A 57671-nucleotide genomic window follows, 5' to 3' on the forward strand; every position below is an offset into this window, starting at 1 on the left:
TTTCATTCAAGTTATACTGCTATTATTAATACCACTTATTTACTATTTCTCTTTAACAGGTAGAATTAAATTATTTTAAAACAAGGAGTGTTGCATTATGATTTTAAAAAATAGTGTCTATTGTTTTAGCAACTTTACTAATACTTACAACTATTAATGTTCACAATTTAGTTCAAGCTAATGATAATGTACAAGGAAGTATAGATGAAAGCAGTTTTAATCTTAAAGGTGAAAGCTTTAAAATAGAAGCGGTAGAAAAAAATAATAAGGAAGGAAAATATAAGTTAGAGTATGAAGGAGTAGTTGAAACTATAATAGTAGATTTTGAAATTTTGAAACTTTGGATTTTGAAATATCGGAAAAAGCTATTTGTAAATACAGCCCTAGGAGAGATATGTGAAGTAAGTAAGATGAAGTAAAATCACAAGATTTATTGGATAGAAGAAAACAGTATAAATTATACTTTTTTTAAAAATAATGAAATAAAAATGTATGATATCACGTTTATATATTAGGAAACGTAATGCTTTAAAATGGATAGGAATAGAAAAATATTTCACTACAATGAATTTAGTTTAAGCGCGCCCAAGAATGAGCTAAAAGATAATTCAAAGAGGAGAAGGTAGGATGAAAAGTCGGTATACCCTAGCAAGCATTATAGGTATTGGAGTCATCTTTTTATGTCTGATGATTGCTCTGCCATTGCTTAATGGTGAAAGTGGATTTCTAAGGACAGCTCAGTCTAATCAGCAAGTACATGCTGAAACGATGAGGGAAGAAGGGGAGGCAGGAGAAGAAGCAGATGCAGAAGCTAAGACTAAGGAGCTGGAAGCCCTTGCAAAAGTGTGGGCATATGCACTGCAAACACGTGACGGAAAACCTCGATTTGACATGATGTCCGATCAGGCAAAAGAAAAGTTTATCCAAGAGCAGATCATCAGAGCGGGGGAAGACTGGAACTATAATATTGGTTATTCTAGTCCTTGGGTCGAGGAATTTAAGATTGAAGTGAACGAATGGACAGCGACGATTACTTATTTAACTCGTACAAGTGAACCTGCCTATTACTACTCAATGGAAACGGTTACTTTTGCAGAGGAAAAGGATAGCTATGTTGTCGCCAACTATGATACGGTTATTGATGCCGAAAAGCTGACCGATGACATACACTGGGATTTAGATACTGGAACGGCAGTATTGGAGAATAAATGGCCGATCCTCCTGTCCGAATTAGACCAATCCAAAGGAAGGTTATCTGCTATCAAGTAAAGGGATCTATAGTAAAATGGTGGTGCAATTAAAAGACAAAGTTCGATTCTTTCCAAACTGGGAGCATTCGGTGAACAGAGATGCTGTATTCGTCTATCAAGATGTGACTCAGGATGGAAAACCAGAGCTCATCACAATCCTTACTGTAGCTACAGGTACGGGGCTAAATATAGAAGAAGTGCATGTGTTAGATTCTGAAACCTTAGAGGAAATGAATATAGAATCTAGTCTGGATTATATTCAGCAGCATGTTACTTCAAAGGTTACACCAGAAGAAATTGAAATCATCGTAAATAACAAAAATTACTCTTACTCCACTATGGAGGAAGTGGGAGATTCACCATGGTTATTTGATGAGATTGCTTTTGGAAGTATTATTAAGTATGAGATTGATCAGCAGGGATTGAAGGTTCATGTAACAGGTCAGGTATCGGCGGGTGGATTTATTGGTAACATAGTTCTAACATATGAATATAAGGATGATATGTTCAAGGTGAGTAAAATAGAGTTCGAAAAATAGAATATCACTCATAAATGATTTGTGGAGCAAAAATGCTGTGTTCAGTGTGGTTGCTCTTTTTGCTTTTGTCATACAACGAAGGAGTTAAAAAGATGGATAATAATAGAGAAGATTACTATAATTAAACATATGTTTGAAAAAAGTGGTCATATTACGTTCAAGTAGTCTAAGTAGTGATTTAAATAGAATGGATGAACAACTCTTAAGTTTTTGTTGACTCAAAGTAGGAGGAAGAAAATGATGTACACTCAAACTGAATCATCAATGCAAGTATCGCAGAGGATTCTTCTCTGCCCAGGACCGGTTATGGTTTCCCCTCGTGTGAAAGCAGCTCTTTTACATGATGATATTGGGCATAGAGAAGAAGAGTTTTCTGAATTATTATCACGTTGCAGATCAAAGCTGAACAAAATCTTTGGTGTAACAGGAAATTTGTATACAAATGTGATCATTTCTGGATCAGGGACTTCGGCGAATGAAGCCATTCTATCTTCATATGGTACAGACAAACGGTTGCTCCTCGTGTCCAATGGCGAGTTTGGTGAGCGATTAATGGATTTGGCTCATTGCCATCAATTGGAATATATCCCTCTACGTTTAGATTGGGACAAACCTATAGATTTACAAGCGGTAGAATGGGTGCTTAGCACAAATCAATATGATGCTATTATGGTTGTCCATCATGAAACATCGACAGGCATTTTAAATCCAATAAGAGAAATTGGGGAGCTTGCAGCTAGATGGGGGTCGATTTTTTGGTTGATGCAGTGTCCTCTTTAGGGGCAGAGGAGCTGTCTGTTGAAGAGTATAACATGACCTTCTGTTCATCTGCTGCGAACAAAGCGATAGGTTCTCTTCCGGGGCTTTCTTTTGTTTGTGGGAAAAGGAGTGCTTTTGAGCAATTAAAAGGATTGATTCCGCGAACAAAATACTTAGATTTATATCGCTATTATGAGTATGCGGAAGGGTATGTCCAAACACCGAATACTCCAGCGGTTTCGCTATTTTTTGCTCTGGATGAAGCCTTAAGTGAGCTTCTTTCGATGACGGTAGACAAGCAGATTCAACATTATGCGAAGCTGGCAAAAATTTTGCGTCAGGGACTGAAGGAACGAGGCTTTTCATTTGTGGTGGAGGAAGAATATATGTCTAGTGTATTAACCTGTATCTATTATCCAGAGGGGATTGATGTGGAGCTGTTTCATCATCTGCTAAAAGAACAACATTATGTGATTTATCAATGCAAAGGCCCCTTACAAAATAGAGCTTTTCAAATTGCCAATATTGGGGCGATCAAGCAGGAGCATATCTATGGGGTACTCAATGCCATTGATGGCGTACTCAAGGTTTGTCATAAAAATAGGAACGTGTTGGTGTGAAAAAGTATCTGAAAGGATGCTTTTTTTATTTGAGAAAATTGACCTTTATGTTATTTTCAGATATTTCAAATGAAATGATTGACTAAGAGTAGAGATGGAGATATACTAATCTTAAATAAAGCACATAATATCATACGTTGCACAAATGTGCAAATGAGTATAAGTGATCAAGAATAGTAACAACAAATCTAGAAGATGAGGTAAGGGGGGGGACGTCATGCCCAATTGGGAAGAAAAACGCTTACTGGTGAAGATCGCAAGAATGTACTATGAATTGGATATGACTCAGAATGAGATTTCGAAGGCGTTAGGAATCTATCGTACGACCATAAGTCGGTTGCTCAAAAAAGCAAAGAAAGAAGGAATTGTTCAGATTCATATTGATCGTTCCTTTAGTGAAGTTTTTGAACTTGAAGAGCAGCTTGAAAAAGCATTTCAATTGAAGGAAGTGATTGTGGTTCCCTCCAATCATGCACAGACTTCCGAACAGAGAAGAAGGGAACTCGGCTCAGCTACTCTTCAATATCTTAATCGCATCATGTCTGATCAGGATAAAGTGGGTTTTGCTTGGGGCAAAACATTAGCGAGTATGGTAGATGAATTATCTGAGTTTAAACCCAGAAAGGCTGATTTTTTTCCGCTAGTAGGAGGACCCGGAACCCTAGATAGCAAGTATCATGTGAACACGATTGTCTATAATCTGGCAAATGCTTTTGGGGGTACGGCTCATTTTATCGATGCGGCGGCTGTTGTTGAAAAAAAAGAAACAAGAGATGATCTCTTAGCCTCCAATTTCTTTAAAAAGATTCTTGATCTATGGAATGAATTAACCATTGCTGTTGTGGGAATCGGTGCGCCTCTAGCCTCTTCTAATATGATTTGGACAGGTTTTTATGGAGAAAAGGAGATAGAGGAGCTAGACAAATTGAAGGTCGTTGGTGATATCTGCTCTAGATTTATCGATGTCCACGGGAATATTATGCGATCCGAGATTACAGATCGCACCGTTGCAATTGAACTTGAAAGGCTTAGAGAATTAAGCTATTCAATCGGTGTGGCGGAATCATTAAATAAAGTTCCTTCAATCTTAGGAGCATTAAGAGGAAAATTCATCAATGTGCTGATTACCGATGAAGTGACGGCTGAGGAAATCATACGCCAAGCAGAAGAATGAACAAAATGAAAGCGTAAGCATTGCTGCTAGAATAACAAGCTATGAAGCATGTGGAAGCAGATGCTGAAGCATAGAAGGAAATAAGCAGGCGAGTAGAGCAGAAGGAGGAGAAAAGCAATGTTCATCTATATCATTCTTTTGATTGGAAGTGCCTGGTTACTACAGAGCTTTTTGGGCTTCTTTCAAATCAAAAATTTTAATAAACATTTTAGCCAACTAAGAAGAAAAGGAAGAGTCGCCATTGGGAGGAAAAAAGGCTTCTTTAGGGCAGGAACGGTTATTCTTATTGCTATAAATAAAAGCAACCAGATTCTCGAAGCCAAAAAAATGCAGGGAGTGACTGTATTTTCTCGAGTAAAGCCCCTAAGAGGATTAGATGGCAAGAATTTGCTGAAGCTTACCATGCAGGACTTGCACATCTATGATAAATTAACGGTTGCTGCCATTCAAGATGCGGCAACGAACCTTAAAATTATCTCTAAAGGAGGTGAGGTTCCAATTCAGAAAAGCTTGTTTGAAAGACTTGTACAAAAAACAGAAGTGAAGAGAGGGGTGAACTAGTGTGGAGTACATTACAACGCTAGCAGATGGGTTTATGAACTTATTTGAAAGAGGTGGAGAGGTCTTTGTTTCTCTTGTAACAGGAATCGTCCCCTTGTTAATTTGTCTTTTGGTGGCGATGAATGCGCTTGTCCGTTTTGTCGGAGAAAAGAGGGTCGAACGTCTTGCCTCGAAGTCGGGGAAAAATGTAGTGGCTAGGTACTTATTTTTACCAACTGTAGGGACGTTTTTCTTTGCCAACCAATGACGTTATCACTAGGGAGATTTTTACCGGAAAAACACAAGCCAGGCTATTATTCAGCCGCTTCGTTTTCTTGTCACACACATAATGGTCTGTTTCCACATGTTAATCCGGGAGAATTATTCGTCTTTTTAGGAATTGCTCAAGGGATTACAGCATTGGGTTTACCGATTGCTGAACTGGCGGTCATGTATTTTCTAGTGGGGGTTGTCACAAACTTTATGCGTGGTGTTGTGACGGACTGGACGGTTGCTTACGTGTCAAAACAACAAAATGTTCAACTTAAAGATACGGTTGAGCTATAGGGGGGAGAAACATGCAACACAACTATCAATCTGCAACAGTATACGCAGGAGAAGGTGGTTTTGGAGGACCGTTAACCATTACAGTAGATGAAAAGAAAAACAAGATTGTCTATATTACCGGTGGAACAAAACCAGATATCGCTCAAAAACTGGCTGAACTCACAGGGGCTGAGCTGATTGATGGATTTAAAACAAAGGTTCCAGACGATGAAACGGCCTGCGTCATTATTGATTGCGGGGGGACATTACGCTGCGGGATCTATCCACAAAAGAGAATTCCCACTATTAATATCATGCCTACTGGACAAAGTGGTCCCTTAGCCAAATTTATTACAGAGGACATTTACGTTTCAGGAGTAAGGGTTGAGAATATTACAGCCAATGAAGGGCAAAAAGCAGAAAAAAATAGCGCTTCTGTCGGCGAAACAGAAACGCAAAAAGAAACAAAAACTCAATATAAGTATAGCACGGATAAAAAGATAAGTGAACAGCAGAAGCCAAAAGGGCTAATGGTGAAGGTTGGAATGGGAATGGGGAGCATTGTCAGCACGCTCTTCCAAGCTGGTCGAGATACGATTGATACAGTATTGAAGACAATCCTTCCTTTTATGGCATTCGTCGCGATGCTGATCGGGGTTATCCTAGAAACTGGAATAGGGGATGTATTTGCCAATTTCTTATCTCCTTATGCTGGAACATTACCGGGCTTGCTGCTCATTTCAGTTGTATGTTCTTTCCCGTTGTTATCCCCTTTTTTAGGACCGGGAGCAGTAATTGCTCAGGTTGTCGGAGTGTTGATTGGAGTGGAGATCGGGCAAGGTAATATTCCTCCACACCTCGCACTTCCAGCCCTTTTTGCCATCAACTCACAAGCCGCAGCAGATTTCATTCCTGTTGGTTTAGGGCTAGCGGAGGCAGAAGCCGAAACGGTTGAGGTAGGGGTGCCGGCTGTCCTGTACTCTCGCTTCTTAACCGGTGCACCGACGGTTTTTATCGCATGGCTGGCAAGCTTTGCTATTTATAAGGATATATAGGAAGGTTGTCTAAAGGAAGTAGTAAAGAGATGACTAAGAATTTTATACAAAGCAGGTGGATGAGATGAGTAAAGTATATTTTTCAAATGTAATAGGGATCGGAGCCATGGCTCCTTCCTTTTATGCCGATAAAATGATCATTCTTTTTAAAAGTGATGCACCAGACGAACTTAAGGAATATTGTATCATCCATGAACAGAATGAGTTAAATGGTGAGATTCTTGTTGGAGATCTATTTAAAATTGGAGAGAGTGAATATAAGGTAACAGCGGTGGGCAGTGCGGTTAACCAGAACCTTGGTGCGCTAGGTCATATTACGATTCGTTTTAATGGGAATACAGAAGCCGATTTGCCGGGAACGTTGTGCTTAGAGGATAAGGAAATAAAAGAAATAACCGAGGGTGACATTCTACAGATTGTACGATAAAAAAATAATAGGAGTGGAGAACCTATGAGTGAAACAACTAAAGTAGCGATCGTAGCGGGTGGAGGGCAAAGTTTAGGAGAGGCGCTTTCATTACGCTTGGCGGAGGAAGGATACCAAGTATCTGTTGTCGATATTGATGAGGGAAATGCCCAACAGGTGGCGGATGAGATTCAAGAAACCTACAATAGTAAAGCAATCGCTGTAAGAGCGGATCTAACTAATGAAGCGGATGTAGCTGCTATGGTTCAAAAAACGGTTTCGGAATTTGGTAAAATTGATTTACTCGTCTATAATGCAGCTATGCCAAAAGTGCAAAAATAAATGAATTTGATTTATGTGCGTGGGAAACCTCCATGGCGGTAAATTTAACAGGTTACTTCCTATGTGCGCGAGAGGTTTCTAAGGTCATGATTAAACAGGGATACGGAAATATTATTCAAATAAACTCAAAATCAGGAAAAGTGGGGAGCAAGCATAATTCAGGCTATTCAGCTTCGAAGTTTGGCGGAGTGGGACTGACACAAAGCCTAGCCTTGGATTTAGCTGAGCATAATATTCGAGTCAATTCGATTATGCCTGGAAATCTGTTAAAGTCCCCCATGTTTCAAAGTCTGATTCCACAGTATGCCAAAAAGCTAGGAGTATCTGAGGATCAGGTAGAACAAGTTTATATTGATAAAGTCCCTTTAAAAAGAGGGTGCACCTATGATGATATTGCCAATGCTGTCATTTTCTACGCTTCAGATAAAGCAGCTTATTGTACAGGGCAATCTATCAATGTAACAGGTGGTCAGGTTATGTTTTAATATGTCGTGATGCTATTTCTTGAAGTCATTGTGTTGATCTTGCACAATGACTTCTTTTCTTTTAAGCTGGAACTTATAGAAATTGGAGCTTAGGGAAAACAGAAGAGATTGAGGATTTTCCTTTCCAGCGGAAGTACGTTAGAATAAGCAATAGATAGAAAACATGAAATACTAAATAGAAACATATACTAGCTTTAAATCATTTAAGGAGGAGCACCATGGAGTGGTTATTTACACAGGAATGGAGCTACTACACCTCAGCAGATTTTTGGTGGCCCATCGTATTATTAGTTCTAAATAAATCTGGTATTATCCTAACTATTTTTTTCTTTACTTGGCTGGCATTGAAAGTTCGAAATATCATGATCAGACGGATTTTTCATTTTGCTAGATTAGCAGAGAAACAAAAGAAAACGCTGGAATCTCTTTTGCTGTCGCTGACAAGATATATTATTTTTATCATTTCCTTTCTGATGATGTTAAGTAATTTAGGAGCGGAGGTAGGTCCTATTATTACTGGAGCTGGAGTGGTAGGATTGGCGATTGGCTTTGGCGCTCAGACGCTAGTAAAGGATTTAATTACGGGATTCTTTATTATCTTCGAGGATCAATTCTCAGTCGGAGATTTTGTTAGTATCAATAACGGTCAGATTACAGGAACGGTTGTTGATGTGGGCTTGAGAGCTACGAAGATTCGGACATGGGCACAGCACGTTGTCGTGATCCAGAATTCAGAGATTACCATTAGCCAGAATTTTAACCGTGAACGAATGAGGGCGATTGTCAATATCACGGTTCCCTATGAAACAGAGCCAGCACTGGTTGAAGAAGCCGTTAATACAGTTTCTTCGCATTTAGTTCAAACCCAAAAGCATTTATTTTTACAAAATGATCAGGGGCAAGTCATGGAGCCTCCGCAGTTATACGGAATTACGGATGTTGAAAATAATGCTCTAGGAGCGAAGTATACGGTGATTAGTCTTGTTCGAGATGAACACTATTTTACGGCATGTAAAGAGATACGAAAGGACTTAATCCAAGAACTAAAGAATAAAGGAATCAAGATCGCCTACCCAAGACGTGTGGAGTTACCAGAGAAGGATTATATGACTAATTAACACTAGGGACAAAATACAAATGAACAAAATACAAAAGAGTAAAAAACAATGTGATGGCTGTCGCATTGTTTTTTTTTTTCGACAAAGATATACTCATTACCGGGACTTCCGGAACATAATTGTCCTTTTCTTTATCGCTTGATCAGATAAGATAAAGATAAGAAAGGGCTTTCATAAAAGTAAGAAAGAGAAGGTAGATTCAAATCAAAATGGTGAGGAGGAACAAAAAATGAAGCTATTAGCGATTACCTCATGTCCAAATGGAATTGCCCATACGTATATGGCAGCCGAAAAGCTATCTAAAATGGCATTAAAAATGGGGCATGAAATGAAAGTAGAAACACAGGGCTCCATTGGTGTGGAAAATGAACTAACAGCAGAAGAAATTCAGCAAGCAGATGGCATCATCATTGCCGCTGACAAACAGGTAGACATGAGACGCTTCCGTGGAAAAAAGGTGTGGATCGCCTCTGTATCAGATGGAATAAGACATGCCGATCAACTGATCAAAAAGTTTGAAGACGGGGAGGTTCCCATCTATGGACAAGGTTTGGAGAAGGAGAAAGAGCTTCGTTCCATAGATGAGGTGAAAACTGAGCGGAAGCAGAGCCAAGCTCCTTTCTACCGGAACCTGATGAATGGCGTGTCCTACATGATTCCTTTTGTGGTGGTAGGTGGTCTGTTGATTGCCCTAGCCTTAGCTGTAGGAGGACAACCAACCGCTCAAGGATTAGTGATTCCAGAGGGTTCGATTTGGAATGCTGTGCTGGATGTGGGAGTGGCTAGCTTTACCTTCATAGTTCCAATCCTTGCTGGCTTTATTGCTATGAGTATCGCTGATCGTCCAGGACTGGCTCCGGGAATGATTGGAGGATACATTGCCGCTAACGGAAGCTTCTATGGAAGTGAAGTGGGCGCAGGCTTCATCGGTGGAATTATTGCAGGGTTTCTAGCGGGGTATATCGCCAAGGCAATTAAACAGATCAAAGTCCCTCCTATGATTCAACCCATCATGCCCATTCTGGTCATTCCCTTAACTGCATCGCTTTTGGTTGCTGCAATCTTTATTTTTATTATTGGTCAGCCGATCGCAGGATTAATGGAAGGGCTAACAGCATGGTTGAATAGCATGCAAGGAGCAAGTAAGGTCATGCTGGCTTTGATCTTAGGTGCCATGATCGCTTTTGATATGGGAGGACCCGTGAATAAGGTCGCCTTCTTATTTGGAGCGGCAATGATTGGAGAAGGACATCCTGAAATTATGGGGCCTATTGCTGTAGCCATTTGTATTCCACCGCTTGGTCTAGGCTTGGCGACATTGTTAAATAAGAAGAAATATATTGAGGAAGAGCAGGAGCTGGCAAAGCCGCCCTGGCTATGGGGATGGTTGGCATCACTGAGGGAGCGATTCCTTTTGCAGCTCGAGATCCATTTCGCGTCATTCCAAGCATTATGGTTGGTTCGATGGTCGGAGCTGTGATTGCCATGATAAGCAATGTCACAGACAATGTTCCACACGGAGGTCCCGTTGTTGCTGTTTTCAAAGCGGTAGGCAATGTTCCTATGTTCTTTGTAGCAATCCTAGTTGGGATGGCAGTGACAGCTCTATTAGTCAACGCATTAAAGAAAACAGTGAGTGAGGATCTTCATGATCAGTCGGATCTCCAAAAGGGAGCATAGAACGTTTGATCTTTACCGCAAATTGCGGTAAGGATCTTGGCATTTTCAAGGAGAATCCTACATTACAATGAAAGGGGATTGAGGCTCTTGGCTTCTTTCGACGGTGGCTCAGGATGAATGCAAGACAAAAGCAACTGCTCATCATGTTGTTGAAGGCAAAGGGCTATCTTTCAGGGACTCAGCTGGCTCAGGAACTAGGCTGTTCAGAGAAGACGATTCGCAATGACTTGAAGGAGTTGGACAATTGGATCGAGTGTCACGAGAGTGCTGTGCAGATCGTTCGTAAGCCTAGTTTAGGTGTTGTAGTAGAAGGAACAACCACAGAGAAGGAGCACTTACTGGCTCATCTGCCCTCTGTAGATGAGGATGATTTGTCCCAAGATCGCCGTAAGCTAGAAACACTTAAGCTATTGTTAACAACAGATAAGCTAGTCACGATGAACCAGATTGCTGAGAAACTATATATTAGTAAGTCAACAGTAAACCAAGATCTTACCCATATTGAACGATCGATTCAAGATTTTTCCTTACACATGATTCGCAAACCTAATTTAGGAATTAGGGTACAGGGTCCAGAGGAGGGCTGGCGCAATGCCCTTTCCAAGGTGGTAGAGCACATGGCGAACCACCCTGCTTATCCGATTACACCAGAGCAATTAAAGATGCTTGAGGATGTTCTTCATCCTTACGAGCTTGCCTTAATCGAAAGGGAAATTCGCCGGCTTGAGCAAGTGCTGGACTTTCCTTTCACTGATCAAGCCATTACCAGCTTGACCATTCATCTTGCCATTGCTATCAAACGATTTAAAAAAGGGCATAGCATCCAGATGCCAGAGCAGCAATTAGAGCAATTAAAAGGAAAAAAAGAATTTTCCTTCGCCAAACAATTAGCAGAAGCTCTGGAAAAATGGCTAGCCGTCAAGATTCCTGATGATGAAGTTGGCTACATGACCCTCCATTTTCTCGGAGCAAGATTACGTGTGGATCAAATTGTGTTGAAGGAAGGGCTCGAAAGCTCTCTGGAAAAAATCGATCAAGAATCCCTCACTTTCGTTAAGCTGCTGCTAAAACATGTTTCTCAAACCATCGATGCTCGTATTGAACAGGATCAGGAGCTGCTTATTGGCTTGGGGATTCACTTTCATGCCACATTAAATCGCTTGCGGCATGGATTAAGTATCTCTAATCCTATGATAAAAGAAATTAAGCAAATGTATCGCTATGTTTTTGAAGTCCTTCTTTCTTTCATGCCCGAGATTGAAAGAAAGGTAGGTATTGCTATACCAGAGGATGAAGTGGCGTATCTTGTCCTGCACTTTCAAGCCTCGCTTGAGCGTTTGCAATGTCTGAATCGAGTCAAAAGGCGTGCTCTCATTGTTTGTGCCTCAGGTGCAAGCACTTCCCTTTTGCTGGAGGCGAAGCTGTCCTCCCTGTTCCCCCAGCTAGAGATCGTCGGGGTAAGTGCTGCCTTTCAGATTCAACAAAAAGTAAAAGAACTTCAACCTGAAGTGGTGATCAGTACCCTTCCAGTAGAAGTGGGCAGGGTTCCCCTGATGATTGTGAGCCCACTGCTCCCTAAATACGAACAAAAAAGACTGGAAGAATTCCTGCAACATGTATCTACCCCGAGCCAAAATCAGGAGAGTCGCTATAAGGTGCTAAGGGAGTATATCATGCAGGATCAGGAGCTTGTTTTTATCGATCCTCCATGCTTAGAACGCTTGGCAATCATTGACTTCTTAGCAGAAAAACTATATCAAAAAGGCTGCGTAGAAGAAGCCTATGGACGGCTGGCAAAGGAACGAGAAAGGCTCTCTTCTACTTATATTGGCGGAGGCATTGCCATTCCTCATAGTAAAGTAGAGCTGATTAAAAAACCTGCAATTGCTGTGGCGAAATTGAAAAAACAAGCAGACTGGGGCGGTGACTCAGTAGGGGTGGTCTTTATGCTGGCACATAATCTGCAAGATCCTGAAAAAGTAAAAAAACTGTTTCAAGAGCTATCTACTCTTTCAGAGGACGAGGAGGTTCTAGAGCAGTTAAAACGAGTCACGAGCCTCAGGATTTCCTAGCATCTCTGCCCTAGTGGAGAGGGGCAGGGAGAACAGAAGCACATGAAAACATGGAGAGTAAGAGAGAAACCAATAATGTGAGGAGAATGTACCATGCTATTAACTCAACTATTAACTGAAGAACTCATTGAACTAGAGCTAAAAGGAACGACCAAAGAAGAGATCATGAATGAGATGATCGAGATGATTGACCAGGCGGGTGTATTATCCAGTAAGGAAAAATTTAGAGCAGCCCTGATGAAGAGAGAAGAGGAAGGCAGTACAGGAATTGGTTTTGGCATTGCCATTCCTCATGGCAAGACAGAGGCTGTACAGAGTGCCAGGGTTGCCTTTGGAGTGAAACGGACAGGAGTAGATTGGGAGAGCTTGGACGGAGAAGCTGCCACTCTCATTTTCATGATTGCAGTACCTGAAAAAAATGCTGGGGAGGAGCACTTAAAAATTCTTCAGCTTCTATCTCGCAAATTAATGGATGATGATTTTCGAGAAAAACTGTTGAAGGTGACACGCAAGGAAGAAGTGAGTCAGTTATTTGAAGAGATGTAGGGGAGAAACAAGATGAAACGAGAACCTATTTTTCTAGAACCAGTATTTAAGGAGCGGATTTGGGGAGGGACAGCTCTAGCGGATGGTTTTGGTTATTCAATTCCCTCCCAGCGTACAGGGGAGTGCTGGGCTATTTCTGGACATCGCAATGGAGCAAGCATTGTCAGAAGCGGGGAGTATCAGGGGATTTCACTGGATCAGCTCTGGAACACACACCCTCTTTTGTTTGGTCATTATCCTTCAGACTCCTTTCCTTTGCTTACAAAAATCCTCGATGCGAATGAAGATTTGTCTGTTCAAGTCCATCCCGACGATGAGTATGCTACACTAAATGAAGATGGGGAAAAAGGCAAGACAGAATGCTGGTATATTCTCGATTGTCGGGAAGGCGCTGAACTGGTTCTTGGGCACTATGCTCAGACGAAAGAAGAGCTATTGGAGCGTGTCGCACTAGGTCAGTGGGATCAGTTGTTACGCAGGATACCGATTCACCCGGGTGATTTTTTTTATGTGCCAAGCGGAACTGTTCATGCCCTTTGTGCAGGGACTTTGGTACTAGAAACGCAACAAAGCTCCGATACAACCTACCGCCTCTACGATTACGACCGCCTGGATCATGCAGGGAATTCAAGAGAATTGCATCTGCACAAAGCGCTGGAAGTTATCACGATCCCCCATCAGGATGCTGTTTCTTTTGGACATAAACAACCGATTGGAGCAGGAGAACAGACTCAACTTGTCGAAAGTCCCTATTTTAACGTGGTGAAATGGTCAATTCAAGGAACCGTTTCACTGGAACAGAAGCATTCCTTTATGCTGGTTAGTGTGTTAACAGGTGAAGGGATGATGTATCAGAATCAATCACTGTATGAGCTTAAGAAAGGCGATCATTTCATTCTTCCCCACGGCTTTGGACAATTTGAACTTACTGGAAGCTGTGAGATGATTGTATCTTACCTTTAAAGGAGAGATGGAGAGAAACCATGACGTATAAGATTGTTTTCTTTGACATTGATGGAACGTTGGTTGATGAAGAAAAGAGAATTCCAGAGGATACAAAAGAAGCGATTAGACGCTTACAGCAAACAGATACCATTGTAGCAATTGCAACAGGAAGAGCGACTTGGCAGTTAAAGGAGATCGTACAGCAGCTAGAAATTGACTCCTTTGTCTGCTTTAATGGCGCGTGTGCCATCTATCAAGGAGAAACCATATTTGAAAAATATATTGATGCCCCCCTCCTTACCCTACTAGAAAAGCGTGCTCAGGAGAAAAAGCATCCCTTAGTCTATATGAATCATGATGAATATTGGACTAATATGGACAGACATCCCTATGTAGAAGAGGCATTTGCCAATTTACGAACCGGGTCCCCTGCTTTTCTCCCCGAATACAGTAAAGAGGCGTTGGTCCATCAAGTGATGCTTCATTGCCCTGTGGAGGAGGAAGAAGAGTATCATCAATTACATGAAGAGTTATGCTTTGTACGTTGGCATCCCTATTCCATGGATATCCTGCTGCGAGGAGTCACCAAAGCAAAAGGAATTGAGATGATGCTACAGCATCTAGGCATTTCTCCTGAAGAGGCGATTGCCTTTGGTGATGCTCTTAATGACCGTGAAATGCTAACGTATGTGGGCATGGGGATTGCCATGGGAAATGCCTTGGACGAAGTGAAAAGCATGGCCAATATGGTCACTCGTCCCGTTGATGCTGGAGGAATAAAATACGCTTTAGAACAACTGCACTTGATATAACGGTAGGCAAAAGGAGTTGAGAGAGCAGGTGTTGATTAAGAAGATTCATCATGTCGCCATTATTTGCTCCAATTATGAGATTTCTAAGTCTTTCTACGTGGATCTTCTAGGAGGTTCGATCATTCAGGAAACCTATCGAGAGGATAGAGAATCCTATAAATTAGATATACGGCTTGGAGATAGTCAAATCGAACTATTCTCCTTTCCCAATCCTCCAGAACGAGCCAGTTACCCAGAAGCCAGAGGCTTACGGCATCTAGCCTTTGAAGTGGATAATGTAGAAGAAGGGGTTGACTATCTAAAGAGCAGAGGGATCGATGTCGAACCGATTCGTGTAGATGCCCTAACAGGAAAAAAGTTCACTTTTTTCTTCGATCCAGATCGCTTGCCGTTGGAATTATATGAAACAAAAGGTTCAGCTCTTTCGTTAGAGGTTATAAGGAAATAGAAGGAGTTGAAAGGATGAGCTTTCGAAAATATTTTTATGTAATGGTCATATGTCTTCTGATATTTTGTGTAGGATGTACGAACCAAATTCTTCTTCACGAGGCGCTGCCAGAAGAGGAGTTTCCACCTGATATCTCAGGCTTTGTTGAAGTAAATGGAGAGCAAACGGAAATGAGGCAAGGAGGATTTAAATGGGAGAGAGGCGATCAAGTGGTGATGACAGATGCCGCTTCTCCTCTCCAAATTGCTAAAACATTTGAAGCTATTGTACTGCCCCCGCAAAGTGAACTAACCATTCATTTAGAAGGAAATTCAGGCATAGAACTTTATGTATGGGAAGATGAGCATAGAGGGAATAAAATACCTGTACGAGAGGGAAAATTTACTGCTCCTGAAGCCCCAGGACATTATGTATTTGAAGCAGTTGCTACATGGTCAAAATGGGGGAAGGCGAATGCTCGTGGTGAGGTTTCTTATACTTTTGTGGTGGAAGTAGAGTAAGGGTGAATAAAAGTTAAAATAAGAAGAGAGTACAAAGTTCACTATTCATAATCTATGCGGTACTTAAAGTGCTCGTCGACTCTAAGTTGCTGTCTATTATAAAAAAATCCACACTCCCTGCAACAAAATAAGAAAAGCCACCGTTTAATAAAGTAGACTTCCATTAGAGAAAAAAGGAGTGTACAAGAAATGAAAACAAACAAAAAAACCATGATAGCCACTGCCATTCTAAGCGTGTCTATCTTATCCTCATCCATTTATGCGGTGGCTGCTGAGAGTAGAGGAGAGAGTGCAGAGCCTGTTACGAAAAAAGAAATCAGTGTCGAAAGCCTATACAACTATATTAAAGTTGAAGGTGTTGTCAAAGAGATTAGAGATCAAGAGGGAACGAAATCATTGGTTGTGGCACAAAAAAATTCAAACCTTGAAACGATTTTTACTCTGAACAAGGATGCAATCATTTTAGATCAGGGGACAGCGGAATTTATCACTAAGCCCCAATGGGTAGAAGGGATGACCATTGAGGCATTCTACAAGGATAATTTACCATTACTAACGATTTACCCAGCGATTATTCCTCCAGATTTAATTCTAGTGAAAAATGATAGTACGAACAGCTCCGCATTAGTATCTAGATTCGATAAAGAGTTGGTTAGTGCAGACAAAAGCCTAAAATTAAATATTAACGAAGATACTCAAATTATTGACCAATTTGGGAATAAAGTAGAGCAAAAGAAAGTAAGTGAGCATCCGGTCGTTGTTTTTTACACCATAGCGACCAAAAGTCTCCCTGCTCAAACAAGTCCAGAGAAAATCATTGTTCTAGTTAGTGAGGAAGAGAAAGAGAAAGAAGTAGATGTGGATGCAGGTGTAGAAATAGATGTAGAAGTAGATACAGATACCGTAGTAAAACAGCCTAATGATCATGTGATCAAGGATGCATCTAAATTGGAATACATCGTCAATAATGAGAAAATCGTAGCTCCTTCTGCTTATATAAATGAGCAAAATGTAGTCATGGTTCCTCTTCGTCCGATTGCGGAGGCGTTAGGGCTTAGAGTAACGTGGGACGGTAAACAAGGAAGTGTTATGATCGGTAAGGGGACGGCATCACTACAAATAGGCAAAGATAACTATACGTATATGAAAACAGCTCCTATCCAATTAGGGACAGCACCAACGATCAAAGAGGGAACAACCTACGTGCCTTTACCATTTTTTAGAGAAGTGCTAAAGATGAATAATGCCTATGTATTTGAAGGACAGATTGTGGTCAATAACGAAGAAAAAATGCAGTAATAAATAGCTAAGCAAGAAACTAGATCCCTTGTCAGGGTTGTCTAGTTTCTTGCTTTTTTCACTGTTTCCCCATCATCTGGCGAATCAATTCAGCCACTCGTACAAGACCCGCTTCTATTTCTGCCAAAGAGGCATAGGAGTAAGAAATACGTAAATATTGAGTAGAGTGCCGATCATATAAATGCCCAGGGTTTAAAAGAATTCCTTCGCTTAAAGCTTTTTCAAATAATGCTTGGCTAGAGATAGCAGGAAGAATACGCACCCACAGGTAAAATCCGCCCCTTGGTACGCTCCATGTCGCTATTCCTTTAAAGTGCTTTTCAAGCAGGGCAAGTGTGATCGCTCTGCGATGCTTGAGCTGAGTTCTAATATTCTCCATGTGTTTTTCATATAGTCCACTGGCAAGCCATTCAGCCACTGCCCACTGCGAAAGAGAGCTGGAGCCGTAATCTGTCTGCATTTTGATATCGGCTAGGCGATCGATAACAGGTCGAGGTCCAACAATCCAGCCAATCCGCAGTCCAGGGCTTAAGGTTTTGGACATGCTTCCCAGATACAAGACGAGCCCATTCTGATCATCTGCTTTTAGCGGCTTTGGTGGTGGTGAATCTAACCATAAATCCCGATAGACATCATCTTCTAGAATAGGGAGTCCCTCCTGCTTACAGATTTCTAACAATTGCTTGCGTCTGTCCCCTGACATTAAGATTCCTGTAGGATTATGAAAGCTAGGAATGGTATAAAGGAGGGCTCCGTTGTATTGCTTTTTATATTTGGAGATCAGTGAGGTTTGCACACCCTGCTGATCTAGTGGAAGTCCGAATAATCTCATCCCTGCCGATTGAAAGACATGGACAGAATACAAATAGGACGGCTTCTCTAGAAGAATGGATGAGCCCTTCTGTAATAAGCCGATGGAAATAAGCTGAAGAGCCTGAAGCGCACCTGACACCACTAAAATAGAAGAGGGAGAAGCTTTGATCCCTATTTTTTGCAGGTGTTCAGAGATTTGCTGGCGCAGAAAGAGATTTCCCTTGGATTCTTCGTAGCCAAGAGAGATCATCCGCTCAGGAAGGCGTTGAAAGATCGCCTGTAATTGTGTAGTGGGCAGCAATTCTGGGGCTAGCTCTCCTGTTCCCAGTCGTATCATATGGGGGGTGAATTCGGCTTCATTAATCTCTTGAATGGCGGGAAGATTGGGCCGATACATGCCAGCTTCAACATAGGAGCTCCAATCGGGAGGGGGAGGTGTGGCTAAGAGATTCCAAGTATGGTTGATGACCTTGGTTCCTGCCCCGCTTTTTCCTTCTAACAGCCCTTGAGCGGTTAACTCTTCAATCGCAGTGACAATGGTACTGCGATTCACTCCAAAAGCTTGTGCCAGTGTTCTTTGAGAGGGGATTTTCGTACCGACTGCCCATTCTCCGCTGCTGATTTTTTCTTTAATAGATTCTTCTATTTGCTTGTGTAAGGGTACCGATGAATGCAGGGTGAGCTGCCATTCGTTTTTTTGCATGAAGCACCTCCGTTCGGATGATCGTTATCTTCATTCTAGCAAATGGTTGGGTTAATAACCATCCATTTGGTTGGCGACAAGGACCTGATTCCTTTCTACAATAGGGTCATAGATTTAGAAAGGGGAGAAACCAACTTGATCGAAGCGATAATTCATGGAGTGATTCTTGCTTTTGGCTTAATTTTGCCATTAGGGGTGCAGAATGTATTTGTATTTAATCAAGGGGCGATTCAGCTACTTTTCTTAGAGCAGTCCCTGTCGTGATCACGGCGGCTGTCTGTGATACGCTCTTAATTCTGTTGGCAGTACTAGGAGTGTCTCTGTTCATCCTGACCTTTGCTTGGTTGAAAACCGTTTTATTTGGCATCGGCTTTTTCTTTCTTGTGTATATGGGCTGGGTTATTTGGCGCAGCGAACCGCTGAAGGTGAATGAAGCAGAGGCGACGAGTTTTTCACCGAAAAAACAGATTCTTTTTGCTGCCTCTGTTTCTTTATTTAATCCCCATGCTATTTTAGATACGATTGGGGTGATTGGAACCAATTCATTAGGCTATAGCGGGGAAGAAAAGTGGGTCTTTACCCTAGCGACCATTATCGTGTCATGGATATGGTTTATGGGCTTAGCTCTAGCAGGAAGATCCCTAGGGAAGCTGGATAGCGGAGGAGGTTGATGAAAAGAATCAATCGCTTTTCTGCCTTGGTGATCTGGGGAGTGGCTGTCTATATGCTGACGAAGATATAGAGAAGCTTATGAGAAGATATGAAAATGATAAGGAAATAAGAGGAAAAGGGGAGGTGGAATCGAAATAAAGGGGAGAAGGAGAGTGTTTCTAGATGAGTAAAATACAGGAGTTAAATCAGAGTATGAAGGAGTTTATTGTAGAAGAGTGATTCAGCAGGTACGAGAGCAATATGTTTTTCCAGAGGTAGCTGAAAAAATCGTAGCAAGCTTGGAGAAATCCCTTCATGAAGGAGCCTATCACTCTATTACTAACATAGAGGAGTTCTGTGAAGAGGTTTCTAATGAACTGCTTAGCATCAGTCAGGATAAGCATCTGAGGGTGATCTATCGACCTGAAATCCCTTCCGAGGAAACAACGTCTATTCAAGAAAGAATGGTAGAAGAGGAACGGCGGAGAGGGCAGGTTCAAAATTACGGAATCCATAAGGTGGAGCGGTTGCCAGGGAATATAGGTATATGGACATTCGCCAATTTTATAGTGTGGATATCGGTGCAGAAACGGTTATTGCTGCCATGAATATGATAGCCAATACGGATGTGCTTCTCATTGACTTACGCAAAAACGGTGGGGGAAGAGTGGAGATGGTCACATTTCTGAGCTCGTATTTATTTGAGGAGTCAACACACATTAATAGTGTCTATTCGCGTTCGGATAATTCCTTGATTCAGGCATGGACAGCGCGATGTGCCTGGGAAAAAATATATAGATAAGCCTCTCTATATTCTAACCAGCGGTTTTACTTTTTCAGGAGGAGAGGCATTCGCCTATAGCCTACAGCAGGCACAGAAGGCAAAGGTGATTGGTGAGATAACAGGAGGTGGAGCTCATCCTGTTACCTTCCAACAAATCTCGGAAAACATTCGCTTTCGAATCCCTAATCGAAGGTCAATAAACCCTATCACTCTGTCCAATTGGGAAGGAACAGGGGTTATCCCTGATGTTCAGTTAGAGCAGGAAAAAGCCTTCGATTACGCTTATACAGAGGCTCTTCACATTGTCAGGGAGAAGTACAAAGACAAGCCGCATTATGCATTTTTGGTGACGGAAATTGATTCTGTCTTAGAAACCAGATAAATCGCTAAGAGTACGAATGCCATGCCTACGAGGTGAGTCCATAAGATTTGCTCCTTCAAGAAGAGGCTAGAGAGTACGACCGAGCTAATAGGCAAGAAGCCTGTTAAGACACCAGCAGTACTTGCTGGAACCTGTTCTAAGCCTTGATACATCAGGACAAAGGCAACTACCGTCACGACAATACCAAAATATAGTATTAGTCCCCAGTCTAGGAAAGTCATCTGGTCAAAGTCAAAGCTTATCGCTTCATAAAGGGCTAGGGGGAGAAAGAGAATCACCCCGAAGAGGCTAACCAGAGTAGAGATAGCAAGAGGTGTGATTTTTTTGGAGATGGACTTGCCTAAGATAATAAATAGAGCTTCACTAATCACTGCTCCGAGAATCAGCATATTTCCAAGTAAGGGAGCTGCTCCACGCTGATCAATAGCAAAGATGCCAGATATATTCACGGCTGTGGTTCCTAAAACCGCTAGTAAAATTCCTATCATGGCGTATTTGCTTACTCTTTCTTTTAAGATGAAAAAAGCAATAACAGCAACCACAGCCGGTAGTGTACTCGTTAGAATTCCGCCTTCTGTTGCGGTCGTATATTTCAAGCCGTACAGCATACATAAGCTAAATAAAAATACACCTGTTGCTGATTGGAGAAAGAGAATGACAACCTCTTTTTTCGTTAAGGTTGGGAATCCTTCCCGATAGAGTAATAAAGGGAGAAGGATAAGGACAGCGAGCAAAAAACGCAATTCTGATGCTAAGAAGACAGGGAAGCTTTGTACAAGTAGCTTCCCCGCGACAACAGAACTGCCCACAATGGTCATTGCCAGTATGATTTTAAATGATGCCAGTATATTTTGATTCATAGGGATCCCTCCTAGAGTCTTTACCACGAAGGGTGGTTTAGTAGAGTGCACTTTCTGCTTCTGGTGGATTGATGATATCTGAAAGGAGTCTGTACAGATTGGGAGGGAATTCGGCGATACGATGACAGAGGTATAGGTACCATTCAGAGCCATAGGTCACATAGACTTGTGCTTGGGCTCCTTGCTCCTTTAATGAACGAATAAGGTCAGGACGAATTCCATAAAGCATCTCACATTCCACGTGCGGGAGGTGGATATAGCCACTTTCAACGATTTTTTGAATCAATTCCTCATCGTGAGTAGCAATGGACACAGGATGATTGGCTTCAATGAGTGTCGTGACAAGTTCAAAATATCGTTTGTTTAACTCTTTTGAGCGTGGAATGGCAACCTCTGCGGATTCCTGATAGGCTCCTTTGACTAAACGTATTTTTCCCGGGTAGTTTAGTAGATCAGCAAGATCCTCTGGTGTGCGATGCAGGTGTGCTTGCACGGTGATGCCCACATGAGGGGATTGAGCAGTGACTGTTTTATAGACCTCTAGAATCTCCTCTGTTTTCTGGGATTCCTCCATACTAACCATAACGGTATGACCGTATATCTGCGCTACTTTAGCGATTTCTTGTAGATGCTCTACAGCAAGGGCGGGATCAAGAGTCAAACCAATATGCGATAGATCCAAGGAGATCGTGACGTTTTTCTGCTGCTGACGAAGCTCATTGGTTAAGGCTATACATTCGTTTTTGGCTTCGATGCATTCCTCTAATGTTTTCGTGTTTTCCCCTATGTACTCCACGGAGATTTGGTAGCCCTTCTGTATCAATTCTTCTGCTTTCTGTATTCCTTCCTTTCTCGTTTCACCTGCTACAAAACGCTTGGCGCCCTTTAATAAGAGTGGATATAAATCCTCTGAGTGTTGGATGTATTCTTTGATTTGTTCGTTTCGAGCGATTACCTTTAGCGCATGGGCAGCCCTTCTTGCTTCATTTGAAATATTCATGTTTTTTCCTCTCCTTCACTATGTCATGGTAAGAATGTCTTCCTAGACTAAAGCTATCATGCTAAACTGGTTGCTAGTAGCACCACTTTACTTGAAGTTTCATAGAACCAATTTTGATCATGTTGCCATCATCAGGTGGAGTACCAATTCATCTGGTCGAAGTCTATTTTAAAAGAAGGAGGAGAAGGGATGCTCTGGATACCCATTGATCGAACAAAAGATGCGCCTTTGATACGCCAAGTATATAGGCAAATTCGTACGGCCATTTTGCAGGGAGAGCTTTTAGCGGGCGAGAAGCTTCCTTCTACGAGAGAGCTAGCTAACGAATTACATGTTTCTAGAAATGTCGTTATTGAAGCCTATGACCAGCTATTGGCAGAGGGGTACTTGGTTACTCGTCAAGGAGCAGGGACGTATGTGGCTGAAGGAACGTATTTAGAGCAAGTACCAAGTGAACAAACAACATCCTCTTTTGAGCAGAAGGTGGAACTGACTCCAAAAAAGGACATGATTGATTTTCGATCTGGGATTCCAGACCTGACTTTCTTTCCACGAAGGATATGGGCTAAGCTTTCCTATGAGGTCTGCCATGATATTTCTCATTCTCTATTAAGCTATGGCAATCCAGAAGGGGTTCCAGAATTTCGAGCGATATTAGCCAGGTATTTGGTCAAAACACGTGGCGTTCACTGCCAGCCTGAACAATTGGTTATTACCTCGGGAGCGACCCAAGCATTGACACTTGTCGCCAAGCTCCTCCTCTCTGAAGGGGAACAGGTCGTGATAGAGGACCCGATCACTCATGATATTCAGAGCATTTTCAAGTCAGCAGGGGCAAGTCTTTATCCCGTTCCTGTTGATGAACAGGGGATGAGAACAGAATTGCTGCCTTCTGAGCTTCACCCTTCCTTTGTTTTTGTGACTCCTTCGCACCAGTTTCCAGTGGGGGGAGCTCTGCCTATTCAACGGCGTATTCAGTTGATTCAGTTTGCTCGTGAGAAGAGCTGTTATCTTGTAGAGGATGACTATGACAGCGAATTTCGTTATGAGGGTGCTCCAGTCAGCTCATTGCAGGGCTTGGACTGATCGGGTGATTTACATTGGCTCATTTAGTAAGATTTTATCTCCTGCTTTACGCCTAGGCTATTTAATTCTGCCTCTGGAGCTGATCGAACGGTGCAGGCAGCTAAAATGGTTTTCAGATCTCCATACTCCTTCTCTGAACCAGATTATTTTAGGGCGTTTTATAGAAGCTGGACATTTGGAGCGTCATATCTTAAAAATGAAAAAACGATATAAGAAAAGGAGAGATTCCTTGCTTCGTCTGCTCCAGCATTATTTTACTGATCGGGTTAAAATATATGGCTATTCTACTGGATTACATTTGATCGCAGAGTTTCAGAATATAGATTTTACTGAGCAAGTCATAGAGCAGATTGAAAAAGCAGGGGTACGTGTTTATCCAGTTGAACAGCATACCATTGTGAAAGGGCTTCACTCCAATCGGCTGATTATAGGGTATGGGCATTTAAGGGAAGAGGAATTAGAGGAAGGAGTTCGCAGGCTAGGGAATTCAGAGGTGTTTAAGTAAATAAAATAGGAAATAATTTCTTGCCAGTGCTATAATCAAGATATGGAAAAATTGTTAACCATTCAGGATATATCATCACTCACCGGTCTGAGTTCCTACACCCTACGCTATTATGAAAGAATTGGTCTATTAAGTGGGATTGAAAGGGATGAAAATGGGTACCGCAAATACTCAAAGACCGATATTTTATGGATTGATTTTCTCATTAGGTTGCGTAACACAGAGATGCCTATTAGGGGTATGAAAAAATTTGCGGAACTAAGGCGCCAAGGTGATTCTACTGTGACTGCAAGACGGGAATTATTAGAAATTCATCAAGAGAAAGTTCTTAATCAAATTAAGCAACTAGAGAACAATTTAACTAAGATTAATGAAAAAATTGACTATTATAAGAAAATGGAGGAAAAAGCTAAGTAATACAACGTAATAAATTTTGTGGGACCTTACCTAAAGGTCTTTTTTTTTTATTTTTTAAATGATTAATAAAAATTCACACTTGCTTTATAGTGCACTCTAATCGATATACTGTTTTCATATTAAAGGAAGGTAGGAGGGAAAAAAATGAAATATCGATCTATTGGAGATTTACGTGTTTCATCTTTAGGATTAGGATGTATGGGAATGTCGGAATACTATGGAAATCAAAATGATGAGGAATCGATTGCTACCCTTAATTATGCGTTAGAACTTGGTGTGAATTTTTGATACGGCAGACCAATATGGAGTGGGAAAAAACGAAGAATTAGTGGGTCGAGCATTAAAAAGTGTCAGACAACAAATTAACATAGCTACCAAATTTGGCTTTGTAAGAGATGAAACAGGGAAAGTAATTGAAATTAACGGAAGTAAGGAATATGTAAAAAAGGCTTGTGAAGCAAGCCTAAGACGGTTAAACACTGACTATATTGATCTATATTATCTACATCGTATAGATCCCAGAGTTCCCATTGAAGAGACCATTGGTGCCATGAAGGAACTAGTAGAAGAAGGTAAAGTTCGACATATTGGGCTTTCAGAAGCTTCTTCTCAAACGATAAAACGAGCACAAAAAGTACATCCTATAGCAGCATTACAGACAGAGTACTCAATATGGAGTAGAGATATAGAAGAGGAAATCTTACCCCTTTGCCGCAAACAAAATATTGCTGTTGTTCCATATAGCCCTTTGGGACGGGGGTTTTTGTCTGGAAAGCTGAAGTCGATTGATAACCTCGTAGAAAACGATTTTAGAAGGAACGCACCACGTTTTCAAGGAGATAACTTTAATCAAAATCTTTCTTTGATTCAACCATTAGAAGATATAGCAGATCAACTGAATATTAATCCTGCACAACTCGCATTAACATGGTTACTATCTAATGGGGAAGATATCATCCCTATACCAGGGACAAAAAGGAGATCCTACTTAAAAGAAAATATAGCCGCAATAAATATTGAATTACCAAAGGACATCAAAGACTTTATAGATAACACTTTACCTGTAGGTTCAGCAGTTGGTGATCGATATCCTGTACATTCTATGAAATTATTAAATCGATGAAAGAAGGGTGTATAGTTGGAAATTTGGAAAAGGAATATGTATATTTTAAGCATCGCACAATTTTTAGTCATGTCTGCATTCAGCTTAATTATACCTTTTGTTCCAGTCTATCTTAAAAATGACTTAGGTGTTCACGCTCAAGCCGATATTCAGCTTTGGACAGGAATGATTTTTGGTGCTACTTTTTTATCTGCTTTTCTTTTTCAGCCGATATGGGGGAAAATTGCAGATCGAACTAGTAGAAAAACGATTCTTATCCGTTCTGCTATCGGAATGGCATTTGCCACATTCTTAATGACCTATAGCACAGCAGCTTGGCACTTATTGGTTCTACGATTTATCTTAGGGATTTTTGGCGGGTTTATTCCTGCATCTTCTCCATTTATTACAATGAATACTCCTAAAGAAAAAATAGGCTATGCCTAGGGGGAGCCCAATCTGGGGCATACGCCGGCAATATTTTTGGACCTTTAATAGGTGGAATTTTGGGGCAGTGGATAGGATTTTATAAAATCCTCTATGTGTCTAGCGCTATGTTACTGATTTCAGGGGTTCTTATCTTATTCTTTTTAATAGAACTTAATAAGCCTGAACCAAATAACTTGCCACTTTCGACATCTAAAAATAGCCGTTTTAACTTTCTCTCTGAACTACGAGAAATTGCAAAAAAACCTCTAATTGGAGCTTTATTTATGGTTGGATTTCTTATTCAGTTTTCAACAATGAGTACTTCTCCATTTTTGGCTACGTATGTAGAAAGTATGTGGAATAATGATATCTTTTTAACAACTATAATAGGCTTATCAGTTTCTATCTCGGGTTTCTCTATTATTATTTTTTCTCCCATTTTAGGAAGAAAAGCAGATCAAGTGGGCCCTGAAATTATCCTGTTCATTTCTTTATTGGGGAATTTTATTTGTTATGTTGCTCAAGCATTGGTTTCATCTATATGGCTATTTCTAATCGCTAGGTTTTTAATGGGGGTGTTTATAGGGGGTCTTCTTCCATCAGTAGTAAGTTTAATACGAAAACATGCACCTGAAAAAATGGAGAGTTTAACATTCGGTTATTATCATAGCGCCCTTTTTTTAGGAAACCTAATTGGACCTTTACTTGGAGGATATTTAAGTGGAATTATTCACATAAAAGGGGTTATTTTTTTGGCTGGTCTCCTCTTTTTGGCGAACAGTCTAATTTTAAAAACCCATTTGTTTAAGCAAGAGTCTTATGTATCTTTACTTATGAGGGTCAAAAAAGGGTAAGCTACCCCAAGTATAAAAGGAACAAAGGAGGCTATACTTTAGAGCAGAATTATCTCTTCCAAAATGAGGATAGAGATGATTTTACACACTCGCTTTAAGGAGGAGCCTATGACTGAATCTTTAATGGAAAAGCAAGAAAGCAAGGATCAACAACGCTCGAACTATATGAATCGTAACTTATGGTCTGGCATGTTGTTTGGTTTAGGCCTCATCGCTTTTGTGGATGAAGTTGTTTTTCATCAATTATTACATTGGCATCATTTCTATGATAAATCGACGACGAGTATGGGGCTTATTTCCGACGGGCTATTCCATGCCTTTAGTTGGTTTGCTACTGTCGGAGGATTATTTATGCTTGCAGACCTGCGTCGGCGAGAGGCGTGGTTGCCCAGAAGGTGGTGGGCAGGGGTTTTCCTTGGGGCTGGTGGCTTTCAGCTCTATGATGGGATTATTCAACATAAAATCATGAGGCTTCACCAGATTCGTTACCATGTAGATATCCTTCCTTATGATGTAGTCTGGAATATGGCTTCGGTGATCCTAATTGTGATTGGACTTTTCCTGTTGGTCAACCAAGGGAAAAAAGGAAAGGGAAGGTCTATCGGAAAGGGTATAGATGAATAGCTACAGCCAGCATGGATTAGAGAGCCACGCTCATCATCTGGATGGAATGCTGCTTCAAGTGTTGCTCCCGCTGCCTTTTGTTTTCATGGTGATCCTCTACCTTCTGGCAGTGGTTATGTCGAATCGCCGATACACAGTATGGCCTGTGTATCGTACGTGTTTCTGGATACTGGGATCTGGCTGTGCACTTCTAGCGGTAATCGGTCCTTTAGCCGATCGTTCACACACGGATTTTTCCGTCCATATGATCGGGCATTTGCTTCTTGGGATGCTTGCTCCGCTTCTTATGGTTCTTGCTGCTCCCATGACTCTATTCCTGCGAACCCTTCCTGTGAACTGGGCGCGTCGCCTTACCACTCTTCTAAAAAGCAGGCTGAGTGCTTTCTACACCCACCCCATCCTCACTTCGCTCCTTAATATGGGAGGGCTATGGGTATTGTATACGACAGATGTATATCTAGCGATGCAGCATTCCGCTCTACTTCATGTCTTGGTTCATCTCCATGTTTTTATGGCTGGATATCTTTTTACCATGTCCATGATCTATATTGATCCTCTTCCTCATCAGGTCAGCTTTAGATATCGAGCGTGGTGATGATTTTAGCTTTCGCGAGTCATGGAATTCTTTCTAAGTACTTGTATGCTTACCCGTCAAATGGAATTCCGGTAGCTCAAGCGGAAATGGGAGGCATGTTGATGTACTATGGTGGAGATGCGATAGATCTCGTTTTGATCTGTATTTTTTGTTATCAGTGGTATAGAAGTACCCGTCCTCCGCTACAGGCGGGGCAAGGGGCGTATGGATAACACTTTCTTTCTTTGTGAGTAAGGAAGAAAAGAAGGTAATGCACTATTCATCGCTTTAAATTGGAGAGGAGAAACCAACTATGCTCATGCTTCTTACTAGTAACGACTCTCTAGAGATGATAGACTTAGAGTAGGGTGCAATATTGTTCAAAAAAGTGCAAACGAAAAAGAAGAACCAAAGAATTAACCAATTGAATCACAATAAAAAGGAGTCACCAAAATGAAAATAAAAATGTCTGATTTACCAGGAGTGGGAAAGAAATTTTCCTTCATCACAGCAGAGGAGAATATGATGGTGTTGATCATTCACCATACGGGAAAAAGAGAGCTGCATCTTTTTGATGATGCGGATGACGATGAGCCAGCGTATACGATCAATCTTAACTCGGAAGAAACGAAGGAGATCGCAGCTCAAATGCTAGGGGCAACCTATCAGCCAGTCGATGTCGACACGATGAAAACATTTAAAAACAAGCTGCTGATGGAGTGGGTAGAATTAAAAGAGGATTCTCCAATCGTTGGGAAAACATTAATCGAATCTGATATTCGAGCCAAAACAGGTGCTACCGTCATTGCCATTGTACGTGGAGAGGAAGTGGTTGCGAGCCCTGATCCAACGGAGAAACTGAAAGCAGGAGATACCTTAATGGCGGCAGGAAATTCAGAGCAAATGAAGGCTTTTGAACAATTGTGTCAGGAAAAAGGTGAGGTTTAATGGATTTTCAACTTCCGGTCATCTTATCCTCAGGCTTATTGTTGTTGATTCTATTCCTCGTTGGTTATATTGGAATAAAAGTACGCATTCCTGGCGTTATTCTGTATATTTTATTAGGTATTGCTATTGGTGGATTGATTACGGATCATAAACTTTTGCATCTTACAGGTGAGATCGGAATTATTTTACTCTTTTTTATGCTAGGGATGGAATTTCCCGTATCGAAGCTAGGTCAAATAGCCAGGAAGGTTGCCCCAGCAGGGATTCTGGATGTTGTTCTCTGCTTAGGAGTAACGATGGGAATTTGCTTGCTTTTTGGTCTTGATTGGATTACTTCATTTTTAATCGGTGGAGTGGTTTACGCAACGAGCTCATCGATCACGGCAAAGCTGCTCGAAAGCTCGAATCGTATGGCGAACCCTGAATCTGAATTTATTTTGGGCTTACTTATCTTTGAGGATCTCGTTGCTCCTATTGCTGTTGCTGTATTAGTAGGGTTAACGGCTGGGACAGGAATTACTGGCGGAGTATTTGGCTTGATTATTCTTAAGATCGTCCTCTTAACCATTGGAGCGATCCTGATCGGTTTATTTGTCTTCTCTAAGCTGGGAGGTTTCTTCGAGAAGTACATGACACAGGATATTTTTATTTTATTTGTTGTGGGGATTGCCTTATCATATGGAGGCTTAGCCCTATACTTAGAGTTATCTGAGGTTCTCGGAGCGTTTTTAGCGGGGATTATTATTGCCGAGGTGAAGAAGTCTGAGCAGTTGGAGCATATGGTACTGCCTGTGAAGGATTTACTGCTTCCTCTCTTTTTCCTTTACTTTGGAACGACGATCGTCTTTGGAGAAGTCCCGATGCTTACCCTGCTCTTGATTTTACTTGCTTGGTCGATTGTAGCGAAAATCGTTGTCGGAATCGTGGGTGGACAATGGTATGGGTTGTCGAAGAAGGTTTCTATTAGAGCAGGATTCTCTTTAACACAGAGGGGAGAGTTTTCTGTGATTATTGCTAGCTTGGCGACAGGAGCAACTAAGCTATTCAGCAGTATCTTTATCTTAAGTTCTGCTGTCTTAGGTATTGCATTGTTTCTTTTTGCCCCGAAGATTGCCAATTGGCTTTACCCCAAGAAAGTTAAAGCAAAAACAGTCAGTGTAGAGGGGTAAAGACAGGATAGATGATCTAGTTGACGAATTCTAGAATTCCATGTATGATAGCAATATAAACAAACGAATAATTCTTCCTATAAAGGGGAGTAGCTGTACAGCAAAGTCGTCATTACGGGTAGCGATACCTCGGCTTTGTTGGCAACATAACAAGTTGTTAGCGAGACCTTTACCAATTGGTAAAGGTTTTTATATTGGCCTTTACCTTGGACAGGTAGAGGTTATTTTTGTTTAATTACATAATAGAGGAGAGATTGCGTTGGAGATGTCAATATGGTTAGAGTATAGTTGGGTGCTTTTGGTTCTGATTCTACTAGAAGGACTGTTAGCGGCTGACAATGCTTTGGTCTTAGCCATCATGGTAAAGCATTTACCAGAAGAGGAACGGAAAAAAGCGTTATTTTATGGGCTAGCTGGAGCTTTTGTCTTCCGCTTTGCTTCCTTGTTCGCTATTTCATTCCTAGTGGGTGTGTGGCAATTGCAAGCGATTGGTGCGTTGTATTTACTCTTTATTTCGATCAACCATATTTTTAGGAAACTCGTGATCAAAAAAGCAGAGGAAGCAACCTCTGAAGAAGGAAAAGAGGAAGTGGTAAAAAAGAAAGGAGGGCTATGGAGTACAGTCGTAAAGGTGGAGATCGCTGATATTGCGTTTGCGGTGGATTCCATTCTTGCTGCTGTTGCTCTCGCTGTTGTCCTGCCAAAAACGAATTTGCCTCAGGTCGGAGGATTGGATGGCGGTCACTTTCTAGTTATTTTTCTGGGTGGATTCATAGGGTTAGTGATTATGAGGTTTGCCGCTACGTATTTTGTCAAGCTTCTGCATCAAAGGCCTGGTCTAGAGATTGCTGCTTTCTTGATAGTAGGATGGGTGGGAGTCAAGCTGGCTATCTATACCCTGTCCCATCCTGCTCTTGCTGTGATTCCTGAAGGATTTGCGACGTCCACTGCTTGGAAGCTTTCCTTCTATATCGTCTTAGTCCTGATCGCAGTAGGAGGGTGGTTCCTCTCTAGCGTTCAAGAAGAGAGTGTTCAAGAAGATAGAATGGATGAAGAAGATAAGGACCATAAGAAAGATCATGAAAAACGATATGCAGCCGCTAGTAAGTAATGGAGCACTTGAGTCATCATCTTATGTTTGTTTGGAATTCTTGTCCAAAGAAATAAATGAATTTCCTTGTTCATCTGTTTCCCACTGACTTTCTTCAATCATTTTAACAAACAGTTCAGCAACGATTGGATCAAATTGGGTTCCAGAGTGATGCTTGATTTCAGCAATCGCCTCTTCGATGGATAAAGGTGTTTTACGATATGGACGAGAGGAGGTCATGGCGTGAAACGCATCGGCGACGGCGACGACCCTTGCTCCGAGGGGGATTTCATCCCCTTTTAAGCCCTTAGGATACCCTTTTCCATCGTATCTTTCCTGATGGTACTCGACATAATCAAGGATTTCATTCATGCCTGAAACATGCTCAAGAATATTTTTACCTAAGCTAGGGTGGAGTTTAACCACTTCAAATTCATTATCTGTTAATTTACCAGGCTTATTGAGAATATGATCTGGAACGCCAATTTTTCCGACATCATGCAATAACCCGGCAATAGAAACACGATTGATTTCTAAGTCATCCATGCCTAGCTTAGCTGCTAAGGCACCGCTATATTGACTCACTGTTTCTGAGTGCTTTTGAATATATTCGTCTTTGGCATCCATAGCGGCGGCAAAGGCGTAGATCATTTCTTTGAACCAGCTTGTATCATAGACATCTACAGCAGCAGCTGTTTCATTTGCGCTTCCTGTTTGTTCTGGTTGATGAGAAGGTAGGAGCTTCTCCGTGGTGTTTTCTATCTTTTCGGTTTGTGAGAATGTGATTTTATTAGATAAGAAATAAAGGGATAAAGTGAAAAGAATGATTCCTGCGAGAATAGTGAGTAGAATAGAAATAGAGGCACTCATCATCAGTTCGTTTTTACTCAAATGATTGAGGTTGAGAGAGGCTGTGTTTTCAACAACCCGTTGTGCATCAAAAGCTTTATTGAGGAGATCAGAAATGATGATGAGCACGATAGAATAGACAAGAGTCATAGTCAATGCTACGCTGAGGACGATGCTTAAGAAGAAGCGCCATCTACTATTTTGACTACTCTTCATGTTATGATGGAATGGTACATTTTGTTCTTCTAACATGTAGGTCACCTCCCATAGACAACAAGAAATAGACAACAAAAAAACCTGCGATTAAGATCACAAGTTTTAAAGTAACCTTAACCATTTCGATAACTGGCTGACTTATCTGAAAATAGATGAAGTCCCTATAGCTTTGCGTCCCACAGTTTCCTGTAGTTTGCCATTTTCGTTGGTTGGAAAATATTTCACGAAACTATCAATTACTATTATTATACTTCTTCACCTTAAAAAAGTACAGGGGTGGGAAAAAATAACAACTTTTTAAGGGGGAAGCTTAGCGTGGCGATTCGTATAATCCTCATTGGCTTGCTTATTCTAGCCTTGGCTTTTGCTCTGTTCACAACGCTCAGTGGAGATGATTCACCAGTGCAAATAGGTCAGTTAGCACATCCATTTGAATTGCAGGATGAAAAAGGAAATAGGGTAGAGTTAGCTCAATTTAGAGGAAAAGGAGTGGTTCTTAATTTTTGGGCGGCATGGTGTCTGCCATGTCGTAATGAGATGCCCCTTCTAGAAGAAGAGTACCAGAAAAGAAAAGATCAGGACTTGAGATCTTAGCCATTAATTTTGGTGAAACAGAGGCAGCCGTATCCTTGTTTCGATCCAATTATGATTTGACCTTTCCTTTGTTACTAGACCCTGATAAAATAATTTCAACGAAATATGGAGTGACTGCCTTACCTGTCACCTATTTTATCGATCCAGAAGGGAACGTCGTGTCCAAGGTCATTGGGGAATTGGAACATGACACATTGATTGAGAATTTGGATCGAATCATGCCCTGACAAGAACTGAGCTAGTAAGAGAATGGAGTTTGCAAGTATATTTCTAGCATGGTATCATTAAAATAGAAAATAAGGACGGTGAGGAGCACCGTCCTTAGCACAATAGCCGCTTTTAAGGGCGGTGGCTTAAAGGATCATACGAAATAGACCGCACACCTCGACAAAGGGCGGTCTATTTCCTGTTATGGAAAGAAAGTATCAATACAACCAAGGTTGCAAATGAAATCATCAGTGTGAGTGCTTGAAATACTTCCATTGGCATCACCTCCCTTCTGGGAGATTAGCCGACCGCCCTTTTAAGCCATTTTATTGTACAAGGTATATTATATCATGTATGCTTTATAAGCAGAAGGATAGTAACCAAAATATCCTATTGATTATTGTTGAGTTGTAAATATGATCTCGATAATAAAGGAGTGTGAAAGGTATGAGATTAGCGAATAAAAAGGTGATTGCACTAGTGGATCATGAATTTGAAGATTTGGAACTATGGTATCCGATTATGCGTCTGCAAGAAGAAGGGGCAACTGTTCACTTGGTAGGACCTCATAAGAATGAAAAATATGTTGGGAAGTACGGAGTTCCTGCGATGTCGGATTATGCTTTCTCTGAAGTAGAGGCAGCCGAATATGATGGAATCCTAGTGCCTGGGGGCTGGGCGCCAGATAAGCTTAGAAGGTATCCAGAGGTGATTGAGATGGTTCGCCATATGGATCAAGCTCAAAAGCCAATTGGTCAAATCTGTCATGCTGGCTGGGTGTTAATTTCAGCCAAAATTCTAGAGGGTAGAAAAGTGACCAGTACACCTGGAATCAAGGATGATATGGAGAATGCAGGGTCTGTTTGGATTGATGAGCCTGTGGTTGTGGATGGACATATTGTTTCCAGTCGCCGTCCTCCAGACCTTCCCCCATATGGGAAAGCTTTTGCCGATGCATTAGCAGAGAAATAAGCAAAGAAATCCTAGATGACATCTTCGAAAAGCTTTGATAGAAGCTTGAAGCTTTTCCTTACATAAACGCTTAGGGTCTATAATCTCTAAGCGTTTTTTGTCGTGTGGAAAAAACTGCATCTGATAGAAGTCTACTTTATTTATATAAAAGGTTAAAGAAAATTCAGAAATTACCGATTTATTAAATAAGAGAAATATAGTATAATTAAAAAAAGAATAGGGAGGTTTTATAGATGGAACACAAAGAATTTTACCAACAGTCCCTTGTCACTCAGTCTAATGAATTCTCTGAAGAAGCAATCCAATCTCTCTATGCTCAAATATTTTTGGAGTTTACCTTGTTTCATGGTGAAAAAGAAAGATTAGAAAAAGCAATAGACCAATCTCTTGAAGAGCGGGATCATGACCAGTTTCTACAGCTAACGGATCGCTATATGGATTTATTGACCGAATATGAGTCTGGTATCATTGTTAAGGAACAAGGTGTTCAATTTCATGTTTATTTTGGAAATTACAAAACAATATAAAATATAGAAAAGAAACCGTTTCTACGAGAGATCCGGTTTCTTTTTTAGTATGACCTGTTTAAAAGCTTATACTTTTAGGAACGACATTAAGGCGGAGGTATCCAGACGGTTTCCAACAAAGAAAGAACCGAATTCTCCGTAGCGAGCACTTACAGCATCAAATCTCATTTCATAGACAAGCTTTTTGTAGGTAACAGGATCATCAGCAAATAGGGTGACTCCCCATTCCCAATCGTCAAGTCCAACAGAACCAGAGATGACTTGAGTAACACGTCCAGCATAAGAACGACCAATCATGCCATGGCTTCTCATCATTTGACGGCGCTCTTCCATGGAAAGCATGTACCAGTTGTCATTTCCTTCACGACGTTTGTTCATTGGATAGAAGCAAACGTGATTTGTTTGTGGCAGAATTGGCTTTAAGCGACCTTGAATATAGGGATCGGTTTCAGGGTCCACATCACCTGAGGCTACATAGTTACTTAATTCTACGATCGAAACGTAAGAATAGGTTGGTACTGTAAATTCAGCAAATTTACTTTTGTTTAACTTTGTTTCTAATTCATTAATTTCTTGCAGAGTTGGTCGTAGGTGAATGAATAAAAGGTCGCCTTTATGACCAACGATGCTGTAGATGCCGAAGCTACCTTGTTTATTCTCTTCCACACTTGTCCATTCTTGAACTAACGTTTGCAGCTCATCTAATGCTGTGCGTCTTTCTTCTGGGGACACCATCTTCCACGAAGACCAATCCATTGATCTAAAATCATGTAGGACATACCAGCCCTCTAATGTTTGTAATGCTTCACTCATTATTTTCGTCACTCCTTTAATAGCGGGATAGATGTATTATGTAATCTCAATCGTAATTGAGTATATCATACTTGTCTTAAAAAATCGAAAGATCGAACTGTGAACGAAGGGAAAAGATGTAAGGAGATAGAGGTTAACAACAATTCATTTTGAAAAAATATAAAGAAAATTCTAAAAAATATTCACGAAATGGACAAAGTTGTCGATAGTAATGATAAGAATAAAAATGCCAATCGGCGCTATGGACTGAAAAAATAAAAAAACTCTCAGTGTACGGTCATCTATGTAATAGAAACAGCAGGACAAGCTTACACTATTTATTGCTGGGGAATTAATCGGATATGAGAGGGTGATCAAGATGGAGCAAACGGGTAGAAGAAAAAAAGTGGATATTACAAGCAAAGTAACTGGCACGATCGTAGGTAATCAGATGATCCTATATGTAGGTGAGCGTGCTATTGGTCAGATGAATCTGGCGTATTTTGAACCTGAGTTTACCTTTGAGCCTGATTTTGGGTATGAGAATAATAAGGTATATCAAATTCAGGAAGTTGGGGTTGAAGATGATCAATACGTTTCAGGCTGTGATATGGGTTGGTGCTAGACATTAAATTGATTTAACATATAGAATAAGAGGGGAAAGGTGAGCTTGTAGTTCATCCTTCCTCTCTTTTTCATGTGGAGTGAGAAATTCTTAAAAGGAAGTGCCTGTATTGTCTATTTTAGCAAATGTAGCAGATGATCTGAATCGAGATCACCTGCGTATTGACTGTGAACAATGTTTTGGATTATGCTGCGTAGCCTTGCCATTTGCCTCCTCAGCAGATTTTGCGCTGGACAAAAATGGGGGACAGCCCTGTCAGCATTTACAATCCGATTTCCGTTGTGGTATTCACAAAGACCTTCGAGCAACGGGTTTTCGAGGGTGTACCGTTTATGAATGCTTCGGAGCAGGACAAAAGGTGTCTCAGCTAACCTTTGAAGGAAAGGATTGGCGACGTGATCCCCTTGCGGCGAAGCAAATGTTTGAGGTGTTTCCTATCATGCAACAGCTTCATGAAATGCTCTGGTATCTGAGCGAAGCCATCACCTTAAAAGCAACGACCTCCATTCATCAGGATCTTCACGAAGCCCTTGAGAAAACGGAAGAATTGACGCTTCTTTCTCCTGACTCTCTAATGAAACTGGACATCCCTGCACATCGAGCAGAAATCAATGTATTGCTTCTACAAACGAGTGAACTGGTCCGTGCTGCTGTGCCTCCTAGACAAAAGAATTCCAAAAAGAAGGGAAAAATACCCGGACGTGGAGCTGATCTTATGGGGGCTAATCTAAGAAAAGCGGATCTTAGAGGAGCCAATTTAAGAGGCGCTTACTTGATTGCTGCCGATCTTCGCGAAGCCGATCTCAGAGAAGCAGATCTTATTGGAGCTGATTTTCGGGATGCGGATCTTAGAGGAGCGAATCTGACAGGGAGTATTTTTCTGACACAAGCTCAGATCAATGCAGCCAAGGGGAATACCCAAACGAAGCTTCCACCTGGATTAAGAGCCCCCGCACATTGGTTTGTGTAATGGGAGGCTCTTTCTTTTTCATTTCACGGCTTACATATTTTTAGGATCTTCTTTTCTTGAGAATTTCCGTAGGATATAGATCAAAAATGAAATAGGTAAAGCAAGCAAGACGAGGTAAGGAACCATAGTTACAAGTACGATAAAGCCTTTTTTTCCAAAGGCGATGATTTGCTTAAACGATTGTTTAAAACCAATCCATGCTTCTCTCAGGATCGAGGTATCCTCTTGATTGGCCTCTAGAAGCTCTTTTTCTACTTGAAAGAGATCCAGTGTAAGCTTCACCGTAGAAGTGACTTGGGAGAGAAATTTCTGACGTCCTTCCAGTCTTTCGATGGATTCTCTGATTCTGGACAGTTCATTTTCGATTTTTAGCATTTCTTCAATTGTATTGGCTTTTTCGTAGAGGCTTAAGATACGTTCTTCATGCTTTTTTAAGTTGCGTAATCTGGAGTCATTATCTACAAATTCAGCCGTTACATCCTGCCCGGATACTTGACGATTGATGATGTTGCCTTGACTTTCCACCTGCTGGAGGAAATCCTCAAATTCATTGACAGGAATGCGCAGAATAAGCTGAGCGTGGTGCTCGGTATAATCTTTCCCTTCCTTCTTCCATTCGTGTAGAGATTCGATATAAGCCCCAGAGAATCGACTTACCTTGGCTTCTACCTCTGTAATCACTTCTTTTAGGTTTTGAACCTGTTGTTCAATGAGTTGTTCACGGATGATTTTTCGACTCGTATCTTCTTGTGGAGAGGAGCTGGATGGAGCACGACCATTTTGGACTTCTGTCTGCTCCTGGACTTCATCAGCACCAGCAAGCCGACCTATTTTTTCTTCTTCTGGAGAAGAGGCATATTCAGCATAGTCCTGTGCTACCGTTCCATTCATCATCTCTCCACCATAATCTTGACTCTCATATCCTTTACTACTGCAACCGGCTAAGAGCAGTAGTATCAAGCTGAGTAGGATCCAACTTTTTTTATAATAGCGAAACATTAAAAAAACCCCCTTCGAGTTCAATCTATCTCTTTGCAGACATAGACGAACCAGAAGGGGGAAAGGTTGCGATCAGGAGTAGTTGACAGCTATCTCTTATCCTATATAGCTAGTGATTTCTTGTGCCGCTTCTTTTCCCTGCCTCACACAGTCAGGAATCCCAATCCCCCCATAACCAGCTCCTGTCAGCAGGATGCCAGGTAGCTTCTGAGCAACATCTTGGCGGATACGCTTTATTCTCTCCAGATGTCCTAGCGGGTATTGGGGCATAGAGTGAAAGAGGCGCGTCACTTCAACTTCTTTAGAAGGAACGGTAATTCCCATTAGCTCTCGCAGGTCTTTAGCCACTTTTTCCATGATCTCTTGGTCTGAGAGATGAACGATTTCTTCTTCTCCAGCCCTTCCAACATAACAGCGTAAGAGAATCTGCCTTGAGGGGCGGTATGCAGCCACTTGACTGAAGTCCAAGTACAGGCTGTGATGGAGCGTCCTTCTTTTCGAGGAACAACAAACCCAGAACCATCAAGAGGAAAGGAAATTTGGTCCTGATTGAAGGTCATCACAATATTCGCTACAGAAGCATAACGAACCGAGTTTAATTCCTCTGTACTAGGAACATGAGGGGCTAACAACTGAGCACTCACACTAGGTGGAGTAGCCATAATAATAGCATCGGCATGCACCACCTCTTGAGTAGAAAGCAGCAATTCATATTGTACGGTCTGATCTTCCATCGTACTAGGTGTAATGCTCTCCACCCCTGTAGAGTGAAGCAGTTTCGCGTCTTGAAGAGTTTCTACTAAACGTTCTGTTAGTGTACTTAGACCGTTTTTGTATGTCAAAAACATGCTTTTTCTTGCGATCTCTGGAATGTTTTGTACACTAGGAGTATGTTTCTTTCCAGCTAACATTCCCAGAATTAAACTACGGTATTTTTTTTCAATCTGATGAAATTGAGGGAAGGTAGCTTGTAAGCTTAACGTCTTTGAATCACCGGCATAGATTCCGGCTAATAAAGGCTCTGCAATATGAGCACGACTTCCTTGCCCAATCTGCGTTCGAGAAATTGCCCCAGTGCTTCATCAGATTGTTCCTTGCGTCGGGGCAGAATTAGGTCCAAACCAGCACGAAGCTTCCCGAGGGAGAGATTAAACCTGTTTGGACAAAAGGAAGAACCTCTGTAGGAATACCAAAGATAAGACCAGGCGGCATACGATGCAGCTTTCCTTTATGGAGGATATAGGTTTTCTTGGCTTTAGGATTGGTTCCTACAAGCTCCTGTTCTAGCCCTAGGTCCTTGGAAATGTCTAAGATAGGTGTTTTTCGTGCTAAAAAAGAATCAGGTCCTCGTTCGATGACAAATCCATCACGTCGTAATGTATTGATTTTTCCACCAAAGGAAGCCTCTTTTTCAATCACCGTTAAATCAAGAGGGATCTTGTTCTCTGTACATAGCTTCTGTGTGTAGAAGGCGGCGCTTAAACCACTGATTCCGCCCCCTATAATGACTACTTTTTTTCTTCCTTTTTCTGCCCCCATTTATGTTACTTCCTTTCTAATTCAGCTAGAACGACGTCAGCCAACACTTTCATGTATTGTGGATCTGTGTTTAGAGATTCCGTCCTTTTAAGCTGCATTCCTAGTTCCTTCGCTGTAGCTTGGCATTCGATGTCAATATCATAGAGAACTTCTAGATGATCGGATACGAAGCCAACAGGACAAATCAGAACCTGTTTTATTTGCTCTTCGATATGGATGGTGTGGAGAACATCTAGAATGTCAGGACCTAACCAAGGAGTCGCCGTTTGTCCTGCGCTTTGCCAAGCAAATTGCCAGTTGTCAATCCCAGCTTGTTCAGCAACAGCCTTCGATGTTTCTAATAACTGATCCTGATAAGGGTCTTTCATTTCAATTATTTTTTCAGGAAGACTATGTGCCGTGAAGATCACGCGCACTTGTTCTCTTGTTAGATCGCCAAAGCTAGCTAACGTCGTTTTTACTCTTTCTGCTAGGGTTTGAATTAAATCAGGATGCAGATGGTAGCTTTTGACAAAGGACATATCGATGCCGAGTTGTTCTGCTGTTTCCTTCGCTCTTTTAATATAGCCGCCTACACTCATGAGAGAGTAATGTGGAGCAAGAACGACACCTACGGCTTGAGTAATTCCGTCCGTCGCCATTTGGCTAACGCCTTCTTCGATGAGCGGATGGGCATGCTTGAGCCCTTGATAGCAGACAAACTGATGCTCTGTCGCTCTCTGATTTAATTCCTGTTCTAAAGCTTGTACCTGTTTGTTTGTATTTTCTCTCAGAGGAAACAATCCCCCAATGGCTTCGTAGCGCTCTGTGAGTTCCTCTAGCTGTTCGGGAGAGGGAGGATTGCCACGGCGTATATGTGTATAATACTCTTCGACCTGTTCTAAGTTAGCAGGCGTACCATAAGACATGACAAATACTCCAATTTTCTTGGACATTCAAAATCCCTTCTTTCTCTATCTTTGAGCCAAGGCTTTGGCTGAATATTCATGGATGAACGAGGTAAGCTGCTCTAGCTTCTCGATGGATGCTTCTGGGAAGAGTCCATGTCCTACATTGAAGATATATCCAGGCTGTTTAATCCCTTGATCTATGATTTCTTTGGCATAGCTTTCAATGACTGACATAGGAGCTGTTAGAATCATTGGGTCAAGATTTCCTTGGATGGCAAAGCGTTCTCCGATCCTCTTGCGTCCTTCAGTAATAGAAACTCTCCAATCGACTCCAATCACTTCAGCATCAAGATGTTGAAGGTGGGGAAGGAGCTCTCCTGAACTGACTCCCGGAAAATAGATTCGAGGGATATTCGCTTCTCCGATGGCAGAGAAAATCCGTTCAATTGTAGGCAGGACAAATTGAACAAAGTCCTTAGGGGCAAGAGCACCTACCCAGCTATCAAAGACCTGTATTGCCTTTGCACCTGCGGCGATCTGAGCTTTTAGATAGGTGATGAGCATATCCCCTAATTTATCCATTAACTTCTTCCATAGTTCCGGCTCACTATACATGAGCTGCTTTGTTCTGAGATAGTTTCTAGAAGGCTTTCCTTCTATGAGATAGCTGGCTATGGTAAAGGGAGCCCCAACAAAAGTGATGAGAGGGACTGATAATTCACGCTCTAAGATGTTGATGGTTTTGATAACATGAGAAAGATCCTTCTCCACATCGATCGGTCGAAGGCGTTCAATATCCTGAGAGGTTCGAATCGGATTGTGGATGACAGGACCTACATTTTGAACAATATCAAAATCAATCCCAATAGAAGCAACAGGATTCATGATATCAGAGTAGAGAATCGCTGCATCGACTCCTAATTTATGTATTGGCAGCATGGTGACTTCTGCTGCTAGCTCAGGCTGTAAGCAAATTTCTAATAGACTATATTTTTCTTTGATCTTACGATAAGCTGGATCATATCTTCCTGCTTGGCGCATATACCATACTGGGACATGTCCTACTTCTTCTTTTCTACAGGCTTTAATAAAAGTATCATTATAGCTCATTTTGTTCCCTCTTTCTGCGAACTTGTTATTATCATTATGCCTTTTTTACTGAATCGTAACAACCTTGAAGCTATTTTTGATTATGACAAATACTTGACAAAAAAGAATTGACATCATTTTTTTATATGATAATATACTTTAATAAAGCTTCAAATTTTCGAAAAACTGCATATGATGAAATACTTCTTATCCAGAGTGGTGGAGGGACTGGCCCAATGAAACCCGGCAACCTAAATCTTTATGATTTAAAGGTGCTAAATCCTGCAGAATGATGATCTGGGAGATGAGGAGAGTTTTTATATAGATACATGTAACAAACTCCTCTTCATCTTCGAAGAGGGGTTTGTTTTTTTTATATTGTAGAGCGAACAAGAGCGAAGAAAATCGACATTTTATGGAGGTGCTCATAAGAATGGGTGTAATAAGAGTAGGCTTATTAGGTTTAGGAACAGTAGGCTCAGGAGTGTTTAAGACCATTCAACAGCAACAACAGAATTTATTAAATCGAGTGGGTCATAAGGTTGAAGTTGTTAAGGTCTTAGTTCGAGATAAACAGAAAAAACGTTCTTTATCGATCGATGAAGAGCTTCTAACCACCTCGTTTGAAGAGGTACTTGAAGCAGATTTAGATGTTCTGATTGAAGTGATGGGAGGGGTTGAACCCACCTTTGATTATATTTATGAGGCATTCCAAAAGGGGTGTCATGTGGTTACTGCTAATAAGGAGCTTCTTGCCAAAAGAGGAAAAGAGCTCATTAAGATAGCGCATCATTTTCAGAGGCACTTCTATTACGAAGCAAGTGTCGCCGGTGGAATCCCTATCTTAGGGTGATTCGGCAATTATTACAAACCAATGATGTTGAAGAAATTAGTGGAATCCTCAATGGAACAACCAATTATATTCTGACACAGATGGAAGAGAACAATGCTAAATATGAAGATGTACTCAAGGAGGCTCAGGAGCTGGGCTATGCTGAAGCGGACCCCACCTCGGATGTGGATGGTTATGATGCAATGTATAAGCTCTATATCTTGTCACAGCTTGTCTATGGCAGAGCGCCTGAACTACCTTCTATACGAAGAGAAGGGATTTCGGGAATTGGACTTACCGAAATCCAAGTAGCCAAACAATTAGGGTATCGTTTTAAGCTGCTTGCTTCAGCCAAACAAGAAGGAGAGCATCTGGCACTGTCGGTTCAACCAACCCTTGTTTCTTTGGAACATCCTCTGGCTCAGGTAAATGACGTGAATAATGCTGTTTTTCTAAAGGGGAATATTGTTGGAGAGCTCTTGCTTTCAGGAAAAGGAGCAGGAGAGTTCCCTACAGCCAGTGCGGTCGTTGAAGACTTATCCTTCTTATTGACACAGATCTATACTCCGCAAAAAGAGTGGAAAGTGGATCAGGGAGTTTCGCCAGAAGGTGTTTTTCATAAGTCCACAGAAGAGCGGACCAGTTCTGAGCATTTCTTCATTTATATAGAAACAAAGGAGAAGGATCTTTCCAAATTATATGTCCTCTTAGAAGAACTGGATCAGCACCAGCTGACGTTGCATCAAGTACAAACGATGGAAACAGAAGAAAAGAAATTGGCGATTGGCTTGATTGTGCAGGGAGCACCTCAACCATTTACCCAGTATCTTATCGATGCATTTTCTGTCTACGTGACATGTCATCAAGTGATAGGTGATCAAGAACATCCATTACCTATTCAATCCGTCAGCAAGGAATTAAACATAGCAGAACATCAAGCGGTGAATCTATAGAGTGTGCATGAAGAAAATGATTTAATCCATACTAAGTACTGTTATTACCTTTCAGCAAGAAGCTGTGAAGAATAACAATACTGAGGTACAGGAGGTTTCCAAATGAAACCAAACGTAGGTCGAGTGGACGCTTTGATGCGAATTACCATTGGATTAACAGGAGTCGCCTGGGGAACGGCAAGGATGGTTCAACGCCCTCATGCGAGTCTGCCAATGATTGTTACCTTCGCTTCAGCGATGAAGGTCGCTGAAGGTGTGACGCGATTTTGTCCTTTGACAGCACTGTTCAGTGCTGATTATAACAGGCTGATTAATCAAGCGAAGGATAAACTGCCAATTCAAAGATTCACGAAGCCGTTGGAGCGCCAAGCGGAGGAAATTCAGGATCAGGTACAGAGTGCTGTACAGGATGCTGCCCGTAGTATGAATGGATTTGAAGATGATTTTGAACCGCATCATTAATCAAATAGTGGGAGCTACCTAAACCGCAGGTAGCTTTCCCATTGTTCAATAGTAAGGTCGTCATTTTCTGAGTAGTGTAATGATAAACAGCAGAGGAGGGGTAGCTTTGGAAGGACATTTATGGTGGCAGTGGGTGAGTCATAATGCTTACGTCCTTCTTACGCTCATCGGAGTCATTGCCGTTCTAGGCTATGTGATTTGGGAAAGACGTAAGAAAAGAAACAAATATTAGAAAAAAAGTCTTACTCGGAATTCCACTTGATTTGATATGCTTTCAGCTTTTGATATAAATTTGCCCGAGAAATCCCCAAGCGTTTAGCTGCAGCACTTTTATTTCCATAGGTAACTTGTAGTGCCTCCATAATTCTTTCCTTCTCGAGCTGTGATTTCTCTCCTTTTAAATTGGACGGTGAAGAAGAAGGAATGGTTAGATCAGGGATAGGAGGGCTGGTAATGGGGAGCTGTTCAAGATCTGCCTCTTCTAAGACCACATACCGTTCGACCATATTGCGCAGCTGTCTAATATTACCCGGCCAATCATAATGCAGGAAGCGCTGGTAAATCTGATGAGGAAGAGAGAGATGTGGTTTTTCATATTTATGAGAGAACTCTTGTAAGAACAGCTCAATCAGCTCTGGAAGATCCTCTGCTCGCTCGCGCAAGGGAGGGATCTTAAGGGATACGACATTTAATCGATAATATAAATCTTCTCGAAATCTCTTTTCTTTCACAAACTGCGCTAAATCTCGGTTGGTTGCCGTAATGATTCGCACATTGACCTTCTTTAACGAAGTTCCCCCTACTCGATAAAACTCTTGTTCTTGTAAAACTCGAAGTAGTTTGACTTGCATATCCATAGGGAGCTCCCCTACTTCATCAAGAAAGAGGGTTCCCCCATCTGCCATTTCTAGTTTCCCACGCTTGCCTTCCTTAGCTGCACCAGTAAAAGCTCCTGATTCGTAGCCAAATAGTTCACTTTCAAACAAGGCGGCTGGAATGGCGCCGCAATTAATAGGAATAAAAGGGTTGTCTTTGCGTGTACTGGAGGCATGAATAGCTCGAGCAAAGAGCTCTTTTCCGACACCGCTTTCCCCAGTGATCAAAATGCTTGCTTGTGTCGGAGCAACCTTAGCTGCGGTTTGAATGGCATCCTTAATTCCAGAACTCCGCCCCTTTATTTCTGCAAAAGGTCCTTTGGGATGCTGTTGATTTACTTGATGCTTTAATTCATCTAATAAGGAGGAGGTTTCTGTCAGTTCATCATTTAACTTGACGATTTGGGAGATGTTTTGTTCCACCGAGATGGCGCCAATAAGTTGGTGTTTCTTATCGTATAAAGGAGAAGCATTAATCAGCACATGGGTATCTGGGCGAGGGCGATGGTAGACAGCAGATACCGGATAAGGGTTCTTTAAGATTCGCAAGACCATTAAGTCTTCTTGTTGAAAGAACTCAGAGATGGTTTGTCCTAAAATGTCGTGCTGTGAAATGGAATAGATTTTCTCCGCTTGTTCGTTCCAATATAAAACCACTCCTTCTGTGTTCACAATGGCAATGGCATCGTTCGACAAAGCAAGAACCGACTCTAGGTAAATAGGCAGACTGATATCAGCAGAAGGGGACATAGTCTAGAGCTCCTTTCTAGAATAAAAGTGTATAATTAATAGACGGTATAGACAAGAGTGTATATTTTTTTTACAATTATACATGTAAGCGTTCTAAATTTCTACCCGATAACTTCGACATAAATGAACGATTTTTAGACAATTTTCTAAAAATATAAATTTGGCATTGTTCTTGCATAATAGTAGCTACATACAGTGACAATTCTCACTAATAGGTGAACTAGGAGGCAATACAGAATGGAACAATTGATGAAAGACTTCTTCTTATTTATGGCGAAGAATAAATTCTTTAATCGAATGGCTAAGAAATATGGGTTGAGATTCGGAGCCAAACGTTTTGTTGCTGGGGAAACGTTAGAAACAGCCCTTGATGTCATCAAGGACTTAAATGCACAGGGCATGCTTGTGACCATTGACCATTTAGGTGAATTTGTTTTTAATGAAGATGAAGCCAACATGATGACACAACATTGTATAGATGCGCTGGAAGGAATGGCACGAGAAGACGTCAACTCAAATTTATCATTGAAAATGACGTCCATGGGCTTAGACATCTCTAAGGAGCTATGCTTGCTTAATATGAAAAAAATCTTAGAAGTGGCGAAAAAGCACCAGAATTTTGTACGGATTGATATGGAAGATTACGCACATTTAGACATGACTCTGGAGATCTATTATAAATTGAGAGAAGAGTTTGACAACGTAGGTCTGGTGATTCAAGCTTATCTCTATCGCAGTGAAGAAGACATGAAGGAATTAGCCAAGCTACAGACGAACCTGCGTTTAGTAAAAGGAGCTTACAAGGAATCACCTAAAGTGGCTTATCCAGATAAGAAAGACGTAGATGAGAATTATAAAAAAATCATAGAGCTACAATTGAGCAATGGAAACTATGCCGGAATTGCGACCCATGACGAGGCGATCATTGAACATACCAAACGCTTTGTTGAAGAGCATGGTATTGCTAGAGATCAATTTGAGTTTCAGATGCTTTATGGGATTCGAACGGAGCTACAAAAGAAGCTCGTGGAGGAAGGCTACCGCATGAGAATTTATCTCCCGTATGGAAATGACTGGTATGGTTATTTCATGAGGAGATTAGCCGAAAGACCTGCAAATGTTGCCTTCGTCTTAAAAGGCATATTTGGAAAATAGAAAGAGAGAAAGAGTATAGGGGGATAGTAACCCCTCGACTTATCGAGGGGATATTATAAATATTACGTAACACACAGAGGGGATGATAATGTGGAAGCGGTTTCGTTAACAGCAGCGACATGGTTTTGGTTCATCGTGCCGATGCCCTTGCTTATTCTATGGGCGATTTGGACCTATATCAAGGAAGGGAGAGGTGAAAACTAGTGCAAGCTACTTACATTACTTTTATCATCTACTTAATAGGGATGCTGGCGATTGGAGTTATTACGTATCGAATGACAAACACCTTGTCCGATTATGTGTTAGGAGGAAGGAAGCTTAATAGCTGGGTAGCTGCTTTGTCTGCCCAAGCGAGTGATATGAGTGGTTGGCTCCTGCTTGGTTTGCCGGGTGCTGCCTATGCTTCGGGAATGGGAATGTGGAGTATCTGGATTGCTGTTGGATTGGCAGCAGGAACCATGATTAACTGGCAATATGTAGCCAAACGCTTACGGCGTTATACAGAGATAGCAGGGGACTCTATTACGTTATCCGAATATTTCGAGAATCGTTTTAGAGACAAGAGTCATTTGTTGCGAGTGATTTCTGCAGTCTTTATTCTTTTATTTTTCTTATTCTACACAGCTTCTGGATTAGTAGCTGGAGGAGTGTTGTTCCAAGCGACGTTTGGCGTTGATTATCATACGGCTCTTATTGTTGGAGCGATTGTGATTATTTCTTATACCTTCTTAGGCGGGTTTTTAGCCGTCAGCTGGACCGATTTTGTTCAAGGAATTTTGATGTTTTTAGCTCTGATTATAGCCCCTATAGTGGCGATTAATCAGTTAGGTGGAATCGATGCGGTGTTTTCCAACATTGCAGCGAAAAATCCAGACCTATTAGACATTGCAATGAATGTATCCTTTAAGGATGGTATATGGACATCTGAAGGAGCTTTAGCGGTGGTAGGGATCATCTCTGCAATGGCATGGGGATTAGGATATTTTGGACAGCCTCATATTCTTGCCCGCTTTATGGCGATTCGTTCGGCGAAGGAGATTCCCAAAGCTCGATTGATCTCTATGATATGGGTTGTGATCACATTATACGGAGCGATTATGGTTGGTTTTGTCGGAATTGCCCTATTTGATACGCCTCTTGAAAATACAGAAACCGTCTTTATTCAGCTAGTGCAAGTCGTCTTTAACCCATGGGTGGCTGGCTTCCTACTAGCAGCGGTATTAGCAGCTATTATGAGTACGATAGATTCACAGCTTCTCGTTGCTTCAAGTGCGTTAACAGAGGACTTCTATCGCACCTTCTTGCGTAAAGAAGCTTCTCAGACAGAGCTTGTTTGGATTGGACGTGGAGCGGTCTTACTCATTGCCTTCATCTCCTTAATGCTAGCTTGGAATGAAAAGAACACTGTGCTAGGATTAGTATCCTATGCTTGGGCTGGATTTGGAGCCGCATTCGGACCTGCCATTCTATTCTCTTTATTCTGGAAGAGAATGACTCGAAATGGTGCTTTAGCAGGGATGCTTGTTGGGGGATTAACCGTTATCTTCTGGGAGAAAACGGGCTATGCCATTTATGAGATTGTACCTGGGTTCATGTTTGCCTCCATTGCGATTATCCTTGTAAGTCGAATGGATTCCGAGCCTTCCAGAGAAATCCAAGAGGAATTTGACCAAGCCTCTAAACCTCTTGCCAACGAATAAACAGGTTGTTCTATCCTGCTGTCATAAAGTATAGGACAATCACATAAGATGAAGAAAGCGTTATAACGAAAGAGCAGGATGCATTCGTTGTAGCGCTTTCATTTTGTAAGGCTTTTTGTGATACTATAGATGTGTAAGTCATAATAGAGGAGGAAGCCGATGCATTTATATAGTCAGGATTTAGATAGTTATCGTTGTTATCAATTGTTAAACAGTATGGTGACCCCAAGACCGATTGCTTGGGTTTCAAGTGTAAGTGCGGAGGGGATCGTCAACTTGGCTCCCCATAGCTATTTTAATATTGTGAGTACATACCCACCGATGATCGGTTTTTGTTCCGTTGGTGAGAAAGATACAGCAAGAAATATCAAAGCAACCAAAGAATTTGTCGTCAATGTGGTAACGGAGGAAGTGACAGAAAGAATGAATCTGACCGCTGTTAACTTTCCTTCAGATCTAAGTGAACTAGATGAAATCGGCTTGACCAGAGCAGACTCTCATAAGGTTGCTGTACCTAGGGTGGCTGAATCTCCTCTGCATTTGGAATGTAAGCTTGTTGATATTCATCTCTACGGAGAAGCTCCTGCACATTTTATTGTTGGGGAAGTTGTGGCGTTCCACTTAGATGAAAAGGTTTTGAAGGAGGATAAGGTTGATCCTCATCTGTTAAAGGCTGTGGGGCGTATGGGAGGCTATTATTACAACAAAACGACAGATACCTTTGAAGTGCCCAGAGTAAGCTATGAACAATATCAAGAAATGAAAAAGTAGGAAATGCTTATCATAACATCTAAACATATGGATCAATCAGGTGGAGATTCACTCCGCCTGATTGACAAAATTCCCTTTTTTTAAAAATTTCCACGAAGAACATAGAATTTTCTATTGATTCATTGAATAGATTATCATATAGTATAACTAAAGGTGATATTTAAACGCTTACATTCTCATGAAAACAGATACGTCTCTCGGGAATGTTTTTTTACACCCACATTATGAATGAGCATTCATTCAAAAGATCAAAAGGAGGCAGAAAAATAATGACTCACTCCATTCGTAAAGCAGCAGTGATTGGCTCTGGAGTAATGGGAGCAGGGATTGCTGCTCACTTAGCCAATGTAGGCATTCCAGTACTTATGTTTGATGTTGTTCCAAAATCTTTACTTCCTGAAGAAGAACAAAAAGGGCTTACTCTAGAGAGTAAGGCGGTCCGTTACCGAATTGTTGAACAAAACAGACAAGCGCTTCTAAAACATAAACCAGCACCGCTATTTCACAAATCAAATATTGATCTTATTACATCATGCAACTTAGAGGATGATTTAGATAGACTGAAAGAAGTAGATTGGATCGTAGAAGTAGTTGTTGAGAATTTAGCGATTAAACAAAAGGTATTTGCTCAAATTGAAGAGGTTCGTAAGCCAGGGAGCATTGTTTCGACGAATACCTCAGGAATCTCAGTAGAAGCTATGGTCGAAGGAAGATCTGAGGAGTTCCGCAAGCACTTTGTCGGAACGCATTTCTTTAATCCTCCTAGATACTTAAAACTATTAGAAGTGATTCCTACTAAGGCTACAGATCCTACTATTACTGAATATATGACGGAATTTGGCGAAAAAGTATTAGGAAAAGGAGTCGTGCTAGCTAAGGATACTCCGAACTTTATTGGGAACCGTATTGGCTGCTATGGCTTGATGGTGACTGTAGCTGAAATGCTCAAGGGTGGCTACAGTGTAGGAGAAGTAGATGCTATCACAGGTCCAGCCTTAGGAAGACCTAAGAGTGCCACCTTTAGAACACTGGATGTGGTAGGTTTAGATACCTTTGTTCATGTTTCGCAAAATGTCTATGATAACGTAGATAACCCAGCAGAAAAAGAAGTTTTTAATGTTCCTGAGTTCATGAAGCAGATGGTGGAAAACAAGTGGATTGGCTCTAAGGCAGGACAAGGTTTCTTTAAGAAGGTCAAAGGCGAAGCAGGAAGCGAAATTCTAGAGCTAGATATTACCACATTAGAGTATGTTCCTCGTAAGAAAATCAAAGCAGCATCTTTAGAACAGAGCAAGGCGCAAAAAACGCTGGAGCAAAAGATTAAGACGCTTCTATATGGTAAGGATCGCGCGGGGGAATTTGCTTGGAATGTGATGAAAAAGGTTCTTCTATACTCTGCTGAGAAGGTTGGCGAGATTGCCGATGATATTGTCAGTATCGACAATGCCATGAAGTGGGGCTTCGGCTGGGAATTAGGTCCTTTTGAAACATGGGATGCGATTGGACTAGAAAAATCAGTGGCACGCATGGAAGCAGAGGGTGAAACGATTCCTGCCTGGATCAAGGAAATGCTGGATAATGGCAAAAACAGCTTCTACAGTAAACAAGAAGGGGTTTCCTTCTACATCTCCAATGGTGAGTTTCGCCAGATAGAGCAACGCCCAGAGGCGATTTCCTTAGCGGCACTGAAAGAGCAAGGGAAAGTGATTAAGAAGAACTCTGGAGCAAGCTTAATTGATCTAGGTGATGGAATTGCCTGCTTAGAATTCCATTCTCCAAAGCAAGCCATTGGTGGCGATATTCTTCAAATGATTAACTACAGTGTAGATGAAGTAGCTCAAAACTATGAGGGCTTAGTTATTGGAAACCAAGGAAAGAACTTCTGTGTCGGTGCGAATGTCATGCTAATCTTAATGGAAGCTCAGGATCACAATTGGCCAGAAATCGATATGATGGTTCGCCAATTCCAAGGGGCGATGAACAAGATTCGCTTCAGTCCTAAACCAGTCGTAGCCGCTCCTCATGGCATGTGCTTAGGTGGCGGAACAGAAGTAGTTTTACCTGCCGCTAGGGTTCAAGCGAATGCGGAGTTATACATGGGGCTTGTGGAAGTCGGAGTAGGAGTGATCCCTGGTGGAGGAGGAAATAAAGAAGTGCTGATGCGCTTATTAGATTCCTTACCTGAGGGAACGAAGCTTGATCCGCAAGAACTAGTTAACTTTGCTTTTGAACTGATTGCCATGGCGAAGGTTTCGACAAGTGTGGAAGAAGCGAAACGCTTTAAGTATGTTCGTCCAGAGGATGGAGTGAGCATTAATCAAAGCCACTTAATCTATGATGCCAAGCAAACAGCATTATCTTTAGCGAAAGCAGGCTATAGAGCACCTCAACCAAGAAAACTTCCTGTGGTAGGTAGAGAAGGAAAAGCGGTCTTGAAGCTGGGAGCGTATACCTTCAAGGCGGGTGGAATGATTTCAGAGCATGACTATAAGATTGCGACCAAACTTGCTCATGTGTTAGCAGGAGGAGATGTTCCGGCAGGAACGCTTGTAGATGAGCAATATCTATTAGACATAGAGCGCGAAGCTTTCCTTAGCTTATGTGGAGAGCCGAAGACGCAAGCAAGAATGCAACATATTTTAACCAAAGGAAAGCCTTTGAGAAATTAGTCTAGAGGAGGAGAAAGCGATGAGAGAAGCAGTCATTGTTGCAGGGGCTAGAACTCCTGTAGGCAAATCAGGCAAAGGTTCCCTAAGAGATGTTAATTCGGTGGATATGGGAGCTTTGGTTGTTGAAGAAGCTTTAAAAAGAGCGGGAAATTTAGATCCATCGTTAATCGAGGATTTGATCATAGGATGTTCCTTCCCAGAGGGAGAACAAGGCATGAATATGGCTCGTTTAATAGGATTAAGAGCGGGTCTGCCTAATACAACTCCGGGAATTACCGTCAATCGATATTGTTCCTCTGGACTCCAGACCATTGCCTATGCAGCAGAAAAAATCATGCTGGGGCATGCGGATGTCATCGTGGCAGGTGGAGTAGAAAGCATGAGTCGTGTACCCATGGGAGGACATAAGGTTGCACCTAACCCTTGGTTAATGGACCATCTGCCGGAAGCCTATATGGGAATGGGACACACAGCAGAAGAAGTGGCTCGCCGCTTTAACGTTTCTCGTGAGGATCAGGATGCATTTGCTGTACGCAGTCATCAAAAAGCAGCTCAAGCGATTGCAGAAGGGAAATTTAAAGACGAGATTGTGCCAGTGAAGGTGACCAACCGTTCTATCGGTCCGAAAAACAAGGTGGTAGAAGAAGAGTTTGTTTTCGATACAGATGAAGGAGTACGCCCGAATACAACGCTTGAGGTATTAGCGAAGCTACGACCTGCTTTCCATCCTAAAGGATCAGTCACAGCAGGAAACGCCTCACAGACGAGTGATGGCGCAGCTGCGGTTGTCGTGATGAGCAAGGAAAAGGCAGAAGAGCTAGGGCTACAGCCTATTCTAAAATTCAAATCCTTTGCAGTTGGAGGAGTAGATCCAGAAATCATGGGAATTGGTCCTGTTGTAGCGATTCCTAAAGCCCTTCAATTAGCAGGAATTTCACTCGAAGATGTTGGACTCATTGAACTTAACGAGGCGTTCGCTTCCCAGTCCATTCAGGTTATTCGTGAGCTTGGACTTGATGAAGAAAAAGTGAATGTCAACGGTGGAGCGATTGCTACAGGACATCCGCTGGGCTGTACGGGAACCAAATTAACCATCAGCTTAATGCATGAAATGAAAAGAAGGCAAGCGCGCTACGGCATTGTCACCATGTGTATTGGTGGCGGTATGGGAGCAGCAGGAGTCTTTGAACTAGTATAAATGCACGTAGAACTCGATAAATCCTTAAAGATAGATCTCGAACCATAAATAAAACAAAATGGAGGTTTTGAAAATGGCAGAAACGAAAAATATCATTCGTGGAGGGAGCTTCTTAATTGAAGATACAACTCCAGAGCAAATCTATACTCCAGAGCAAATTACAGAAGAACAAAAAATGATGGCAAAGATGGCAGAAGACTTTGTCGTCAATGAAGTAGTGCCTGTGTTAGAGGAGATTGAAGAGCACAATTTCGATCATACCGTTCGTTTACTTAAACAAGCGGGTGACTTAGGACTATTAGGTGCTGATGTTCCAGAAAAATACGGCGGTTTAGGACTAGATAAAATCAGTTCTACCCTTATTTCAGAATACCTTGCAAGAGGTCGCTCCTTTGCTCTTAGCTTAGGTGCCCATGTCGGGATTGGTTCTTTACCTATTGTTTTCTTCGGTAACGAAGAGCAGAAGAAAAAATATCTTCCAGGATTAACATCAGGAGAAACAATTGCGGCATATGCCTTAACAGAGCCTACCTCAGGGTCTGATGCACTTGGGGCTAAAACGGTTGCAAAATTAAGTGAATGTGGAACCTATTATAAGCTGACAGGGGAAAAACAATGGATTACCAACTCTGCTTTTGCCGATGTGTTCATTGTTTATGCCAAAATTGATGGGGAGCATTTCACTGCATTTATCGTCGAAAAAGGATATGAAGGTGTTTCTACAGGCCCAGAAGAGAAGAAGATGGGAATCAAAGGATCTTCCACTCGTACGCTAATCTTAGACGAGGCAAAAGTTCCTGTGGAGAATGTTCTGGGCGAAGTCGGCAAAGGGCATGTCATTGCCTTCAACATCCTGAACGTAGGACGCTACAAGCTGGCTGTTGGCTGTGTAGGTTCATCCAAGCGTGCGATTGAGCTAGCTGTCAAATACGCCAAAGAAAGAAAGCAATTTAAAACACCTATTGCTAACTTTAACTTAATCAAAGCCAAATTAGCGGATATGTCCATCCGTGCCTATGTCAATGAGAGCAGTGTCTACCGTACCGGCGGATTGTTTGAAGAGAGCATGGGGCAATTAAGTGAAGAAGAGCAAGAAAATGGCTTTGCTGTGGCGAAGTCGATTGCTGAATATGCGATTGAATGCTCCATTAATAAGGTATATGGCTCTGAAACCTTAGATTATGTCGCCGATGAAGCCGTTCAAATTCATGGTGGATATGGTTTCATGTCCGAGTATGAGGTAGAAAACATCTATCGTGATTCCAGAATCAATCGTATCTTCGAAGGGACAAATGAAATCAACCGTTTATTGATCCCAGGAACGCTTGTCAGAAAAGCAATGAAGGGTGAATTGAATCTATTAGGGGCTGCAGCAGGCTTACAAGAAGAATTAATGATGCTGATGCCTACAGAGGTGGACGATGAGCCATTAGCACAAGAAAAGCAATATCTTGAGATGGCGAAGAAGCTTTTCTTAATGATTGCAGGTACAGGAGTTCAGAAGTATCAGCAAGCGCTTGATAAGGAGCAAGAACTATTATCCAATATTGCGGATATGATTATTGAAATTTACGTTCTAGAAAGTGCGATTCTTAGAACAGAAAAAGCCATTGCGGCGAATGGTGTAGAGAAGGAAGCACAGAAATATGATTATACAAGAGTGTACGCTCAAGAAGCATTACAACGCTTAGATGCCATTGCTAGAGAAAGCTTATCTGCTATGGAAGAAGGAGATACTCTTCGCACCATGCTATCCATTGTCCGTAAGCTAACTCGTCACAATCCAATCAATACAGTGGCGATCAAACGCGATATTGCTAACCGCTTGATTGAAGCAGAGAAATTTACAGTATAAAAGTATAAAGTAAATAAGCGTTCTCTTTTGTAAGCATGAAATACTCCCCTTATAGTACAGATAATCAAAATCTGTAACTAGAAAGGGGAGTGTTTTTTTGTTTACTTAGTAGCATCAGTTTTGATAATGAAAGAAAATTCCTGAACTTTATCTGTAAATTGACAAATAAGACGAAAACCTCGAATCGTTGCTTCAGGTTCGTAATCGTCACTGTTAGAGCTAAGGTGAGCCCATACATTTTCATCAAGTACAAAAGATCCTTTTCTATTTGTCAAAGTTAGTTGAATGTTTTCTATGGTTTCTGCCTTATACTTTAATGTGCCGTCATCACTCAGAAGCGTTTCTACTAGTTCATATGTAGTTGGAGTCGTTTCGTTAAATTCAATTTGTATTGTTTCCCCAAGTGAAACATATGGAATCGTGATGGAAGGGTCATTCATAATAGATTGAAAAAGTTCCACATCTTCAAGGTTGACTCCCGTCATAGTCATACGATCTGCTTCTTTTTTTAATGTTACCTCTTCTAGGCTTTTCGATTTGACCACTGAAGTGATCTCCGTATCTCCTGCTTTGACTGTTATTTCAGGAGAATCGTTTGTAGTATTTACTTTTTGTGAGCTACAAGCATTTAACATAAAGATTAAGATAAAACTTAGAATAATGGTACATAATTTTTTCATCATAGGTCCTCCTTAAAAATGTAAAAGATTACGAAAGTAAGCTACTACCCTTAGTAAATACAGATAACTGATTATTACTATAGACAAAATATATCATAAACAGGAATTTTCATCCAGAAAGAGAATAGGTATAATATATTACTTGTCAGTTACATTCTACTCAACGAAATCAATTCTGAAACCATGGTGGAAGGAAGGCGCTAAGAACATGAACCAAATGAGTCCAAGTTCACATGACATTTTTTTATTTCACCAAGGAACACTCTATGAAAGCTATCGGATGCTAGGTGCCCATCTCATAGAGCATGAGGGAACGAAAGGAGTTCGCTTCTGTGTCTGGGCACCAAGAGCTACTGAAGTGAGAGTTGTCGGAAATTTCAATCATTGGAATGGAGTGAAGCATCGCTTAATAAAATGGGAGAAGTCAGGAATTTGGTATTTATTTGTTCCTGAACTGGAGGCTGGAGAACTGTACAAATATGAAATTCACACTCTAGCTGGAGAGGTTCTGCTGAAGTCAGATCCGTATGCTTTTTTTTCAGAGGTAAAGCCCCAGACTGCTTCTGTTGTTTATTCTTTAACGGGTTATGAATGGAAAGATCAGGAATGGCAAAAGAATAAACAGCAAACAAACCATTATCAAAAACCTATGTTGATCTATGAGGTTCATCTAGGATCATGGAAACGGAATACGGAGAAAGGCTATTTGACTTATCGAGAATTAGCAGAGCAGCTTGTTGACTATGTCCTAGAACTAGGCTATACGCATATAGAAATCTTACCTGTTATGGAGCATCCCTTTGATGGCTCATGGGGATATCAGGGAGTAGGCTACTTTTCCGTAACCAGCCGTTATGGTTCTCCTCATGATTTCATGTACTTGGTAGATCAATGTCATCAGCGAGGGATTGGGGTCATTCTAGATTGGGTTCCGAGTCACTATTGCAAAGATGCACATGGCTTAAGATATTTTGACGGAACCCCTCAATATGAATATGAAGACCATAGACGAGGAGAAAACAAGCAGTGGGGAACGATGAATTTCGACCTTGGAAAACCTGAGGTTCAGAGCTTTCTTATTTCCAATGCGCTGTTTTGGATGGAGGTTTACCATATCGATGGTTTAAGGGTCGATGCCGTGAGTCATATGATCTATCTTAATCATGGGAAGGATGAATGTGAAAGAATCTCCAACCAATATGGAGGGGAAGAAAATCTTGAAGGAGTTGCCTTCATAAAAAAACTAAATGAAGTCATCTTTCGCTATGATCCTACTATGCTTATGATTGCTGAGGAAGCCACGGACTGGCCCTCGGTTACTGCCCCAATCTATCTTGACGGCTTAGGGTTTAATTATAAATGGAATATGGGCTGGATGAATGATTTATTGCGCTATATGGAATTAGATCCAATTCATCGTAAGTGGCATCATCAATATCTTACATTCTCTTTTTTCTACGCTTTTTCCGAAAATTTTATTCTCCCTTTATCGCATGATGAAGTAGTACATGGGAAAAAATCATTACTAGATAAAATGCCAGGGGACTATTGGCAGAAATTTGCGAACCTGCGAGTGCTTTATGGGTATATGATGACCCACCCAGGTAAAAAACTATTATTTATGGGCGGTGAATTTGGGCAGTTTATTGAATGGAAGGAATTGGATGAACTAGACTGGCACTTATTTGAATACGAAATGCATGCCAAGATGCATCACTATTTAAGTGAGTTACAGCATTTTTATCGACAGGAGTCATCTCTATGGGAGCTTGATCATACTCAGGCAGGATTTGAGTGGATCGACCCTGATAATCACGAACAAAGCATTCTGATCTTTCGCCGAAAAGGAAAAAGAAAAGGAGATGAAAGCATCGTCTTATGTAATTTCACTCCTGAGGTACGCGAGGATTTTCGGATGGGAGTCCCTACTTTAGGATTTTATGAGGAGGCTTTTAACAGTGATCTCCTAAGCTATGGAGGTTCTGGACAGGTTAATGATAAAGCACTGCGAGTGAGCAGAATTCCGTGGCATCAACAGCCTTATAGCCTTACTCTAAAGATCCCTCCTTTAGCGCTGGTGATCCTGAAAAAGAGAAAAAGAAAGGGGACATGAAGGAAATGAAGCAGAAAAAAGATTGTGTGGCTATGCTGCTTGCAGGGGGAGAAGGAAGACGTTTGGAATGCTTAACCAAAAATTTGGCTAAACCCGCAGTTCCTTTTGGAGGGAAATATCGCATTATTGATTTTCCGTTAAGCAATTGTACCAACTCTGGTATTGATACAGTAGGAGTTCTCACACAGTATCAACCTCTTGTTCTTCATTCCTATATTGGAATCGGGAGTGCGTGGGATTTAGATCGAATTCAAGGGGGAGT

At 41.4% G+C, this 57671-nt stretch carries 51 protein-coding genes, 11 pseudogenes and 2 riboswitches (1 of these 64 only partly in view); of the genes and pseudogenes, 50 read left to right on the forward strand and 12 right to left on the reverse strand.

The genetic code is table 11. The features are described 5' to 3' along the window. The first annotated feature begins 113 nt into the window (after positions 1-113). From JCM10596_RS01405 to JCM10596_RS01500, 19 genes and pseudogenes are all read left to right on the forward strand, one after another. Positions 114-419: a hypothetical protein gene (locus JCM10596_RS01405; RefSeq protein WP_025025608.1), complete on the forward strand. Its 306-nt coding sequence runs from the start codon at positions 114-116 to the stop codon at positions 417-419. Between the two features lie 208 nt (positions 420-627). After that, complete coding sequence (locus tag JCM10596_RS01410; protein ID WP_025025609.1) at positions 628-1269, forward strand: hypothetical protein; 642 nt, start codon at positions 628-630, stop codon at positions 1267-1269. Positions 1270-1285: 16 nt separating this feature from the next. Beyond that, positions 1286-1789, forward strand: a complete 504-nt coding sequence (locus tag JCM10596_RS01415) for a hypothetical protein (RefSeq protein WP_025025610.1) — start codon at positions 1286-1288, stop codon at positions 1787-1789. Positions 1790-2095: 306 nt separating this feature from the next. Further along, a pseudogene (locus JCM10596_RS31090) lies at positions 2096-3168 on the forward strand (pyridoxal-phosphate-dependent aminotransferase family protein). A gap of 217 nt (positions 3169-3385) precedes the next feature. Continuing rightward, positions 3386-4342, forward strand: coding sequence for a sugar-binding transcriptional regulator (locus JCM10596_RS01425; protein WP_025025611.1), 957 nt, complete (start codon positions 3386-3388; stop codon positions 4340-4342). Between the two features lie 117 nt (positions 4343-4459). Further along, positions 4460-4903 (forward strand): transcriptional regulator GutM, encoded by a 444-nt coding sequence (locus JCM10596_RS01430; protein ID WP_025025612.1) that lies wholly within the window; start codon positions 4460-4462, stop codon positions 4901-4903. A 34-nt stretch (positions 4904-4937) separates the two neighbouring features. Then, positions 4938-5449: pseudogene (gene srlA, locus JCM10596_RS23220) on the forward strand (PTS glucitol/sorbitol transporter subunit IIC). Positions 5450-5460: 11 nt separating this feature from the next. After that, a complete protein-coding gene (gene srlE, locus JCM10596_RS01440; RefSeq protein ID WP_025025613.1) occupies positions 5461-6483 on the forward strand; it encodes a PTS glucitol/sorbitol transporter subunit IIB in 1023 nt (340 codons plus the stop codon). A gap of 64 nt (positions 6484-6547) precedes the next feature. Next, on the forward strand, positions 6548-6910 hold the full coding sequence (locus JCM10596_RS01445; RefSeq protein WP_025025614.1) for a PTS glucitol/sorbitol transporter subunit IIA: 363 nt from the start codon (positions 6548-6550) through the stop codon (positions 6908-6910). A 24-nt stretch (positions 6911-6934) separates the two neighbouring features. Further along, positions 6935-7716 (forward strand): annotated as a pseudogene (gene srlD / locus JCM10596_RS23225) (sorbitol-6-phosphate dehydrogenase). A gap of 218 nt (positions 7717-7934) precedes the next feature. Next, positions 7935-8834 carry a mechanosensitive ion channel family protein gene (locus JCM10596_RS01460; RefSeq protein ID WP_025025615.1) on the forward strand — a complete coding sequence of 300 codons (900 nt, stop codon included), beginning with the start codon at positions 7935-7937 and terminating at the stop codon, positions 8832-8834. 229 nt (positions 8835-9063) lie between these two features. Further along, positions 9064-10514, forward strand: a pseudogene (locus JCM10596_RS23230) (PTS fructose transporter subunit IIC). A gap of 113 nt (positions 10515-10627) precedes the next feature. Further along, positions 10628-12586 (forward strand): BglG family transcription antiterminator, encoded by a 1959-nt coding sequence (locus JCM10596_RS01470; protein WP_025025616.1) that lies wholly within the window; start codon positions 10628-10630, stop codon positions 12584-12586. 93 nt (positions 12587-12679) lie between these two features. Then, positions 12680-13132, forward strand: a complete 453-nt coding sequence (locus tag JCM10596_RS01475) for a fructose PTS transporter subunit IIA (protein WP_025025617.1) — start codon at positions 12680-12682, stop codon at positions 13130-13132. 12 nt (positions 13133-13144) lie between these two features. After that, the gene (manA, locus tag JCM10596_RS01480) at positions 13145-14095 is read left to right on the forward strand and encodes a mannose-6-phosphate isomerase, class I (protein ID WP_025025618.1); all 951 of its coding nucleotides are present in this window, start codon (positions 13145-13147) and stop codon (positions 14093-14095) included. Positions 14096-14115: 20 nt separating this feature from the next. Then, complete coding sequence (locus JCM10596_RS01485; RefSeq protein WP_025025619.1) at positions 14116-14889, forward strand: Cof-type HAD-IIB family hydrolase; 774 nt, start codon at positions 14116-14118, stop codon at positions 14887-14889. Between the two features lie 28 nt (positions 14890-14917). After that, entirely contained in the window at positions 14918-15337 is a 420-nt protein-coding gene (gene gloA2 / locus JCM10596_RS01490) for an SMU1112c/YaeR family gloxylase I-like metalloprotein (RefSeq protein ID WP_025025620.1), read from the forward strand. Between the two features lie 14 nt (positions 15338-15351). Further along, the gene (locus JCM10596_RS01495; protein WP_025025621.1) at positions 15352-15837 is read left to right on the forward strand and encodes a hypothetical protein; all 486 of its coding nucleotides are present in this window, start codon (positions 15352-15354) and stop codon (positions 15835-15837) included. 189 nt (positions 15838-16026) lie between these two features. Then, positions 16027-17136, forward strand: a complete 1110-nt coding sequence (locus JCM10596_RS01500; RefSeq protein WP_025025622.1) for a stalk domain-containing protein — start codon at positions 16027-16029, stop codon at positions 17134-17136. Between the two features lie 58 nt (positions 17137-17194). On the opposite strand, the gene JCM10596_RS01505 is transcribed toward JCM10596_RS01500, so the two are convergent. Next, positions 17195-18652: an aminotransferase-like domain-containing protein gene (locus JCM10596_RS01505; RefSeq protein ID WP_025025623.1), complete on the reverse strand. Its 1458-nt coding sequence runs from the start codon at positions 18650-18652 to the stop codon at positions 17195-17197. A gap of 135 nt (positions 18653-18787) precedes the next feature. On the opposite strand from JCM10596_RS01505, the pseudogene JCM10596_RS23235 reads away from it, so the two are divergent. From JCM10596_RS23235 to JCM10596_RS27315, 4 genes and pseudogenes are all read left to right on the forward strand, one after another. Continuing rightward, a pseudogene (locus JCM10596_RS23235) lies at positions 18788-19394 on the forward strand (LysE/ArgO family amino acid transporter). Positions 19395-19539: 145 nt separating this feature from the next. Continuing rightward, entirely contained in the window at positions 19540-19911 is a 372-nt protein-coding gene (locus tag JCM10596_RS27310; RefSeq protein WP_025025624.1) for a S41 family peptidase, read from the forward strand. Continuing rightward, a complete protein-coding gene (locus tag JCM10596_RS30670; protein WP_148302481.1) occupies positions 19851-20105 on the forward strand; it encodes a S41 family peptidase in 255 nt (84 codons plus the stop codon). The genes JCM10596_RS27310 and JCM10596_RS30670 overlap by 61 nt, the downstream gene beginning before the upstream one ends. Then, positions 20080-20469 carry a S41 family peptidase gene (locus tag JCM10596_RS27315; RefSeq protein WP_025025625.1) on the forward strand — a complete coding sequence of 130 codons (390 nt, stop codon included), beginning with the start codon at positions 20080-20082 and terminating at the stop codon, positions 20467-20469. The genes JCM10596_RS30670 and JCM10596_RS27315 overlap by 26 nt, the downstream gene beginning before the upstream one ends. Here JCM10596_RS27315 and JCM10596_RS01525 read toward each other — a convergent pair. Continuing rightward, on the reverse strand, positions 20421-21329 hold the full coding sequence (locus JCM10596_RS01525) for a DMT family transporter (RefSeq protein WP_025025626.1): 909 nt from the start codon (positions 21327-21329) through the stop codon (positions 20421-20423). The two genes, JCM10596_RS27315 and JCM10596_RS01525, sit on opposite strands and share 49 nt — an antisense overlap. A gap of 37 nt (positions 21330-21366) precedes the next feature. Beyond that, on the reverse strand, positions 21367-22323 hold the full coding sequence (locus tag JCM10596_RS01530) for a proline dehydrogenase family protein (RefSeq protein ID WP_025025627.1): 957 nt from the start codon (positions 22321-22323) through the stop codon (positions 21367-21369). Between the two features lie 195 nt (positions 22324-22518). Between JCM10596_RS01530 and pdxR the strand changes: the two are divergent. The 10 genes and pseudogenes from pdxR to JCM10596_RS01575 all read left to right on the forward strand — a co-directional run bounded on the left by pdxR (position 22519) and on the right by JCM10596_RS01575 (position 31148). Then, positions 22519-23920, forward strand: a pseudogene (pdxR, locus tag JCM10596_RS23245) (MocR-like pyridoxine biosynthesis transcription factor PdxR). A gap of 42 nt (positions 23921-23962) precedes the next feature. Further along, complete coding sequence (locus tag JCM10596_RS01540) at positions 23963-24337, forward strand: MerR family transcriptional regulator (protein WP_025025628.1); 375 nt, start codon at positions 23963-23965, stop codon at positions 24335-24337. 144 nt (positions 24338-24481) lie between these two features. Next, positions 24482-25460, forward strand: a pseudogene (locus tag JCM10596_RS23250) (aldo/keto reductase). 15 nt (positions 25461-25475) lie between these two features. After that, positions 25476-25886, forward strand: a complete 411-nt coding sequence (locus JCM10596_RS30675; protein ID WP_051541126.1) for an MFS transporter — start codon at positions 25476-25478, stop codon at positions 25884-25886. Between the two features lie 56 nt (positions 25887-25942). After that, positions 25943-26722 (forward strand): MFS transporter, encoded by a 780-nt coding sequence (locus JCM10596_RS29900; RefSeq protein ID WP_304502742.1) that lies wholly within the window; start codon positions 25943-25945, stop codon positions 26720-26722. A gap of 108 nt (positions 26723-26830) precedes the next feature. Continuing rightward, the gene (locus tag JCM10596_RS01555; RefSeq protein ID WP_051541138.1) at positions 26831-27346 is read left to right on the forward strand and encodes a DUF2243 domain-containing protein; all 516 of its coding nucleotides are present in this window, start codon (positions 26831-26833) and stop codon (positions 27344-27346) included. Beyond that, positions 27339-28153: pseudogene (locus JCM10596_RS23260) on the forward strand (cytochrome c oxidase assembly protein). Before JCM10596_RS01555 ends, JCM10596_RS23260 begins: the two are co-directional and overlap by 8 nt. Before the next feature lie 220 nt (positions 28154-28373). Further along, on the forward strand, positions 28374-28868 hold the full coding sequence (locus JCM10596_RS01565) for a cation:proton antiporter regulatory subunit (RefSeq protein WP_025025630.1): 495 nt from the start codon (positions 28374-28376) through the stop codon (positions 28866-28868). Beyond that, positions 28868-30037 (forward strand): cation:proton antiporter, encoded by a 1170-nt coding sequence (locus JCM10596_RS01570; protein ID WP_025025631.1) that lies wholly within the window; start codon positions 28868-28870, stop codon positions 30035-30037. Before JCM10596_RS01565 ends, JCM10596_RS01570 begins: the two co-directional genes overlap by 1 nt. A gap of 259 nt (positions 30038-30296) precedes the next feature. Beyond that, positions 30297-31148 (forward strand): TerC family protein, encoded by an 852-nt coding sequence (locus JCM10596_RS01575; RefSeq protein ID WP_025025632.1) that lies wholly within the window; start codon positions 30297-30299, stop codon positions 31146-31148. 21 nt (positions 31149-31169) lie between these two features. On the opposite strand, the gene JCM10596_RS27330 is transcribed toward JCM10596_RS01575, so the two are convergent. Continuing rightward, a complete protein-coding gene (locus JCM10596_RS27330; protein ID WP_025025633.1) occupies positions 31170-32228 on the reverse strand; it encodes an HD-GYP domain-containing protein in 1059 nt (352 codons plus the stop codon). Positions 32229-32313: 85 nt separating this feature from the next. Further along, positions 32314-32400: riboswitch (cyclic di-GMP riboswitch) on the reverse strand. 194 nt (positions 32401-32594) lie between these two features. Between JCM10596_RS27330 and JCM10596_RS31095 the strand changes: the two are divergent. Further along, positions 32595-33013: pseudogene (locus JCM10596_RS31095) on the forward strand (redoxin domain-containing protein). Positions 33014-33185: 172 nt separating this feature from the next. On the opposite strand, the gene JCM10596_RS31100 reads toward JCM10596_RS31095, so the two are convergent. Next, the gene (locus JCM10596_RS31100) at positions 33186-33275 is read right to left on the reverse strand and encodes a putative holin-like toxin (RefSeq protein ID WP_369345582.1); all 90 of its coding nucleotides are present in this window, start codon (positions 33273-33275) and stop codon (positions 33186-33188) included. Positions 33276-33440: 165 nt separating this feature from the next. Here JCM10596_RS31100 and JCM10596_RS01590 point away from each other — a divergent pair, with 165 nt between their 5' ends. Continuing rightward, on the forward strand, positions 33441-33965 hold the full coding sequence (locus tag JCM10596_RS01590) for a type 1 glutamine amidotransferase domain-containing protein (protein WP_025025634.1): 525 nt from the start codon (positions 33441-33443) through the stop codon (positions 33963-33965). 233 nt (positions 33966-34198) lie between these two features. Continuing rightward, positions 34199-34492, forward strand: coding sequence for an IDEAL domain-containing protein (locus JCM10596_RS01595; protein ID WP_025025635.1), 294 nt, complete (start codon positions 34199-34201; stop codon positions 34490-34492). Between the two features lie 66 nt (positions 34493-34558). Here JCM10596_RS01595 and hemQ read toward each other — a convergent pair whose 3' ends face one another. Beyond that, entirely contained in the window at positions 34559-35305 is a 747-nt protein-coding gene (gene hemQ, locus JCM10596_RS01600) for a hydrogen peroxide-dependent heme synthase (RefSeq protein WP_025025636.1), read from the reverse strand. 358 nt (positions 35306-35663) lie between these two features. Here hemQ and JCM10596_RS01605 point away from each other — a divergent pair, with 358 nt between their 5' ends. Together JCM10596_RS01605 and JCM10596_RS01610 are read left to right on the forward strand one after the other, a co-directional pair. Then, entirely contained in the window at positions 35664-35909 is a 246-nt protein-coding gene (locus tag JCM10596_RS01605) for a DUF2553 family protein (protein ID WP_025025637.1), read from the forward strand. A gap of 109 nt (positions 35910-36018) precedes the next feature. Continuing rightward, complete coding sequence (locus JCM10596_RS01610) at positions 36019-36879, forward strand: pentapeptide repeat-containing protein (RefSeq protein WP_025025638.1); 861 nt, start codon at positions 36019-36021, stop codon at positions 36877-36879. A 30-nt stretch (positions 36880-36909) separates the two neighbouring features. Here the strand turns inward: JCM10596_RS01610 and JCM10596_RS01615 are convergent, their stop codons facing one another. The 4 genes and pseudogenes from JCM10596_RS01615 to hemE all read right to left on the reverse strand — a co-directional run bounded on the left by JCM10596_RS01615 (position 36910) and on the right by hemE (position 41417). Then, the gene (locus tag JCM10596_RS01615; protein ID WP_025025639.1) at positions 36910-37878 is read right to left on the reverse strand and encodes a DUF4349 domain-containing protein; all 969 of its coding nucleotides are present in this window, start codon (positions 37876-37878) and stop codon (positions 36910-36912) included. A gap of 96 nt (positions 37879-37974) precedes the next feature. Further along, positions 37975-39417, reverse strand: a pseudogene (gene hemG / locus JCM10596_RS23275) (protoporphyrinogen oxidase). Positions 39418-39422: 5 nt separating this feature from the next. Continuing rightward, positions 39423-40352 (reverse strand): ferrochelatase, encoded by a 930-nt coding sequence (hemH, locus tag JCM10596_RS01635; RefSeq protein WP_025025643.1) that lies wholly within the window; start codon positions 40350-40352, stop codon positions 39423-39425. A gap of 18 nt (positions 40353-40370) precedes the next feature. Beyond that, positions 40371-41417, reverse strand: coding sequence for a uroporphyrinogen decarboxylase (hemE, locus tag JCM10596_RS01640; RefSeq protein ID WP_025025644.1), 1047 nt, complete (start codon positions 41415-41417; stop codon positions 40371-40373). Positions 41418-41600: 183 nt separating this feature from the next. Then, positions 41601-41707, forward strand: a riboswitch (SAM riboswitch). Between the two features lie 122 nt (positions 41708-41829). Between hemE and JCM10596_RS29915 the strand changes: the two genes are divergently transcribed. The 4 genes from JCM10596_RS29915 to JCM10596_RS30690 all read left to right on the forward strand — a co-directional run bounded on the left by JCM10596_RS29915 (position 41830) and on the right by JCM10596_RS30690 (position 43875). Beyond that, the gene (locus JCM10596_RS29915) at positions 41830-42249 is read left to right on the forward strand and encodes a hypothetical protein (RefSeq protein WP_051541131.1); all 420 of its coding nucleotides are present in this window, start codon (positions 41830-41832) and stop codon (positions 42247-42249) included. Beyond that, the gene (locus JCM10596_RS27350) at positions 42246-43181 is read left to right on the forward strand and encodes a homoserine dehydrogenase (RefSeq protein ID WP_051541132.1); all 936 of its coding nucleotides are present in this window, start codon (positions 42246-42248) and stop codon (positions 43179-43181) included. The genes JCM10596_RS29915 and JCM10596_RS27350 overlap by 4 nt, the downstream gene beginning before the upstream one ends. A gap of 102 nt (positions 43182-43283) precedes the next feature. Further along, positions 43284-43643 (forward strand): YgaP family membrane protein, encoded by a 360-nt coding sequence (locus tag JCM10596_RS28505; RefSeq protein WP_025025645.1) that lies wholly within the window; start codon positions 43284-43286, stop codon positions 43641-43643. Between the two features lie 106 nt (positions 43644-43749). Continuing rightward, positions 43750-43875, forward strand: a complete 126-nt coding sequence (locus JCM10596_RS30690) for an EYxxD motif small membrane protein (protein WP_267879659.1) — start codon at positions 43750-43752, stop codon at positions 43873-43875. A gap of 10 nt (positions 43876-43885) precedes the next feature. Here the strand turns inward: JCM10596_RS30690 and JCM10596_RS01660 are convergent, their stop codons facing one another. Then, positions 43886-45268 carry a sigma-54 interaction domain-containing protein gene (locus tag JCM10596_RS01660; RefSeq protein WP_025025646.1) on the reverse strand — a complete coding sequence of 461 codons (1383 nt, stop codon included), beginning with the start codon at positions 45266-45268 and terminating at the stop codon, positions 43886-43888. Between the two features lie 237 nt (positions 45269-45505). Between JCM10596_RS01660 and JCM10596_RS01665 the strand changes: the two genes are divergently transcribed. The 6 genes from JCM10596_RS01665 to JCM10596_RS01695 all read left to right on the forward strand — a co-directional run bounded on the left by JCM10596_RS01665 (position 45506) and on the right by JCM10596_RS01695 (position 54616). Then, positions 45506-46423, forward strand: a complete 918-nt coding sequence (locus JCM10596_RS01665; protein ID WP_025025647.1) for a proline dehydrogenase family protein — start codon at positions 45506-45508, stop codon at positions 46421-46423. Between the two features lie 245 nt (positions 46424-46668). Beyond that, a complete protein-coding gene (gene putP, locus JCM10596_RS01675) occupies positions 46669-48123 on the forward strand; it encodes a sodium/proline symporter PutP (RefSeq protein ID WP_051541139.1) in 1455 nt (484 codons plus the stop codon). 159 nt (positions 48124-48282) lie between these two features. After that, complete coding sequence (locus JCM10596_RS01680) at positions 48283-48894, forward strand: flavin reductase family protein (RefSeq protein ID WP_025025649.1); 612 nt, start codon at positions 48283-48285, stop codon at positions 48892-48894. Positions 48895-49163: 269 nt separating this feature from the next. Next, positions 49164-51563 carry a 3-hydroxyacyl-CoA dehydrogenase/enoyl-CoA hydratase family protein gene (locus JCM10596_RS01685; protein WP_025025650.1) on the forward strand — a complete coding sequence of 800 codons (2400 nt, stop codon included), beginning with the start codon at positions 49164-49166 and terminating at the stop codon, positions 51561-51563. 19 nt (positions 51564-51582) lie between these two features. Further along, the gene (locus JCM10596_RS01690) at positions 51583-52761 is read left to right on the forward strand and encodes an acetyl-CoA C-acetyltransferase (protein WP_025025651.1); all 1179 of its coding nucleotides are present in this window, start codon (positions 51583-51585) and stop codon (positions 52759-52761) included. Between the two features lie 73 nt (positions 52762-52834). Continuing rightward, entirely contained in the window at positions 52835-54616 is a 1782-nt protein-coding gene (locus JCM10596_RS01695) for an acyl-CoA dehydrogenase FadE (protein WP_025025652.1), read from the forward strand. A gap of 101 nt (positions 54617-54717) precedes the next feature. Here JCM10596_RS01695 and JCM10596_RS01700 read toward each other — a convergent pair whose 3' ends face one another. After that, positions 54718-55296, reverse strand: a complete 579-nt coding sequence (locus tag JCM10596_RS01700) for a hypothetical protein (RefSeq protein ID WP_025025653.1) — start codon at positions 55294-55296, stop codon at positions 54718-54720. A gap of 208 nt (positions 55297-55504) precedes the next feature. Between JCM10596_RS01700 and glgB the strand changes: the two genes are divergently transcribed. Then, positions 55505-57409, forward strand: coding sequence for a 1,4-alpha-glucan branching protein GlgB (glgB, locus tag JCM10596_RS01705; RefSeq protein WP_025025654.1), 1905 nt, complete (start codon positions 55505-55507; stop codon positions 57407-57409). Positions 57410-57414: 5 nt separating this feature from the next. Then, positions 57415-57671, forward strand: a pseudogene (locus JCM10596_RS23290) (glucose-1-phosphate adenylyltransferase); it runs 900 nt beyond the window's last position.

The organism is Caldalkalibacillus mannanilyticus JCM 10596 (genome assembly GCF_000615945.1).
GTDB lineage: Bacteria > Bacillota > Bacilli > Caldalkalibacillales > JCM-10596 > Bacillus_AT > Bacillus_AT mannanilyticus.

Bases quoted from the DNA above. Each gene is read 5' to 3' on its own strand.
- manA (WP_025025618.1), top strand. From the start codon at position 13,145: ATGAAACGAGAACCTATTTTTCTAGAACCAGTATTTAAGGAGCGGATT.
- JCM10596_RS01555 (WP_051541138.1), top strand. From the start codon at position 26,831: ATGACTGAATCTTTAATGGAAAAGCAAGAAAGCAAGGATCAACAACGC.
- putP (WP_051541139.1), top strand. From the start codon at position 46,669: ATGCTGGCGATTGGAGTTATTACGTATCGAATGACAAACACCTTGTCC.
- JCM10596_RS01485 (WP_025025619.1), top strand. From the start codon at position 14,116: ATGACGTATAAGATTGTTTTCTTTGACATTGATGGAACGTTGGTTGAT.
- hemH (WP_025025643.1), bottom strand. From the start codon at position 40,352: ATGTCCAAGAAAATTGGAGTATTTGTCATGTCTTATGGTACGCCTGCT.
- glgB (WP_025025654.1), top strand. From the start codon at position 55,505: ATGAACCAAATGAGTCCAAGTTCACATGACATTTTTTTATTTCACCAA.
- JCM10596_RS01500 (WP_025025622.1), top strand. From the start codon at position 16,027: ATGAAAACAAACAAAAAAACCATGATAGCCACTGCCATTCTAAGCGTG.
- JCM10596_RS01695 (WP_025025652.1), top strand. From the start codon at position 52,835: ATGGCAGAAACGAAAAATATCATTCGTGGAGGGAGCTTCTTAATTGAA.
- JCM10596_RS31100 (WP_369345582.1), bottom strand. From the start codon at position 33,275: ATGCCAATGGAAGTATTTCAAGCACTCACACTGATGATTTCATTTGCA.
- JCM10596_RS01660 (WP_025025646.1), bottom strand. From the start codon at position 45,268: ATGTCCCCTTCTGCTGATATCAGTCTGCCTATTTACCTAGAGTCGGTT.
- JCM10596_RS01540 (WP_025025628.1), top strand. From the start codon at position 23,963: ATGGAAAAATTGTTAACCATTCAGGATATATCATCACTCACCGGTCTG.
- JCM10596_RS01590 (WP_025025634.1), top strand. From the start codon at position 33,441: ATGAGATTAGCGAATAAAAAGGTGATTGCACTAGTGGATCATGAATTT.
- JCM10596_RS01615 (WP_025025639.1), bottom strand. From the start codon at position 37,878: ATGTTTCGCTATTATAAAAAAAGTTGGATCCTACTCAGCTTGATACTA.
- JCM10596_RS28505 (WP_025025645.1), top strand. From the start codon at position 43,284: ATGAAACCAAACGTAGGTCGAGTGGACGCTTTGATGCGAATTACCATT.
- JCM10596_RS01685 (WP_025025650.1), top strand. From the start codon at position 49,164: ATGACTCACTCCATTCGTAAAGCAGCAGTGATTGGCTCTGGAGTAATG.
- JCM10596_RS01470 (WP_025025616.1), top strand. From the start codon at position 10,628: ATGAATGCAAGACAAAAGCAACTGCTCATCATGTTGTTGAAGGCAAAG.
- JCM10596_RS27330 (WP_025025633.1), bottom strand. From the start codon at position 32,228: ATGTTAGAAGAACAAAATGTACCATTCCATCATAACATGAAGAGTAGT.
- srlE (WP_025025613.1), top strand. From the start codon at position 5,461: ATGCAACACAACTATCAATCTGCAACAGTATACGCAGGAGAAGGTGGT.
- JCM10596_RS01505 (WP_025025623.1), bottom strand. From the start codon at position 18,652: ATGCAAAAAAACGAATGGCAGCTCACCCTGCATTCATCGGTACCCTTA.
- JCM10596_RS01605 (WP_025025637.1), top strand. From the start codon at position 35,664: ATGGAGCAAACGGGTAGAAGAAAAAAAGTGGATATTACAAGCAAAGTA.
- JCM10596_RS01495 (WP_025025621.1), top strand. From the start codon at position 15,352: ATGAGCTTTCGAAAATATTTTTATGTAATGGTCATATGTCTTCTGATA.
- JCM10596_RS01410 (WP_025025609.1), top strand. From the start codon at position 628: ATGAAAAGTCGGTATACCCTAGCAAGCATTATAGGTATTGGAGTCATC.
- JCM10596_RS01690 (WP_025025651.1), top strand. From the start codon at position 51,583: ATGAGAGAAGCAGTCATTGTTGCAGGGGCTAGAACTCCTGTAGGCAAA.
- JCM10596_RS01565 (WP_025025630.1), top strand. From the start codon at position 28,374: ATGAAAATAAAAATGTCTGATTTACCAGGAGTGGGAAAGAAATTTTCC.
- JCM10596_RS01415 (WP_025025610.1), top strand. From the start codon at position 1,286: ATGGTGGTGCAATTAAAAGACAAAGTTCGATTCTTTCCAAACTGGGAG.
- JCM10596_RS01525 (WP_025025626.1), bottom strand. From the start codon at position 21,329: ATGAATCAAAATATACTGGCATCATTTAAAATCATACTGGCAATGACC.
- JCM10596_RS01430 (WP_025025612.1), top strand. From the start codon at position 4,460: ATGTTCATCTATATCATTCTTTTGATTGGAAGTGCCTGGTTACTACAG.
- JCM10596_RS01665 (WP_025025647.1), top strand. From the start codon at position 45,506: ATGGAACAATTGATGAAAGACTTCTTCTTATTTATGGCGAAGAATAAA.
- JCM10596_RS30670 (WP_148302481.1), top strand. From the start codon at position 19,851: ATGGACATTCGCCAATTTTATAGTGTGGATATCGGTGCAGAAACGGTT.
- JCM10596_RS29915 (WP_051541131.1), top strand. From the start codon at position 41,830: ATGGGTGTAATAAGAGTAGGCTTATTAGGTTTAGGAACAGTAGGCTCA.
- JCM10596_RS01700 (WP_025025653.1), bottom strand. From the start codon at position 55,296: ATGAAAAAATTATGTACCATTATTCTAAGTTTTATCTTAATCTTTATG.
- hemQ (WP_025025636.1), bottom strand. From the start codon at position 35,305: ATGAGTGAAGCATTACAAACATTAGAGGGCTGGTATGTCCTACATGAT.
- hemE (WP_025025644.1), bottom strand. From the start codon at position 41,417: ATGAGCTATAATGATACTTTTATTAAAGCCTGTAGAAAAGAAGAAGTA.
- JCM10596_RS01680 (WP_025025649.1), top strand. From the start codon at position 48,283: ATGCATTTATATAGTCAGGATTTAGATAGTTATCGTTGTTATCAATTG.
- JCM10596_RS01445 (WP_025025614.1), top strand. From the start codon at position 6,548: ATGAGTAAAGTATATTTTTCAAATGTAATAGGGATCGGAGCCATGGCT.
- JCM10596_RS01425 (WP_025025611.1), top strand. From the start codon at position 3,386: ATGCCCAATTGGGAAGAAAAACGCTTACTGGTGAAGATCGCAAGAATG.
- JCM10596_RS01460 (WP_025025615.1), top strand. From the start codon at position 7,935: ATGGAGTGGTTATTTACACAGGAATGGAGCTACTACACCTCAGCAGAT.
- JCM10596_RS01570 (WP_025025631.1), top strand. From the start codon at position 28,868: ATGGATTTTCAACTTCCGGTCATCTTATCCTCAGGCTTATTGTTGTTG.
- JCM10596_RS01475 (WP_025025617.1), top strand. From the start codon at position 12,680: ATGCTATTAACTCAACTATTAACTGAAGAACTCATTGAACTAGAGCTA.
- JCM10596_RS01595 (WP_025025635.1), top strand. From the start codon at position 34,199: ATGGAACACAAAGAATTTTACCAACAGTCCCTTGTCACTCAGTCTAAT.